Below are 57,671 nucleotides of genomic sequence, written 5' to 3'. Positions count from 1 at the left end.
CGAGCACGCCCGGGAACTGCTCGAGTCCTCCGCCCGCGAACGCGGCTGACCCGGTCCGAGGACGCCGCCCCGACATGAGAGGATCGCCCCATGCCTGAGATTTCCGCGTCCGCGGGACGCTCGCCCCTGCGCGACCTGCACGTCCCCCGCCCGGTGAAGAAGTCGAAGACCGTGTACGAGGGCCGAGTGTGGGACATCGCCCGGGAGTCGTTCCGCCTGGACCCGGCCGACAAGTCCCGGGAACCGCTGACCCGGGAGCTGATGGTGCATCCGGGCGCCGTGGCGATCCTCGCGGTCCGCACCAAGCTCACCACCACCGGCCCCCGCGAGCAGGTGGCCCTCGTCCGCCAGTACCGCCACCCCGTGGGCATGGAGCTGTGGGAGATCCCGGCGGGCCTGCGGGACGTGGACGGGGAGGACCTCCACCAGGTCGCCGTCCGTGAGCTGGCCGAGGAGGCCGACCTGCGCGCCCGCGAGTGGCACACCCTCATCGACTACTACACGACCCCGGGCGGCTCCAGCGAGGCGATCCGCGTGTTCCTGGCCCGTCAGATCGAGGAGATCCCCGACGGTCAGCGGCACACCCGGCAGGACGAGGAGGCCGCCATGCCGCTCGTGTGGGTCGGCCTCGACGAGGTGACCGACGCCGTCCTGGACGGCCGGGTGCACAACCCGTCCACCGTCGTCGCCGTGCTGGCCCTGGGCGCCCACCGCGCCCAGGGCTGGCGACGCCTGCGTCCCGTGGACGCGCCGTTCGTCCCCGACCGCCACGGCCCCGGGGCGGACTGGCCCGCGTGAGCACCGACCCGGCCGCCCGGGGGAGCGGCGAGGCCGAGGCCCGTGGGAGTCGTGGGGGCCGGGGCGCGGAGTCCGCGCTCGCGGCCCCGTTCCGCCGCCACCTGGAGCACCTGGCCGTCGAGCGGGGCCTCGCCGCGAACACGCTGGCCGCCTACCGCCGCGACCTCGAGCGCTACCGCCGCTGGCTCGAAGCCCACGGGGTGCGCGCCCCCGCCGACGTCGACCCCGGCCACGTCTCCGGCTTCCTGCGGGCGCTGGGCACCGGCGAGGACGGCGGGCGGCCCCTCGCGGTCCGCTCGGCGGCCCGCGTGCTCGCGGCCGTGCGCGGCCTGCACCGGTTCTGGGCCCTCGAGGGACTCACGCCCGCCGACCCCGCCCGCGACGTCCACCCGCCGAAGCCGGGCGACCGCCTGCCGAAGGCGCTCCCCGTGGAGCAGGTGACGGCGCTGCTGGAGGCCGTGCCCGTCGACACCCCCGCCGGACTGCGGGACCGCGCGCTGCTCGAGTTCCTCTACGGCACCGGCGCCCGCATCTCCGAGGTGGTCGGCCTCGACGTCGACGACGTGGTGGGGCTCGCGCAGACCGGGGACGACGGCGGCCAGCCCGTGGTCCGCCTGTTCGGCAAGGGGTCCAAGGAGCGCGTGGTGCCGATCGGCTCCTACGCGGCCGCCGCGCTCGACGCATGGCTGGTGCGGGGACGGCCCACGATCATGACGGGAGTCACACGCTCCACGCCCGCCCTGTTCGTCAACGCCCGCGGGGGCCGGCTCTCCCGGCAGTCCGCGTGGGCCGTGCTGAAGCGGGCGGCCGAGCGCGCCGGCCTCGAGGCGGACGTCTCGCCCCACACCCTGCGCCACTGCTTCGCCACGCACCTGCTGGCCGGCGGCGCGGACGTCCGCGTGGTCCAGGAGCTGCTCGGGCACGCGTCCGTGACCACCACGCAGGTGTACACCCTCGTCACCGTGGACTCCCTGCGCGAGGTCTACGCCGCCGCGCATCCGCGCGCGCGCTGAGCCCCGCACCTGATACGCTCGAGATCCGTGGTGAAACGAACTTCTCGTACTCAGACGTCCACGCGCGTCACCCGTCACGTGTTCGTGACCGGCGGTGTCGCCTCCTCCCTCGGCAAGGGGCTCACGGCCTCCTCGCTCGGCCACCTGCTCAAGGCGCGCGGGCTCAGGGTGGTGATGCAGAAGCTCGACCCCTACCTCAACGTGGACCCGGGCACCATGAACCCGTTCCAGCACGGCGAGGTGTTCGTTACCGAGGACGGCGCCGAGACGGACCTGGACATCGGCCACTACGAGCGCTTCCTCGACGAGGACCTCGACGGCCTGGACAACGTGACCACCGGCCAGGTGTACTCCACCGTGATCGCCCGCGAGCGCCGCGGCGAGTACCTCGGGGACACCGTCCAGGTCATCCCTCACATCACCGACGAGATCTGCCGCCGGATGCGCCTGCCCGCGGAGCCCCGCGGCGACCGCCCCGCCCCGGACGTGATCATCACGGAGATCGGCGGCACCGTCGGCGACATCGAGTCGCAGCCCTTCCTCGAGGCCGCCCGCCAGGTCCGCCAGGACGTCGGCCGCGACGACGTCTTCTTCCTGCACGTCTCCCTCGTGCCGTACATCGGCCCCTCGCAGGAGCTCAAGACCAAGCCCACCCAGCACTCCGTGGCCGCCCTGCGCTCGATCGGCATCCAGCCGGACGCGATCGTGCTGCGCTCGGACCGGGCCGTCCCCGACGACGTCCGCGGCAAGATTGCCCGCATGTGCGACGTCCCGCAGGACGCCGTCGTCAACTGCGCCGACGCCCCCTCCATCTACGACATCCCCCGCGTCATCCACGACCAGGGCCTCGACGCCCATGTGGTGCAGTCCCTGGACCTGAAGTTCAAGGACGTGGACTGGACCGCCTGGGACGCGCTCATGGACGCCGTGCACCACCCGGAGCATGAGCTCACCGTGGCGCTCGTGGGCAAGTACGTGGACCTGCCGGACGCCTACCTGTCCGTCACCGAGGCGCTGCGCGCCGGTGGCTTCGCCCACCGGGCCAAGGTGGGCATCCGCTGGGTGGCCGCGGACGAGTGCGCCACCCCTGAGGGCGCGGCGGCGGCGCTCGCGGACGTCGACGCCGTGTGTGTGCCCGGCGGCTTCGGCGTGCGCGGGCTCGAGGGCAAGCTCGGCGCGCTGCGGCACGCCCGCGAGCAGCGGATCCCGACGCTGGGTCTGTGCCTGGGCCTGCAGTCCATGGTCATCGAGTACGCCCGCAACGTCCTCGGCCTGGAGGACGCGGACTCCACCGAGTTCGACCCGGAGACCGCCTCGCCCGTGATCGCCACCATGGCCGAGCAGGAGCAGATCGTGGCCGGCGAGGGGGACCTCGGCGGCACCATGCGCCTGGGCGCCTTCCCCGCGACCCTGCGCCCGGGCTCCGTGGTGGCCGAGGCGTACGGCACCACCGAGGTGACCGAGCGCCACCGCCACCGCTACGAGGTGAACAACGCCTACCGCGACCGCCTCGAGGAGGCCGGCCTCGCGATCTGCGGCACCTCCCCGGACGGCGCCCTTGTGGAGTTCGTGGAGCTGCCCCGGGACGTGCACCCGTACTACGTGTCCACGCAGGCCCACCCGGAGTTCTCCTCCCGGCCGACCCGCCCGCACCCGCTGTTCGCCGGCCTCGTCGCCGCCGGCCTGGCCCGCCGCGCCGACGCGGCGGCCCGACGCTGAGGGGCTGCCGACCGGCCCGACACAGAGTGGTCACGACACGCCGTCGCCGCACCCGGCACGCGGCGTGTCGTGACCACTCTGCGAGGGCATCGCACGGATGACGACACGACGACGGCGGGCCGCCCCACCCGGGGCGACCCGCCGTCGTCGTGCGCGCGGGGTGCGGGCACCGCACCGCGAGCGAATGGGGCGACTTGCCGGAGGTGATCTGCGTCTACACCTCCGACAAGTCGCCCCGACCGCCGCTCACGAGGCTCAGCCCGCCGGCAGCTCCCGCTGCTCCGGGCCGTCGTAGGCCGAGAGCGGGCGGATCAGCGCGTTCGCGGCGCGCTGCTCCATGATGTGGGCGGTCCAGCCGGTGATGCGCGAGGCGATGAAGATCGGCGTGAACAGCTCGGTGTCGAAGCCCATGAGGTGATACGTCGGGCCGGCGGGGTAGTCGAGGTTCGGCTTGATCTGCTTGGCCTCGTCCATGGCCTGCTGCAGACCGTCGTACAGGCCGAGCAACTCCTCGCGGCCGTAGTGCTCGATCATCCGGTCCAGCGCGGCCTTCATGGTGGGCACGCGGGAGTCGCCGTTCTTGTAGACGCGGTGGCCGAAGCCCATGACCTTCTTCTTCTGGGCCAGGGCGTCCTCCATCCACGCCTTCGCTCGGGCGGCGGCGTCCTCACGGGACTCCTCCTTCCGGATGCCGATCTCGTCGAAGGTGTGCATCACGGCCTCGTTGGCGCCGCCGTGCAGGGGGCCCTTGAGCGCGCCGATCGCACCGGTCACGGCCGAGTGCAGGTCGGAGAGCGTCGAGGTGATCACGCGCGCGGTGAAGGTCGAGGCGTTGAACGAGTGCTCGGCGTACAGCACCATCGAGACGCGGAACGCGTCCACGACCTCCGGGGCGGCCTCCTCGCCGAACGTCATCCAGAGGAAGTTCTGCGAGTAGTCCAGGTTCTCGCGCGGCTCCACCACGTCCTGGCCGCGGCGACGGCGCTGGTCGTAGGCGACGACGGCCGGGAACGCCGCGAACAGCGCCTGGGCCTTCTCCAGCTCGGCCTCGGGGGAGGAGTCCTCCGCCTTCGGGTGGTTCGCGCCGAGCACGGACACGGCGGTGCGGCCGACGTCCATGGGGTGGCAGTCGGTGGGCAGCAGGTCGATGGCCTGCTTCACCTTCGGGTCGAGGGCACGGTGGGCGCGCTCGAAGCGCTCGAACGCGGCCAGCTCCTCGTCCGTGGGCAGCTCGCCCGTCCAGAGCAGCAGCGCGACGGCCTCGAACGGCAGCTGCGCGGCCAGGTCCTGCACGGGATAGCCGCGATACAGCAGGGAGTTCGTCTCCGGGTTGACCTTGGAGATCGCCGTGGTGTCCACGACGACGCCGGCCAGGCCCTTCTTGATCTCGGTCTCGGTCATGGTGTCCCTCCTCGGGGAGTGGGGCCCGCCCGCGCACGAGCGGGCCCGGTGACGGGTCAGAGGTCGGCGTGGTTGGCGCCGATGTCGAGCGTGGGCACGTCGAAGTTGAAGATGCCCGTGTCGAAGGCGTTGTAGCCCTCGTAGTCCACCAGCTCGTAGAGGCGGGCGCGAGTGAGCATCTGCTCCACCTGCGACTGCTGGGTGCCCTCCTCCTTGATGGCGTCGAGCACGCGCTCGGCGGCGCCCATCGCGGAGCGCAGCAGGGTGACCGGGTAGATCACCATCGCGACGCCGGCGTCGGCCAGCTGCCGGCGGGTGAACAGCTCGGACTTGCCGAACTCGGTCATGTTCGCCAGGACCGGGACCCCGAGGGGCTCCAGCTCGCGACACACGGTCTCGAACTCGCCGATGTCCTTCAGGGCCTCCGGGAAGATCGCGTCCGCACCGGCCTCCACGAGCGCCTTCATGCGGGCGATCGCGGCGTCCAGGCCCTCCACGGCACGCAGGTCGGTGCGCGCCATGATGAGGAAGTTCGGGTCCCGGCGGGCGTCGACGGCCGCGGCGATGCGCTTGACCGCGGTGTCGAGGTCCACCATGTTCTTGCCGTCGAGGTGGCCGCACCGCTTGGGGTTGAACTGGTCCTCGATGTGGCAGCCGGCCAGGCCGGCGTTCTCGAACTCCTGCACCGTGCGGGCCACGTTCATCGGCTCGCCGAAGCCCGTGTCCGCGTCGATGAGGCACGGCAGGTCCGTGAGGCGGGCGATCTGCCCGCCACGCACGGCCACCTCGGTGAGCGTGGTCAGCCCGACGTCGGGCAGGCCCAGCTCGTTCGCGAGCACGCCGCCGGAGATGTACACACCGGGGAAGCCCTTCTCCTGGATCAGCTTCGCTGACAGCGGTGTGAACGCGCCCGGGAACTGCTGGGCGCCGCCCTGCTTCAGGGTCTGCCGCAGGTCGATCCGCTTCTGTTCGGCCGTCTTCGTCGAGTACAGCATCAGAACAGGCCCTTCGGGGCGGCGACGAGGTCGGCCTCGGACAGGAACGCCGGGTCCGCCAGGATGTTCAGCTGGTCCAGCTCGCCGGGCTGCAGCTCGGCCACGCGCTCGGCGGCGGCCAGGAAGCGGTCCTGCTCCTCCTTCGAGACGATGCCCTCGGCCAGGGTGCGGAACTTCTGGATGTACTGCTCGCGGGCGAACGGCCGGGCGCCGAGCGGGTGGGCGTCGGCCACGGCGATCTCGTCGGTGATGACGGTGCCGTCCTTGAGGGTGATCTCCACCGCTCCGCCGAACGCCTTCTCCGCGAGGTCCAGCGAGTGGTAGCGGCGGGTCCACTCCGGGTCCTCCACGGTGGTCACCCTGTGCCAGAGGGCCACGGTGTCCTCGCGCTGGGCGCGCTCGGGGGCGTAGGAGTCCACGTGGTGCCAGGAGCCGTCCTGCAGGGCCACGGTGAAGATGTAGGGGATCGAGTGGTCGAGGGTCTCGCGCGAGGCGGTCGGATCGTACTTCTGCGGGTCGTTGGCGCCCGAGCCGATCACGTAGTGGGTGTGGTGCGAGGTCTTGATCAGCACCGACTCGACGTTCGCCGGGTCGGTGGCCTCCGGGTGCTCCTTGTGGAGCTTGCGGGCCAGGTCGATCCACGCCTGGGCCTGGTACTCGGCCGAGTGCTCCTTGGTGTAGGTGTCCAGGATGCCGCGCTTGGGCTCGCCCTGCTCGGGCAGCGGCACCTCGTAGGAGGCGTCCGGGCCGTCCAGCAGCCAGGCGATCACGCCGTCCTCGCCCTCGTAGATCGGGACGGGCGAGGTCTGGCCGCGCATGGCGCGGTCCACGGCCTCGACGGCCATCTTGCCTGCGAACGCCGGGGCGTGGGCCTTCCACGTGGAGATCTCGCCCTTGCGGGACTGGCGGGTGGCGGTGGTGGTGTGCAGGCCCTGGCCGATGGCCTGGAAGATGGTCTCGGTGTCCAGGCCGAGCAGGGTGCCGATGCCGGCGGAGGCCGAGGGGCCGATGTGGGCCACGTGGTCGATCTTGTGGCCGTACAGGTTGATGGACTTCACGAGGTCCACCTGGATCTCGTAGCCGGTGGCGATGCCGCGGATCAGGTCCTTGCCGGAGCGGCCGGCGTGCTGGGCGACGGCGAGGATCGGCGGGATGTTGTCGCCCGGGTGGGAGTACTCGGCGGCCAGGAACGTATCGTGGTAGTCCAGCTCGCGGACGGCCACGCCGTTGGCCCACGCGGCCCACTCGGGCGAGACCTTCTGCTCCACACCGAACACGGAGGCGCCCGCACCGCCGGTGGAGACCGGGTGGGACAGGGCCTGGGCGCGGGCGGCGACGATCGGGCCGCGCCGGAGCGAGGCGACGGCGACGGAGGCGTTGTCGATGATCCGGTTGATGATCATCTCCTCGACCTCGGGCAGCACCTCGACGTCGTCGACGGCCACCTCGGCCAGCTTCCAGGCCAGCTGGTCCTTGCGCTCGAGGTTCTCCTCGGAGCGGTGGACGCGCACGTGATGGTTCTTCATGGTCGGTCTCCTTCGGTGGGGGTCAGCAGGGTCGGGGTCTCCTCGGCGCGGCCGCGCCGGGTCAGATGGTGGAAGGCGTGGTGCAGGTGGACCCGCGTGGTCGCCTCCGCGAGGTCCGCGGCGCCCGAGCCGACGGCGTCGGCGATGTCCGCGTGCTCCGCGGCGGAGGCCGCGAGGCGGGCCGGGTCGTCGGCGGCCAGTCGGCGCAGGCGCGCCAGGTGCAGGCGCAGGGTGCGCAGGGTGGAGACGAGGTAGGGGTTCGCGGCGGCCTCGTCCAGCCGGCTGTCCAGCTCGGCCGTCATCGCGTAGTAGTCCGCGGGGTCGGTCCCACCGCGCAGGGCCGTCTCGGCCTCCTGGAAACGGCCCGCGAGGACCGTGAACCGCTCGGCCGCCTCCGGGGTGGCCCGCTGCGCGGCCCGGCGCGCCAGGAGGGACTCGAGGGCGATGCGCAGGTCGAACAGCTGGTCCGCCTGCTCGAGGGACAGGTCGGCGACGACGATGCCCCGGCCCGGTGCCTGCTCGGCCAGGCCGTCGGCCACCAGGCGGGAGAGCGCCTCGCGCAGAGGGGTGCGCGAGATGCCCAGGCGTTCGGCCTGCTCCACCTCGCCCAGGCCCGCGCCCGGAGGGAGGGACCAGTCGAGGATCTCCGCCCTCAGGGCCTGGTACGCCCGCTCACTCGCTCGCATGCGGCCAGTGTATACACAACAGTCCCGCCGAGGGCAGGGGGTGTGTCCGGTGCGCGCGTCGGACGACGCCGTCGGAGGGGAGTGTCGTCCGGCGTGACGGGGCCGGGTGCCGTGCCCCTGGCGGGGGACGCCCGTGCGCCGCCATGCCTCACTCGCAACGCGCGAGATGTATACAGATCTCTTGCCCCGTGTGATCTACAGCACTACCCTGGGCGCATGGCGACCCACGATGCCCCCACCGAAGACCGCCCCTCCGGCGCGTACGCCGACGCCCACGCCCGCTCCCTCCGCGACCCCGAGGGGTTCTGGCTCGACGCGGCGCGCGCCATCGACTGGACCGTCGCGCCCACGCGCGCCCTCGACGACTCCGCCGCGCCCCTGTACCGCTGGTTCCCGGACGGCGAGCTGAACACCGCCTTCAACTGCCTGGACCGGCACGTCGAGGCGGGCCGCGGGGACGCCGTCGCGCTGATCCATGACTCCGCGATGACCGGCGAGGTCACCCGCTACACGTACGCCGAGCTCACGGACGCGGTGGCCCGCCTGGCCGGCGCCCTGGCCGCGCGCGGCGTCGGCAGGGGCGACCGCGTCCTCGTGTACCTGCCGATGATCCCGCAGGCCCACATCGCGATGCTGGCGTGCGCGCGGCTCGGCGCGGTGCACTCCGTGGTCTTCGGCGGCTTCGCCCCGCGCGAGCTCGCCTCCCGCATCGACGACGCCGCCCCCGACGTCGTGCTCACCTGCTCCGGCGGCATCGAGCCCAAGCGCCGGGTCGAATACCTGCCCGCCGTGGCCGAGGCGCTCGAGACCGCCGCGCACCCCGTGCGCACGGTGCTGGTCCACCACCGCGAGGGCTTCGAGACCGCGCTCGCGGACGCCGACGGACGCGGGGGCGCGAGCTGGGAGGACTGGGGCGAGGCCGTCGCGGCCGCCGAGCCGGCCGACTGCGTCCCGGTGCAGGCCACCGACCCGCTGTACGTGCTCTACACCTCGGGCACCACGGGCAAGCCGAAGGGCGTCGTCCGGGACAACGGGGGCCACGCCGTCGCCCTGCGCTGGACCATGGAGCACATCTACGACGTCGGCCCGGGGCAGGTGATGTGCACGGCCTCGGACGTGGGCTGGGTCGTGGGGCACTCCTACATCGTCTACGGCCCACTGCTGGCCGGGGCCACCACGGTGATGTACGAGGGCAAGCCCGTGGGCACGCCCGACGCCGGCGCGTTCTGGCGGCTCATCGAGGACCACGGCGTGCGCTCCTTCTTCACGGCCCCCACGGCGCTGCGCGCGATCCGCCGCGCCGACCCCGAGGGCGAGCTGCTCAAGGCCCACGACCTGTCCTCCCTGCGGCACTTCTTCGCCGCGGGCGAGCGCCTGGACCCGGAGACGCAGCGGTGGATCGAGGGCCTGCTGGGCATGCCGGTGATCGACCACTGGTGGCAGACCGAGACCGGCTGGGCCATCGCGGCGAATCCGGTGGGCCTGGAGCAGCTGCCGGTGAAGATCGGCTCGTCCTCGGTGCCCTCGCCGGGCGTCGATCTCGTGGTCCTGGACGGCCTGGGGGAGCCCGTGCCGGCCGGGACCGAGGGCAACATCGCCCTGCGGCTGCCGCTGCCCCCGGGCACCCTGCCCACCCTGTGGCGCGACGACCAGCGCTACATAGACTCCTACCTCAGCGCGTTCCCCGGCCATTACGCGACCGGTGACTCCGGCGTCGTGGACGAGGACGGCTACGTGTTCGTGCTCGGCCGCACCGATGACGTCATCAACGTCTCCGGGCACCGGCTGTCCACGGGCGTCCTCGAGGCTGCCCTGGCCTCCCACCCGGCGGTGGCCGAATGCGCCGTGATCGGCGTCGCGGACCCGCTCAAGGGCCAGCGGCCCTCGGGCTACGTGGTCCTCAAGTCCGGCGTCGAGACGCCCGAGCCCGGCTCCGAGGCCGAGGCCGCGCTCCTGGACGAGCTGCGTCAGGCCGTGCGCCGCGAGGTGGGCCCGGTGGCGGACTTCCGCGACGTCGTCGTGGTGGAGGCGCTGCCCAAGACCCGCTCGGGCAAGATCCTGCGCAAGACCATGCGGCAGATGGCCGACGGCGAGGAGTACGCGGTGCCCTCGACCATCGAGGACCCCGCCGTGCTCGAGGCCCTGGCCGGGGTGCTGCGCCCGGCCCGCTGAGCCCCGCTCACGCGCGGCCGGCCCAGCGGTACTCCTGCTCGGGCCGGCCGCGGCCGCCGTGTCGGGCCGAGCGCCGCACCCGCCGGATCCGCTCGAGGTGCTCGAGGTAGCGCCGGGCCGTCACGCGGGAGATGCCCAGGCGCTCGCCCACCTCGGCCGCGCTCAGGGCGGTCTCCGGGTCCGCCCCCAGCAGGTCCATCACCTCGCGCAGGGTGCCCTCGGTCAACCCCTTGGGCAGGGCCTCGGCGCGCCGCTCGCGGGAGACGCGGAAGACGGCGTCCACCTGCTCCTGGCCGTCGAGGGCGCCGTCGCCGGCCAGCATCGCCGAGGCGGCGCGGAACCCGCCCAGCCGATCCGCGAACTCGTCGAACCCGAACGGCTTCACGAGGTACTGCGTCACGCCGTACGCGACGGCGCGGCGCACCACCGGCAGGTCGGTGGCCGCGGTGAGCGCCAGCACCCCGCCGTGGAAGCCGGCCGCGCGCAGTTGGTGCAGGAAGTCCAGCCCGTGCCCGTCGGGCAGGTTCATGTCCAGCAGCACGACGTCGAACGGGAAGCGCCCGTCCGCGTGCAGGCCCGCCGCGGCCACCTGCCGCGCGGCCAGCAGGGAACCGGCCACCGCGGCCACCTCGAAGCCCGGCAGCCGGTCCAGGTGCGCCACGTAGGTCTCGGCCGTCAGCTGCTCGTCCTCGACGACGAGCACCCGGTACGGGCGGGCGGTCATGTCTCCTCCTGGGCTCGGGGGTCGCGGGGCACCTCGACGGTGAACACGGTGCCCGAGTCGGTCGCGACGTCCGCGACCCCGCCGGCCTCCTCCGCGATCCGGCGCGTCAGCCACAGCCCCATGCCGCGTCCGGCGGCGCCGACGGGCTTCGTCGACCAGCCCCGGTCGAAGAGTCGGCCGCGGTCCGCGTCGGAGGGTCCGGGGCCGCCGTCGGCCACCTGCACGAGCAGGCCCGCGTCGTCCGAGACCACCTCGACGTCGACCCACCGGTCTGCCGCGGACAGGTCCGGTGCGGCGGCGGCGTCGAGGGCGTTGTCCACCAGGTTGCCCAGCACGGTCAGCAGGTCGAGCGGGCGCAGCGGGGCGGGCGCGGTCAGCTCGGCCGACCAGGTCAGCGCCACGCCCCGCTCACGCGCCTGGGCGGCCTTCGCGTCGAGCAGGGCGGCGAGGACGTCGTCGGAGGCCTCCTCGTCCGCGGCGCGGCGGGACAGCACGGCGCGGGCCGCCTCCAGCCGGCCCGACCCGACGAGGGCGAGGGCGGTGTGCAGCTGGTTGGCGTGCTCGTGCGTCTGCGCGCGCAGCGCCGTGGTCAGGGTGTGGGCCACGGTGAGCTCGTCGCCGAGCCGCTGCAGGTCGGTGCGGTCGTGCAGGACGAGCACGCGCGATCCCGCCGGGGCGGTGGTCACGCCCTCGCGGGCGGCCGCGGCGAGGGCCGTCGGCGGGACCGACCCGCCGGGGTCGGAACGGCCGGGTGCCCGCACGACCCGCTGCTGCACCACGAGGACCCGCCCGCCGACGGCGAGGCTCGCCTCGCCGCCGACCGCGCCCGGCAGGGCCGCGGAGAGCTCGGTGGGCGGTCGAGGCTCGCCCTCGCCCTCCCAGCCGAGCAGGCGCGCGGCGGCGTCGTTGTGCAGGCGGACCCGGCCGTCCGGGGCGAGGACCACGACGCCGGCTTCGAGTGAGGCCATGGCCGTCTCGGCCAGCAGGAACTGCTCGGCGATCTGCTCGGGGCCGCGTCCGAGCGTCACCCGGTTCAGATACCGGCCGACGAGCCAGGCGACGAGCAGGCCGACGGCGGCCACGGCGGCCGAGCCCAGCAGGATGCCGGGGATCTGCGCCTCGGCCATGATGGTGACGTCGGAGATCTGCACGCCCATCGTGACCACGCCCAGGACGGTGCCGTCCTCCGGGTCCACGACCGGCGCGAGCGCGCGCACCGAACGGCCCGCGGCACCGGTGCTCGAGAGCTCCACGACGGTGTCCCCGGCGACGACGGCGTCCACCGGCCTCGGATAGCGGACACCGACCTGCTCGGGGCGCCAGCTCGCCAACCGCATCCCGTCCGGATCCATCACGGTCAGCCACGAGACCTGCGCCTCGGCGATCCAGCCGTCGATCCCGGCCTGCAGGGCGGGGGCGTCGCCGACCCGCAGGGCCGAGACGAGCGCGGGGTCGCGCGCCACCAGGGTGGTGACGCCCTGGACGTGGCGCTCCTCGACGCGCAGGGCCACCTCGCGGGCCTGGAGGTAGGCGCTCCACACGCTGAACAGGGCGATGGCCGCCACGAGCGCCACGTGGACCACGGCGATCCGCCGGGCGATCGACCACGGGTGGCGCATGCCTCTCCTCCCTCGGGCCGGCGACGCGCCGGTCCACCCCCACGATCCTGCAGCCCGCGGGCCGCCGTGACCACTATGACCGCAATCGTGACCGACACCACCCCGGCCCGCGAGAGTGGTCACAACCCTCCCGCGCCGCTGCGGACCGTTCGGCGGCGCGCCACCACCGCACAGAACGGAACGCCCGATGGCGCACACCCCACCGGCCGAGACCTCGGCCCCGCCGGCCCCGGCGACGAAGAAGGACCGCACCCACTGGCTGTACATCGCCGTGATCGCCTCGGTGGTGCTGGGCGCCGCCGTCGGCCTGCTCTTCCCCGAGTTCGGCAAGTCCCTCAAGCCGCTGGGCGACGGCTTCGTCTCCCTCATCAAGATGATGATCGGCCCGGTCATCTTCTGCACGATCGCCCTCGGCGTCGGCTCGATCGCCAAGGCCGCGACCGTCGGCCGCGTGGGCGGCATCGCCCTGGTCTACTTCATGGCGATGTCCACGTTCGCGCTGGCCGTCGGCCTCGTCGTCGGCAACCTCATCCACCCCGGCGAGGGCCTCAAGCTCACGCCCTACGACCCGAACAAGCCCCAGGCCGCGGTGGACGGCACCGTCCAGTTCCTGCTGGACATCATCCCCGGCTCCCTGCCGGTGCTGCCCACCCTGTTCATCGCCCTGCTCGTGGGCTTCGCCCTGCAGCAGATGGGCCCGGCCGGCGCCCCGCTGCTGCGTGGTCTCACCCTGATCCAGGGCGTCGTGTTCCGCATCCTCATGATGGTGATGTGGGTCGCCCCGATCGGCGCCTTCGGTGCGATCGCCGCCGTCGTCGGCTCCACGGGCTGGTCCGCGATCGGCGCCATGGCGCTGCTCATGGGCGCCTTCTACCTGACCTGCATCGCCTTCATCGTGGTGGTGCTCGGCACCATCCTGAAGGTCGTGACCGGCCTGAGCATCCTGTCCCTCATGAAGTACCTGGGCCGGGAGTACCTGCTCATCTTCGCCACCAGCTCCTCCGAGACCGCCCTGCCCCGCCTGATCGCCAAGATGGAGCACGCCGGCGTGGACAAGTCCGTCGTGGGCGTGACCGTGCCCACTGGCTACTCCTTCAACCTGGACGGCACCGCCATCTACCTGACCATGGCCGCGCTCTTCGTCTCCAACGCGATGGGCGCGGAGATGAACCTCGGCGAGCAGATCGGCCTGCTGGTCTTCATGATCATCGCCTCGAAGGGCGCGGCCGGCGTCACCGGCGCGGGCATGGCCACGCTCGCCGCCGGCCTGCAGGCGCACCGACCCGAGCTGCTCGGCGGCATGGGCGTGATCGTGGGCATCGACAAGTTCATGTCCGAGGCCCGCGCCCTGACCAACTTCACCGGCAACGCCGTGGCCACGCTCCTCGTCGGCCGCTGGGTGGGCGAACTCGACGGCGAGCGCGCCCGGCGCGTCCTGAGCGGCGAGCTGAAGTTCGACGAGGCGACCGTGGTCGGCCACGACGGCGCCGCGCACGACCCGCAGCAGTCCCCGACGGTCGCCGAGCAGGCCTACGAGGGTCACCCCGACTCCAGCCTGAACTTCACGATGGCCGCCGACGGCGACCGGAACCCCATCCGCTGACGGAGGCGGCGGGCCCGCGCGGCACGTCGCATCGTCGACCACCGGCGACGCCGGGGACGAGCCTGGACACAGGCCCGTCCCCGGCGTCGCCGTCGTCCCGGGAACGCCAGGCACTAGGGTGGGGGAAGATCCGGACACGCCGACGACGGCGCCGCGGCGCGCCGCGGCCCGCGGCCGGGCGTGCAGACCACCGTGGAAGGAGCCGGCGCCGCCGTGACCTCGAGAGAACCGATCCCCGTGATGACCATCCACGGCGAGCCCGTGCTCGGGCCCACCGGCCGGCCCAAGCACGACTTCCCCGAGCCCGCGCCCCTGACCTCGCACGGCCCGGCGCGGATCATCTCGATGGTGAACCAGAAGGGCGGCGTCGGGAAGACGACCTCCACCATCAACCTGGGCGCCGCGCTCGCGGGCTACGGCCGCAGGGTGCTCATGGTGGACTTCGACCCGCAGGGCGCCCTCTCGGCCGGCCTGGGTGCGAACCCGCACGAGCTCGACACCACGGTGTACAACGTGCTCATGGAGCGGTCGGTGACCGCGAAGGACGCGATCCTGTCCACGGACTTCGAGAACATGGACCTGCTGCCGGCCAACATCGACCTGTCCGCGGCCGAGGTGCAGCTCGTCAACGAGGTGGCCCGCGAGCAGGTCCTCGAGCGCGCGCTGCGCCAGGTCCGCGACGACTACGACGTGGTCCTCATCGACTGCCAGCCCTCGCTGGGCCTGCTGACCGTCAACGCGCTGACCGCCTCCCACGGCGTGATCATCCCGCTGACCGCCGAGTTCTTCGCGCTGCGCGCGGTCGCCCTGCTCGTCGAGACGATCGAGAAGGTGCAGGACCGGCTCAACCCGGACCTGGAGATCGACGGCGTGCTGGCCACGATGTTCGACCAGCGAACCCTGCACTCCAAGGAGGTCGTGGGCTCGCTGGTGGCCGGCTTCGGGGACCGCGTGTTCGAGACCGTCATCAAGCGGTCCATCAAGTTCGCCGACGCCACGGTGGCGGCCACGCCCATCACCCTGTTCGCCGAGAACCACGACGGCGCCAAGGCCTACCGGCAGCTCGCCCGCGAGCTGATCTCCCGCGGCGGCGCGCCGTGACCGTCCGCTGAGCGCCGACGACGCCGGCCCGGTCCCGTCGCGGGACCGGGCCGGTTCTCTGCGCGCTCGCGGCCGGGGGAGCGGTGGTCGGGAGACGAGACGCCGCCGATCTGCGAGAATGGAGCCGGGCGTGTCCGTCTCCGGGCCGTCCCCCACCCCTTGACCCGTCCGCCGCCGGCCCGACCGGCGCCGTTGACGCGCACCCGAAAGGACGCCCTCCCCATGAACTCCCGCAAGCCGCGAGGCTCCGGACGCACCCCCGCCGTCGGTCGACGGGGCGGCCCGTTCCAGGAGCGCGACTACCAGCGACAGATCGGTGCCCGCCGCGGCGCCGCCGGCCCCCGCGAGGAGGCCCCCTTCGACGAGGACGCCGTGCCGCGCACGCGCGGTCGCCGCGGCCGCGGCGCCGGAGCCGCCCGGGCCAAGGCCGCCCACCTCGACCGCATCCACGACGAGTCGGGCGAGCGCCTGCAGAAGGTGCTGGCCGCGGCGGGTGTGGCGTCCCGGCGCGTGAGCGAGGACCTCATCGCCGAGGGCCGCGTGGAGGTGGACGGCGTCGTCGTCACCGAGCCCGGCGTGCGCGTGGACCCGGCCACGGCCGTGATCCGGGTGGACGGCATCTCCGTGCAGACGGACGTGACCAAGCAGTACTTCGTCTTCAACAAGCCCCGCGGCGTGATCTCCACGATGGTGGACCCGGAGGGCCGGCCCTCGATCGCCACCTACCTCAAGCCCGGGCAGGAGCACCTGTTCCACGTGGGCCGTCTGGACAACGAGACCGAGGGCCTGCTCATCCTCACCAACGACGGTGAGCTGGCCAACCGCCTCACCCACCCCAGCTACGAGGTCCCCAAGACCTACGTGGTGCAGACCCGCGGCCCGCTGGCCAAGGGCGTCTCGAACCGGCTGCGCGAGGGCGTGGAGCTGGAGGACGGCGTGGCGCAGGTGGACTCGTTCAAGCTCGTCGACTCGACGCCGGGCCACGTGCTCGTCGAGGTCGTGCTGCACTCGGGGAAGAACCGCATCGTGCGCCGCATGTTCCAGGAGATCGGCCACCCGGTCGAGCGGCTCGTCCGCGTCAAGGTGGGCCCCATCCTGCTGGGCGACCAGAAGCAGGGCACCGTCCGCGCGCTCAACGCGCAGGAGCTGGGCCACCTCAAGGCCCTGGTCGGCCTGTGAGCGCGCCCGCCGAGTCCGCCGCCGCGCTCGGTGACGGCCCGGCCGGGATCCCGCAGCCCGTCCTCGTCCGGGGGACCGGTCTGCTGGGCACCTCGATCGGCATCGGGCTGAGCGCGGCCGGTGTGGACGTGCGCCTGCACGACCCCTCGCCCGCCGCCCTGGCCGTGGCCGCGGACATCCGCGCCGGACGCCCCGCCCGCCTGGACGCCGAGGGCGACGACCTCGATGCCGCCCCGGGCCTCGTTGTCGTGGCCGCGCCGCCGGACGTGACCGCCGACGTCGTGGTGGACTCGCTGCGCCGCTGGCCCGCGGCCGTGGTGGTGGACATCGCCTCGGTGAAGGAGGCGGTCGCCGCGGGCGTGCGCGCCGCCGTCGACGAGGCCCGCCTGGCCCCGCAGGACGCCGACCGGTACCTCGGGACGCACCCGATGGCCGGCTCCGAGCGGTCCGGTCCTGTGGCGGCCCGCGGCACCCTGTTCACGCAGGCGCCGTGGGTGCTGTGCCCGACGGACACGACGCGCCCGGGCGCCCTCGCGGCCGGTCGGGCGCTTGCGCTGACGCTGCAGGCCACCCCGTACCGGATGGCCGCCCGCGCCCACGACGAGTCGGTCGCGCTGATCTCGCACCTGCCGCAGATCGCCGCCTCGCTCGTGGCCTCCCGCCTGCAGGACACCCCGGACCAGGCGCTCGCCCTGGCCGGCAACGGGCTGCGGGACACCACCCGGATCGCGGCGTCGGACCCGCAGCTGTGGGTGCAGATCCTCTCCGGCAACGCCGGGCGGATCGTGCCGGCGCTGCACGGGCTGCGGGCGGACCTGGACCGGCTGATCCGCACCCTGGAGGACCCCTCCGCCCCCGGGGCGCGGCTGGACTTGGCGCAGCTGATCGCCGAGGGCAACGCCGGCCGGGCACGGGTGCCCGGCAAGCACGGGGCGCCGCCGCAGGCGTTCGCGGTGGTCACGGTGATCGTGGACGACGCCCCCGGGCAGATCGCGGCCCTCCTCGACGAGGTCGGCCGCACGGACGTGAACGTGGAGGACCTGCGGCTCGAGCACGCCTCGGGCCACCGGGTCGGCATGGTGGAGATCTCCGTGCTGCCCGGCCGCAGGGACGAACTCGTGGCGGCGCTGACCGCCGCCGGATGGAAGGTGGTCTGAGATGACCGAGCACACCCGCGACGACGTCGCACCTGCCCCGCTCGTGGTGGCGGTGGACGGGCCCTCGGGCTCGGGCAAGTCGTCCGTGTCCAAGGCCGTGGCCCGGCGTCTCGGCGCGGCGTACCTGGACACCGGCGCCATGTACCGCGCCGTGGCGTGGCACTGCCTGCACGAGGGCGTCGACCTGGCCGATGCGGAGGCTGTGGCGGCGGCCGCCGTCGCCATGGACCTGGACCAGTCCACCGACCCGGACGTCGAGGCCGTGCGGGTCGGCGGCACGGACGTCACCGAGGCGATCCGCGGCCCCGAGGTCACGGACACGGTCTCCACCGTCGCCGTGGTCATCCCGGTGCGCGAGGAGCTGCACCGTCGCCAGCGGGCGGCGATCGCCGCCGCGGGCCGGATGGTCGCCGAGGGCCGCGACATCACCACGGTGGTGGCCCCGGACGCCCACGCGCGCGTGCTGCTCACGGCCTCCGAGGCCGTGCGCACCGCCCGCCGCTCGGGCCAGCTGGCCGCGGCGGGGGAGACCGGCGTCGACGCCGGCACGCTGCACCGCCAGGTGGCCGGGCGCGACGCCCGCGACGCCACCGTGTCCACGTTCGACCGCCCCGCCGACGGGGTGGCGCTCGTGGACTCCACCGAGCTCGACTTCGAGCAGACCGTGGCGGCCGTCCTGGCCGCCGTCGAGGACCAGGCCGGCATTCCGGCCGTGAAGGGAGGCCGACGATGACCGAGAACCCCCAGCACCGCTCCGGTGAGGACGAGTTCGTCCCCGCCGGCGACGATCAGGTGGCCGAGCGGCTCGCCGCCATGACCGAGGAGGAGGCCGAGGCGCGTGCCGCATCGTTGCGCGCCGGCCTGGCCGACTACGAGCTCGAGGAGGACGACGCCGCCCTCCTCGACGCGTGGCAGTTCGGGCCCGACGAGGACGTCGACGCGCCCGTGCCGCCCGTGCTGGCCATCGTGGGCCGGCCGAACGTCGGCAAGTCCACGCTCGTCAACCGCATCATCGGCCGCCGTGAGGCCGTGGTGGAGGACGTGCCCGGCGTGACGCGCGACCGCGTCTCCTACGACGCCGAGTGGAACGGCCGCGAGTTCACCGTGGTGGACACCGGCGGCTGGGAGCACGACGCCAAGGGCATCCACCGTCGCGTGGCCGAGCAGGCCGAGCTGGCCGTGGACGTGGCGGACGCCGTCGTGTTCGTGGTGGACGCCACCGTCGGCATGACGGCCACGGACGAGGCCGTGGTCTCGATGCTGCGCCGCAAGGACCGCCCGGTGATCGTGGCCGCCAACAAGGTGGACGACATGGTCCAGGAGGCCGACGCCGCCACCCTGTGGTCGCTCGGCTTCGGCTACCCGTACCCGGTGTCCGCGGTGCACGGCCGCGGCGTCGCGGACCTGTTGGACGCCGCCCTCGAGGCGCTGCCGGAGGAGTCCGCCCACGGCGGTCTCGTGCCGCGCGGCGGCCCGCGCCGGATCGCCCTCGTGGGCCGGCCGAACGTGGGCAAGTCCTCGCTGCTGAACAAGCTGGCCGGCTCGGACCGCGTGGTGGTGGACGACCTCGCCGGCACCACGCGCGACCCCGTGGACGAGCTCGTGGAGCTCGGCGGACGCCTGTGGCGCTTCGTGGACACCGCCGGCATCCGTCGACGGCAGCACATGGCCCACGGCGCCGACTACTACGCGTCGCTGCGCACGGCCTCCGCCCTGGACCGCGCCGAGGTGGCCGTGGTGCTGCTCGAGGCGCCGCAGGTGGTCTCGGAGCAGGACGTGCGCATCCTCCAGATGGTGCTGGACTCCGGGCGTGCCCTCGTGATCGCGTTCAACAAGTGGGACCAGGTGGATGAGGACCGCCGGCACCAGCTGGCCAAGGAGATCGACCGGGACCTGGCGCACGTCGCCTGGGCGCCGCGCGTGAACATCTCCGCGAAGACCGGCTGGCACAAGGACCGTCTCGTCCCCGCGCTGGACCTCGCCCTGGACTCGTGGGACACCCGTATCCCCACGGGCAAGCTCAACGCGTTCCTCGGCGAGCTCGTGGCGGCCCACCCGCACCCGCTGCGCGGCGGCAAGCAGCCCCGCATCCTGTTCGCGACCCAGGTCTCGAGCCGGCCGCCCAAGTTCGTGCTGTTCACCACGGGGTTCCTGGACCCCGGGTACCGCCGGTTCATCGTGCGCCGCCTGCGCGAGACGTTCGGGTTCGAGGGCACGCCCCTCGAGATCGGGATGCGCGTGCGCGAGAAGCGCGGTCGCGGCCGCTGATCCGGCACCGCCCCGACGACGTCCCTCGGCCTGCCGCGCCGGGGGACGTCGTCGTCCCGGCAAGTTCCCACCGTTCGTCCACCTTCGCCGCGTAGCCTGAGGGCATGAGCCTCATCCGACGTCGCCCCGCCGCCCTGTCCCTGGCCACCCTGGCCGCGCTCGCGTTGGCCGCATCCGGCTGCGCGGTCGACGACGGCGAGACCCGGGCCGCGCTGCAGAGCGCCGAGGACCGGCTCGCCCAGGCCGAGGACCGGATCAGCGAGCTGGAGGCGGACGCCTCGGACCGCGTGGACCTGGGGCAGCTGCGCCAGGAGGCCGAGGACGCCCTCGAGGAGGCGGACCAGCGCGCCGCCGAGGTCGTCGAGGACCTGACGCGATCCCTGCCCTCCGGTTCGGACATCGTCGACGTCGAGGCCCTCCGGGAGGACGGGAAGGTGGTCATCGAGTACGGCCGGTCCGCTCTCGAGGCCGATCCCCAGGTCCTCGAGGACACGATGCGGGAGGCGGCGGAGCAGGCCCGCAACGCCATCCCGGACCTGAAGGACGTCGAATTCCGCGTGGGGGACCGGACCTTCACGTACTGACCCTCCGACGGGGATCCGTGAGCCCCCCCCCGACACGCCTCATCGACCCGCCCGGAACGGCGGATCGGAGCGGCTCGGTGTGTTACGCTTCACCCGTGCACGACTGCACCCTCAGTCATGAGAGGGTTCGTGCAGACCGCCAGGCCCACCGGTACGCCGGGGCCGCGGTCGCTGGGGGACTCTCGGTCGGGTGGCCCTCGGTCAAGGGATGAGGGGTTCACGTCTGTGAAGAGGACGTGGGCCCCTTGTTCACGTTTCGGGGGTGTCGTGCCGTTCACCCCTGACGACGACGACCCGGCAGGCCCGTTCCCGATTCGCGTCCGGCGGTGCGGGTGGGGTATGCTCGTCGGGTGCTGAAGCGCGGATGACCGCGAGTCGCCACGGGCTATGGCGCAGCTTGGTAGCGCGCTTGACTGGGGGTCAAGAGGTCGTGGGTTCAAATCCCGCTAGCCCGACCACGTCGACGAAGCCGGAGCCCTGCAGCGCAGGGCTCCGGCTTCGTCGTACCCGGGGCCGTGGCCGCCCGGCCCGCCACCCCCCGTCGAGCGGGCAGTTCAGGCCGCGAACAGCACGTGCGTGTCCGGCACGACGGCCCGGCCGCCTGGTCCCCGCGCCTCATGATGGTCACGCCGGGGCGGGGCAGGTAGATCGTGAGGCGCGCCTCTACGAGGTGGCCCCACAGCTCTGTTGCGTCAGGGGGGGTATGCGCCGTTCAGGTGCAAGAGATGGGCCAGCGCATACCGCACCGCATAGAGGCGAATTGAGGGAACGCCCGCTTTGCGGCACAGCGCACGGAACCGCCCCGAGTACGACTTGGGGCGCACCTGACGCCCCAGCTCGCCTATGACGGCGCAGCCCGTAGAGCGCCAGGCCGCGCCGGCCTTGAGCTGACGGCGGGCCTGACGCGCCTTGAGCGCCCGACGGAGGTCCATCGGTCTTGGGCGCATCGCCCCCACGTGGACCGTCCGGACCCGCTGGGCGCACTTCGGGTCGCCCACGTATGTCTCGCATCGCGTGCTGATGGACTGGACACGCCCCTGACTCACCGTGACCGTGCCGATGTTCGGGCCCGCGTCCTCCCACTGGAGGCCTATTACGTCGGCGTGCGTCGTGCCGGACAACGCGAGCCGCCACGCGGTCGCAAGGCAGCCAAGGTCGCTCACGGCACGTAACGCGACGAGCTGCGCCGCCCGGCCTCGCCGGCGCGGTGGACGTCAAGGCCTGCACGGTCACCGCCCGCACCCCTGGGCCGTCCCCGTGGTGGTCCGAGGCCGACGTGGAGAGCACCCGCACCGACCTCATGGCCTCTCACTGGCGACGCCTGATCCTGTGTGAGTGGGCCGAGGGCGACGACTCGCTCACCACACCCAATGACATGGAGGCGGCGATCCGGGGCGGCTCCACCGTGCTCGAGCCCCGCCCGGGCGTGCAGTACGTGGCCGCGCTGGACGTCGGCACCCGCCGCGATCTCACGGCGCTCGCCGTGGGGCACCGTGAGCGCCGGGCCGAGGGGCCGGTGGTCGTCGTGGACCGCGTGCTGTACTGGCGACCGCCGACAGGCGGGCGCGTGGATCTGGCCGAGGTGGAGGCCGTGGTGCTCCGCGTCTGCCGGCAGTACCGCGCCCGGCTCCGGTTCGACAGGATGCAGGCCGAACAGATGACGGCGAACCTCGAGAGGGCCAGCATCACCGTGCGCGAGTACGTGTTCAGCGCCCAGGGGGCCAACCGGCTGGCGCGCGGCATCCACGGGGCGCTCCGCGACCGCGCGTTGTCCCTGCCCGACGACGTGGAGGTGCGGGACGAGTTCCTGTCCACGCGCCTCGTGGAGACCGCCCCGGGCGTCGTGAAGCTGTCCAATCCCAGGGGCTCCCACGACGATATCGTGACGGCCGTGGGAATGATCGTCGCGGACTTCATGGAGCGCCCCGACGACAGCGGGGCGCGGGCCACGGTGCCCCGTGGGCGCATCGCCCGACGGGCGACGTCTGGGAGCATCCGAGAGGCTGGCGGCGTCCGCCGTGCAGGCGCTCCCAGCGCGTTCCCACCCCGCTCGAACCTGCCATGGGCCTACGGCGCGACGATCCCCGGGCGGGGCGAAGGGAGGGCGGGACGGTGAAGATGTTCCCCCACCTGGAGGGCGACGCGGGTGGGCTGTTGGTCCGCCTCAGTCGCGAGGCCACAGAGAACGCGCACAGCGTGCCGTGCTGGGCCGATCCTGACGCGTTCCTCTCCGACTCGTCGGCGACGCGCGCAGAGGCCGCGAGAGCGTGCCGACGGTGCCCCGTGCGGGCTCTGTGCGGCGAGTACGCCGAGACGGCGGACGAGCGGCTCGGCGTCTGGGGCGGAGAGGACCGCACCCGGTGATCACTCCGTGCACGGGGCGTCGCGTATGTGCGCGGCGCTCGGTGCCCCATGATGGGCACATGGACCCCCAGATAACGACTCTCCTCGCCGGTATCGGCGGCGGTGTGTTCACCCTCGTGGGCACGCTGGGCACGACGTGGCTTAACAACAAGCACCAGGCTAAGCAGGCGGCTGACGAGCGAGCCGCGGAGGAGAAGCTCCGGCGAGAGGAGCGAGCCGCTGAGGACCGGTCTGCTTCAGATCGCCGCCGGGATGAGGCGGCGACAGTGGTCAGGAGCGCTCTCATGCGGGTTGTGGAGGCGGCGTCCGTCGGGGAATCACTGCGGCTGGAGGTCGACGAAGCCAAGCGGTACGGACATGACACCGCCAGCAGCATGACCGAACGCGACCGGCGGGTCCGTGCGGCGGGCGTTATATCGGAGCTGGGAAAAATCAGCGCTGAAATGACGGCCTTCGGCGGGGAACTCGCACTGTATGCGCGGAGCTTGCTTGAGGCTGCGCGAGCATCCCTGCAAGGCAACTACAGCGCCCTCTCATTCGAGCAAGACGCTCGCATGTTCGAGGCCGCCGCCGCCACGTGGCTCCAGGAGCACGCCCGCGTCTCCTTGGGTGGCACAGAGGCGGCACAAACGGCCCCGGACGGGACGCGTATAGAGAGGAATGGAACGGACGAGACGGGGGACGCGTCCAAGTAGGACGGGGGAGAGTGAACGAGAGGGGACGGTTGCTCTGCTCTGGGGGTCAAGAGGTCGTGGGTTCAAATCCCGCTAGCCCGACCACGTCGACGAAGCCGGAGTCCTGCAGCGCGGGGCTCCGGCTTCGTCGTACCCGGGGACGCCTCTGCAGCCTCTCCCCGTCGGGTGAGGCGGGGCGGTTCAGGCCGCGAACAGCACGTGCGTGTCCGGCACGACGGCCCGGCCGCCGAGGGCCGTGAGCTCCAGCAGGCAGGCCGCGCCCACCACCTCTGCACCCCGCGCCTCGATGAGCCGTCGGCCGGCGGCGAGGGTGCCGCCCGTGGCGAGGACGTCGTCGAGCAGGAGCACCCGTGACCCGGCCGGCAGGTCCTCGGAGACCTCGATGCTCGCGGTCCCGTACTCCAGCGTGTAGTCCGCACGGGCCGCGGGAGCCGGGAGCCGCCCGGCCTTGCGCAGCGGCACGAGGCCGGTGCCGGTCAGGGCGGCGGCCGCCCCGGCGAGCAGGAACCCGCGGGCCTCGAGGCCGGCCACGAGGTCGAAGCGCCCCTCGAACGGCGCCACCAGGGCTTCGACGCACGCCCTCAGAGCGCGGGCGTCGGCGAGCAGGGGCGTGATGTCCTGGAAGGCCACGCCCGGGCTGGGATGGTCGGGGACCACGCGGATGAGGGAGCGGGCACGGGCTATCTCGGAGGTGACGGACACGGCCCCCACTCTAGGACGGACGCCGCCCAGGCCGCGCATGTGATCGGCGTCATCGGGCGGGGAGTTTGCTCTGACTCCCTTGGAGGAGGACAGTAGATCGGTGGAAAATCCCCAGAATCCTCTCGCGGGCCGCGTGCCCGACGTCGAGCCGCCCGCCCGCGTGGCGGCGTCGACGGCCACCCGTCCCGACGACGCCACCCCCGACTGGCGCGGCCGCCCGTTCCTCGGCCAGCCCGGCCCGCTGGCGAACCTATTCTCCGTGGAGCTGTGGGAGCGCTTCTCCTTCTACGGCATGCAGGCCATGCTCGTCTACTACATGTCCTGGACCGCCGCGGAGGGCGGCCTCGGGATCGACCCGGCCGTGGCCACGGGCATCGTCGGCGCCTACGGCGGCATGGTGTACGTGTTCTGCATCCTCGGCGGCTGGGTCGCCGACCGCCTGCTCGGCTCCGAGCGCACCATGTTCGTCAGCGCCGTCGGGATCATGTTCGGCCACATCGCGCTGGCCCTCGTCCCGGGGGTCCCGGGCCTGACCCTCGGCCTCGTGCTCGTCGCCATCGGCTCGGGTGGCCTCAAGGCCAACGCCACGAACCTCGTCGGCTCCCTGTACTCCCGCGAGGACCCCAAGCGCGACGCCGGCTTCTCCATCTTCTACATGGGCGTGAACATCGGCGCCCTCTTCGGCCCGCTGCTCACCGGCCTGGCGCGCGACACGCTGGGCTTCCACGTCGGCTTCGGCCTCGCCGCCGCCGGCATGGCCATCGGCCTGACGCAGTACGCCCTGACCCGCAAGAACCTGCCGACGGACGTGCACCGGGTCCCGGATCCGCTGCCGCGGTCGCAGTACGGTCGCTGGGGCCTGATCGGCCTGGGGATGGTCGCCGTCGTCGTGGTCCTGTTCCTCACGGGTGTCATCACCCTGGGCAACCTCTCCGACGCCGTCGTCGTGCTCGCCGCCGTCGCAGCCATCGCGATCTTCGCGGTCCTGCTGACCTCGACGAAGGTCACGGAGGAGGAGCGCTCGCGCGTGAAGGCGTTCATCCCGCTGTTCATCGGCACGTCCGTGTTCTTCGCCCTCTTTCAGCAGCAGTTCACCGTGATCGCGCTGTACTCCGAGCACCGCCTCGACCGGAACCTGTTCGGCTGGCTCATGCCCATGGAGTGGGTCAACTCCATCAACCCGATCTTCATCATCGTGTTCGCCCCGGTGTTCGCCGCGCTGTGGACCAAGCTGGGCGCCCGCCAGCCCGCCACCCCGGTGAAGTTCGGCATCGGCATCGTCCTGATCGGCATCGCCTTCCTGCTGTTCATCCCGGTGGCCGACGTCGTCGCCGTGCCGCTGCTGTGGCTGACGCTGATCCTGTTCGTCTGCACCATGGGCGAGCTGCTCGTCTCCCCGGTGGGCCTCTCCCTGGCCACCAAGGTCGCCCCGCGCAGCTTCCCGGTGATGATGGTGTCGCTGTACAACCTGTCCGTCGCCCTGGGCACGGCCCTGGCGGGCTCCCTGGCCGGCTCCTACTCGGAGCAGAACGAGGTGGGCTACTTCGGCATGATCGGCGCGGTCACCCTGGGCGTGGGCCTGCTCGTGCTGGCCATCGCCAAGCCGGTGCGTCGCGGCATGCGCGGCGTGCTCTGAGCGCGCCAGTGGCGCGAATCACGCGCCGCTCGGTAGTCTGCGAGACGACGTCATCACTCCCGACCACGCAAAGGACGCGCACTCCATGAGCTCCATCCCCGAAGGCCTGAAGTACTCCGCCGAGCACGAGTGGATCGCCGAGGCCGACGCCGCCGGCACGGTCCGCGTGGGCATCACCGACTTCGCCCAGGATGCGCTGGGCGACGTCGTCTACGTGGACCTGCCGGAGGTCGGCACCGAGGTCACCGCGGGCACCGCCGTGGGCGAGGTCGAGTCCACGAAGTCCGTCTCGGACATCTACGCCCCGGTCACCGGCACCGTGGCCGCCGTCAACGACGAGCTCGACGGCGAGCCCGGCCTGGTCAACTCCGCCCCCTACGAGGGCGGCTGGCTGTTCGAGATCACCCTCGCGGACGAGGCCCAGCTCGAGGGCCTCATGGACGCCGAGGGCTACGCCTCGCACACCAGCTGAGCCCCGTCTGCCGTCGCCCCGCCGCTGGCCGGCGGGGCGACGGCGTCCCCTTCGTCCCTCCATCCGGCCGGCGCCGCGGCGCCGGCCCACGCACAGGAGCACCCCATGAACCAGCCCGGACGTGAACCGGACCTGTCCACCTCCGCCATCAACCTCACCGAGCTGGCGCCGCTGGTCTCGGCGGACCTCACCCGCGAGGAGTCCGACGCGATCCGCGCCCTCCCGGCCGGTTCCGCGCTGCTGCTCGCCCACGAGGGCCCGGACCAGTCCGCCCGCTTCCTGCTGGACGAGGACGTGGTCTCCGTGGGGCGCCACCCGGACGCGGACATCTTCCTCGACGACGTCACCGTCTCCCGTCGTCACGCGGAGTTCCGAGCCGAGGACGGCGGCCATCGGCTCGTGGACCTGAACTCCCTCAACGGCACCTTCGTGAACCACGACCGCGTGGACGAGATCCTGCTGCGCTCCGGGATGCACGTGCAGATCGGCAAGTACCGGCTCACGTACTACGCCGCACCGGCGCGGGGCTGAGCCGTCATCCTCGTGACCGATCCGCGCCCGCGCCCCGACGCCGTCCCCACCGCCCGCCCTGCGGGCCGGCTGGGCATCGGCGAGGTCGTGGCCGCCCTCGAAGCCGAATTCCCCGGCGTCACCGCGTCCAAGGTGCGCTTCCTGGAGGACCGCGGCCTCGTGCTGCCCGAACGGACCCCCGCCGGCTACCGGCGCTTCCGGCCCGAGGACGTGGACCGGCTCCGGTTCGTCCTCGCCCTGCAGCGGGACCACTTCCTGCCGCTCAAGGTGATCGCCGACCACCTGGCCGCGCTGGATCGCGGCGAACGCCCCACCGGCCTGCCCGGAACCGCAGCGGTCCCGGCGTCCTCGGACGCGGAGCGGCTCGGCCGCGAGGTCGCCGGGGGCCGCCGGTCGTGGACCCGCGCCGAGCTCGCCGCCGAATCCGGTGCGGGCGAGGAGCTGCTGGCCGAGCTGGACCAGTACTCGCTCCTGCCCGTCGATCCCGACGGCGGCTACCCGAGCCACGCGATGGACGTGGCCCGGGCCGCCGTCGTGCTCGCGGGCCACGGCCTGGAGCCCCGGCACCTGCGCCCGCTGCGGGCCGCGGCCGACCGCGAACTGGGCCTGGTGGAGCGCGCCGTCGCCCCGCTGCAGGCCCGCCGCGACGCCGGCACCCGCCCCCGCGTGGCCCGCTCGGCACGCGAGATCGCGCAGGCCAGCCTGCGGCTGCATGCGGCCCTCGTGGCCGAAGGGCTGGAGCAGTGGGATGACTGAGCCGCGCCCCGTGCCCGCCGACGACGTCGGTGACGTGCCCCTGTCCGTGCTCGGCGTGCGCGTCGAGCTGCCCGAGCAGCACCACGTGATCCTGCTGGTGGATCCGCCCGGCCGCACGATGGTCCCGCTGTGGGTGGGCGCGCCCGAGGCCGCCGCCGCCGCGCTCGCGCTCGAGGGCGTCCGCGCGCCCCGGCCCCTCACCCATGAGCTGCTCCTGGCCGCCGTCGACGCCCTGGGCGCCGAGGTCGTGCGGGTGCGGCTCACCGAGGTCCGGGACGAGGTCGTGCACGCCGAGCTCGTGCTCTCCACGGGCGCCCGGGTCGACGCCCGCGCGTCGGACGCCGTCGTGGTCGCCCTGCGCGCCGACGCCCCCGTGCTCGGCAGCCCCGCCGTGCTCGCGGACGCCGGCATGCCGGCGCGGACGGGGGAGGAGGACGCCGGCCAGGAGCGCGCCGTCGAGGACTTCCGCGACTTCCTGGACACGGTGCGCCCCGAGGACTTCGCCTGAGCGGAGCCGGCGCGACACGGCGCGGTCTCGCCGCCGGCGTCGTTGACCACCCTCGGACCCGCGCGTACCTTCGAGGGGAAGAGGGCCCCGCCACCCGGGGCGCCTCCGTCGTCCTCCCCACGGTCACCGGGGAGCGCCGCCACGGTCACCGGCGGCACATGACGGTCGCGTCCCCTTCCCGCACCGGGGGCCCCGCACCAGGAGGTTCCCCGTGACACCCACTGCAGGTCCTGGCCGGCCCCCCGCGCTCGGCACCCAGGGCACGCTCTTCGACGAGGGCGCGACCCGGGGCGACGACGTCGGCTTCCGCGGACCCACCGCGTGCAAGGCCGCCGGCATCACGTATCGCCAGCTCGACTACTGGGCCCGCACGGACCTCGTGGTCCCCACGGTCCGCAGCGCCTCCGGCTCCGGCTCCCAGCGGCTCTACTCGTTCCGCGACATCCTCGTCCTCAAGGTGGTCAAGCGCCTCCTGGACACCGGCGTCTCGCTCCAGCAGATCCGCACCGCCGTGGGCCACCTGCGCGAGCGGGGTGTCGAGGACCTGGCGCAGATCACCCTGATGAGCGACGGCGCCTCGGTGTACGAGTGCACCTCGGCGGACGAGGTCGTGGACCTCGTCCAGGGCGGCCAGGGCGTCTTCGGGATCGCCGTCGGCCGCGTGTGGCGCGAGGTCGAGGGCAGCCTCGCCGAGCTGCCCCGCGAGAGTGTGGTCGGCGCCCCCGAGCCGGGGGACGAGCTGGCCGGGCGGCGTCAGGCCCGCCGCTCCGCCTGACCCTCCACCGCGGGGCGCCCGCGGCCGACGCCGGCCCCGGCACGAGGCCGGGCCGGCGTCGGCGCCCCACAGCGCCGAACCAGTCATCTTTCGTCTCGCAACGGTGACTGTGCGCGACATGAGGCGGAACTCCGGCGCGGTGTGACACACTCCCAACCATGACCGCACCTGTCGAGAACTTCACCCCTCCAGAGGACGCGGCCGGGTCGACCGGAGCCGGCGCCGTCTTCTCCAAGGTCTTGGTGGCCAACCGCGGCGAGATCGCCGTCCGCGCCTTCCGCGCCTGCTACGAGCTGGGCGCCCGCACCGTCGCCGTCTTCCCCTACGAGGACCGCAATTCGATCCACCGCCAGAAGGCGGACGAGGCCTACCGCATCGGCGACGAGGGCCACCCCGTGCGCGCCTACCTCGACGTGGACGAGATCATCCGCGTGGCCAAGGACGCCGGGGCCGACGCGATCTACCCGGGCTACGGCTTCCTGTCGGAGAACGCCGGCCTGGCCCGCGCCGCGGCCGAGAACGGGATCACCTTCGTCGGCCCGCCCGCCGACGTCCTCGAGCTGACCGGCAACAAGGTCGAGGCCCTGCGCGCGGCCAAGCGCGCGGGCATCCCCACCCTGGCCTCCTCGGACCCGAGCGCCGACGTCGAGTGGCTCCTGGAGCAGGCCGAGGAGATCGGCTTCCCCATCTTCGTCAAGGCCGTCGCCGGCGGCGGCGGCCGCGGCATGCGCCGCGTCGAGCGCCGCGAGGACCTGCGCGGCTCCCTCGAGGCCGCGATGCGCGAGGCGGACACCGCCTTCGGCGACCCCACCGTGTTCCTCGAGCAGGCCGTCCTGCGGCCGCGGCACATCGAGGTGCAGATCCTCGCCGACGGCGAGGGCAACGTCGTGCACCTCTTCGAGCGGGACTGCTCGCTCCAGCGCCGGCACCAGAAGGTCATCGAGATGGCCCCGGCACCGAACCTGGACGAGGAGATCCGGCAGGCCCTGCACCGGGACGCCGTCGCCTTCGCCAAGGAGATGGGCTACGTCAACGCGGGCACCGTCGAGTTCCTCGTGGACACGGCGGGCGAGCGGGCGGGCCAGCACGTGTTCATCGAGATGAACCCCCGCATCCAGGTGGAGCACACCGTGACCGAGGAGGTCACGGACGTGGACCTGGTGGGCGCGCAGCTGCGCATCGCCGCCGGCGCCACCCTGCCCGAGCTGGGCATCACCCAGGACGCCCTCCAGGTCCGCGGCTTCGCCATCCAGTGCCGCATCACCACCGAGGACCCGGCCAACGGCTTCCGCCCGGACACCGGCACCATCACCGCCTACCGCTCGGCCGGCGGCTCCGGTGTGCGCCTCGACGGCGGCACCATCTACGCCGGTGCGGAGATCAGCCCCCACTTCGACTCCATGCTGGTCAAGCTCACCTGCCGCGGACGCGACTACGCCACGGCCGTGCGCCGCGTGCGCCGAGCCCTGGCCGAGTTCCGCGTGCGCGGCGTGGCCACCAACATCCCGTTCCTGATGAACGTGATGGACGACCCGCAGTTCGTCAGCGGCGACGTCGCCACGGACTTCATCGACAAGCATCCCGAGCTGGCCACGGTGAACCGCTCCCAGGACCGCGGATCCAAGGCCCTGCAGTACCTCGTGGACGTCACCGTCAACCAGCCGCACGGCCCGCGCGTCGAGGGCATCGACCCCCGTGACCGCCTCCCGGAGCACCCGGGCGACAAGCACCAGGAGCCGGACCGCTCGCCCTTCGACGGCCCGAGCCGGAACGAGGACGCGGCGCCCCCGCACGGCTGGCGTCAGGTGCTGCTGGAGCAGGGCCCCGAGGGCTTCGCCCGCACCCTGCGCGAGCAGACCGCGCTGGCCGTCACTGACACCACGTTCCGCGACGCCCACCAGTCCCTGCTGGCCACCCGCGTCCGCACGCGCGACCTGCTGGCCGCCGCGCCCGCCGTCGCGCACACCCTGCCGGGGCTGCTGTCGGTGGAGGCCTGGGGCGGGGCGACGTACGACGTCGCGCTGCGCTTCCTCCACGAGGACCCGTGGCAGCGCCTCGAGCTGCTGCGCGCGGAGCTGCCGAACATCCCGATCCAGATGCTGCTGCGTGGCCGCAACACGGTGGGCTACACGCCGTACCCCACCGAGGTGACGGACGCGTTCGTGACCGAGGCCGCGGCGTCCGGCGTCGACGTGTTCCGCATCTTCGACGCCCTCAACGACGTCGAGCAGATCACCCCGGCCATCGAGGCGGTGCGTGCCACGGGCACCGCCGTGGCCGAGGCGGCCCTGTGCTACACGGGCAACATGACGGATCCCAAGGAGACGCTCTACACGCTCGACTACTACCTGGGCCTCGCCCGCCGGATGGTCGACGCCGGCGCCCACGTCCTGGCGATCAAGGACATGGCGGGCCTGCTGCGGCCCGCCGCCGCGCGCGAGCTGGTCACCGCCCTGCGCGCCGAGTTCGACCTGCCCGTGCACCTGCACACGCACGACACCGCCGGCGGTCAGCTGGCCACCCTGCTCGCAGCGGCGGAGGCCGGCGTGGACGCCGTCGACGCGGCCACCGCGTCCATGGCGGGCACCACCAGCCAGGTGCCGCTGTCCGCCCTGGTCGCGGCGCTCGAGCACACGGAGCGGGACACCGGTCTCGGCCTCGAGGCCGCCACCGCGATGGAGCCCTACTGGGAGTCCGTCCGCTCGGCGTACGCGCCCTTCGAGGCGGGGCTGCCCGCCCCGACCGGCCGCGTGTACCACCACGAGATCCCGGGCGGCCAGCTGTCCAACCTGCGCACGCAGGCGATCGCGCTCGGCCTGGGGGAGCGGTTCGAGGCCATCGAGTCGATGTACGCCGCGGCCGACGACCTGCTCGGCCACCTCGTCAAGGTCACCCCGTCCTCCAAGGTGGTGGGCGACCTGGCGCTCCAGCTGGTCGGTTCCGGCGTGGACCCGAAGGAGTTCGCGGAGCGTCCGCAGGAGTTCGACATCCCCGACTCCGTGATCGGCTTCCTCCGGGGCGAGCTCGGCGACCCGCCCGGCGGCTGGCCGGAGCCCTTCCGGACCAAGGCCCTCCAGGGTCGCCGCGAGGGCGCGGGCATGGTGGAGATCTCCGCGGAGGACTCGAGCGCCCTCGGCGAGGCCGGACAGACCCGCCGCGCGGTGCTGAACCGCCTGCTCTTCCCCGGCCCCACGAAGGAGTTCGAGGCGCACCGCGAGGAGTTCGGGGACACCGTCACCCTGCACACCCGCGACTTCCTCTACGGCCTCGTCCCCGGGCGTGAGCACGTCATCTCGCTCGGACGCGGTGTCCGGCTGCTCGCCACCCTCATGTCCGTCTCCGAGCCGGACGAGAAGGGCATGCGCACGGTGATGGTCACCCTGAACGGCCAGCTGCGCCAGATGACCGTCCGGGACCGCTCAATCGAGTCCACCGTGCGGACCGCGGAGAAGGCGGACCCCGGCACCCCCGGCCACGTCGCCGCCCCGTTCGCGGGCTCGGTCACCGTGCAGGTGGCCGAGGGCGACGCCGTCGAGGTCGGCCAGGCGGTGGCCACGATCGAGGCGATGAAGATGGAGGCCGCGATCACGGCCCAGGCCGCGGGCACCGTGCGCCGCGTGGTCACGGAGGGCGTCACGCCCGTCAACGGCGGAGACCTGCTGCTCGTGATCGAGTGAGCCCCGCGTGAGCCCGCCGCCGGCGGGCCGCCCCACGGGCCCGGACGCCACCGCGTCCGGGCCCGTGCCTATCCTGGGAGGCATGGCCACCTCTGCGGAACACCACGACCTGCTCATCATCGGCTCCGGATCGGGGAACTCCCTGATCAGCGAACACTGGAAGGGCCGGAGCGTCGTGATCGCCGACTCCGGCACGTTCGGCGGCACCTGCCTGAACGTCGGCTGCATCCCCACCAAGATGTACGCCTACCCGGCCGGCCTGGCCGCGCTGCCCCCCGAGGCCCGGAGCCTCGGGGTGGGGTTGGAGTTCACGGGCGCCGACTTCCCGGCCATCCGGGACCGCATCTTCACGCGCATCGACGGCATCAGCCGCGACGGGCTCCGCTACCGCCGGGACGATCTGGACTACACGAGCGTGATCCAGGAGGAGGTCCGCTTCGTCGGCCCCCGCCGCGTGCGCACCGCCTCGGGCCGGGAGATCACGGCGGACCAGGTGGTGGTCGCCGCGGGGTCGCGGCCCACCCTCCCCGAGATCCCGGGCCTGAACCTGCCGTCGGTGCACACCTCGGACACCGTGATGCGACTGGATCGGCTGCCGCGGCGGCTGCTCGTGGTGGGCGGCGGGTTCATCGCCTGCGAGTTCGCCTCCGTCTTCGCCGGGCTGGGGACCGAGGTCGTCCAGGTCAACCGTGGCCACCGGCTGCTCAAGCAGCACGACATGTCCGTGTCCACGACGTTCACGAAGATCGCGGCCCGGCGGTGGGACCTGCGCACGGGGTGGACCCCGGCCGGGGTCGAACCGGTCGAGGACGCCGAGCGGGCCGCGGACGGCTGGGTCCGGGTGCGCCTGGATCGCGCGGAGGGCCAGGAGCAGACCGGCATCGTGGAGGAGGCCATCGAGGCGGACGCGGTGCTGATCGCGGTCGGCCGGACGCCGAACACGGACCGCCTCGACCCCGCCGCCGCGGGACTGGACGTCACCGACGACGGCGTCCTGGCCAGCGACGAGCATCAGCGCGCGCTCTCCGACGGTGCGCCGGTGGAGGGGGTCTACGTGCTCGGGGACGTCGCCAACACGTGGCAGCTCAAGCACGTGGCCAACCACGAGGCCCGCGTCGTCGCGCACAACCTGGAGCATCCGGACGACCTCCGCGCCAACACGCTCGGCCCCGTGCCGGCGGCCGTGTTCACCCATCCGCAGGCGGCCTCGGTCGGGCTCACGGTGGAGCAGGCGCTCGCCGACTACGGCGCGGACGCGATCACGGTGAAGACCCAGTCCTTCGGGGACGTCGCCTATGGCTGGGCCATGGAGGACACCGAGGGCGTGTGCACCGTCGTCGCGGAGAAGGCCACGGGACGGATCCTGGGCGGGCACATCCTGGGGCACGAGGCCGCGAACCTCATCCAGCCGCTCGTGACCGGCATGGCGTTCGGCATCGACGCCCACCGGCTCGCGCGGGGCCAGTACTGGCCCCACCCGGCCCTCACCGAGGTCGTCGAGAACGCGCTGCTGGGCCTGGACGTGCCGGACTCCGGTCTGCTCTGACCGGACCCGCGGGGACGACGACGCCCGGCCGCGGGGGCCGGGCGCCGTCGTCGAAGGGCGTTCAGTTCTGCGGGGCAGGCTCCCCGTAGATGTCCGCGATCTGCGCGGCGAAGTCCTTCATGATCGCCGACCGGCGCATCTTCAGGGACGGGGTCACATGGCCCTCCTCCAGGGAGAAGTCGCGGTCGAGGATGCGGAACTCCCGGATCCCCTCGGCGCGCGAGACCAGGCTGTTGGCCTTGTCCACGGCCTCCTGGATGTGGCGGCGCACCGCGTCCTCGCGTGCGGCCGCGGCGACGTCGAGGTCCTTCGGCAGGCCGTTCGCGGCGAGCCACGCGGGCAGGGTGTCGGTGTCGAGGGTGACGATCGCCGCGATGAAGGGCTTGCCGTCGCCGACCACCATCACCTGGGAGACGAGCGCGTCGCTGCGGATCGTGTCCTCGAGCATCGCCGGTGCCACGTTCTTGCCGCCGGCCGTCACCAGCAGCTCCTTCTTGCGGCCGGTGATCGTGAGGAAGCCGTCGTCGTCCAGGACCCCGAGGTCGCCGGTGCGGAACCAGCCGTCCTCGAAGGCCTCCTCGTTCGCCTCCGGCCGGTTGTGGTAGCCGCGCATCAGCGACGTGCCGCGCGTGAGGATCTCGCCGTCCTCGGCGATCCGCACCTGGTTGCCGCCGAGGGGGTGTCCGACCGTGCCGATCTTCAGCCGGTCCGGCCGGCCCACGGTGATGGGGGCCGTCGTCTCGGTGAGGCCGTAGCCCTCGAGGATGGTCACGCCCACGCCGCGGAAGAAGTGCGCCAGGTCGGTGGAGAGGGGGCCGCCGCCGGAGACCGCGTACGCGAGCCGGCCGCCCATGGCCGTCCGGATCCGGCGGTAGATCAGCGCGGAGTAGAACGCGCGCTGCAACCGGAGGGGCGCCGTCATCTGGCCCGAGTCCAGCGCCCGGGACCAGCGGATCGCCACGTCCGCGCCACGGCGGAAGATCTTCTCCTTGCCGCCGCTCTGGGCGTTGAGCAGCGCCGCGTTGTAGATCTTCTCGAACACGCGGGGCACGGCCAGCACGAAGCTCGGCTGGAAGGTCTGCAGCGAGACCGAGAGCCGCTTGATGTCCGAGACGTGCCCGCAGCGTGCGCCCGCGGCGACGGTGAGCACCGAGACGAAGCGCGCGAACACGTGCGCCAGGGGGATGAACAGCACGGTGGAGGTGTCCTGGCGGACGACGTCGCCGAGCGAGGAGGACAGGGTCTGGTTGACGAGCTCCGCGAAGTTCTCGTGCGTGAGCTCGCAGCCCTTGGGCCGGCCCGTGGTGCCGGAGGTGTAGATGATGGTCGCCAGGTCGGCCAGGCCGGCGGAGGACCGGCGCGTCTCGAGCTCCTCATCGGTGACGTCCGCGCCCAGGGCGACGAGCGCCTCGAGGCCGGAGCCGGGGGCGCCGTCGGCCGGGTCCATCGTCCACAGGCCGATCAGCTCCGGCAGGCCCTCGCGCTGCACCGCGTCCCGCACCGTCTTGGCGAGGTCCTCGTTCCCGGTCACGACGGCGCGCACGTGTGCGTCCTCGATGATCCAGGACACCTGGCTGACGGAGGAGGTCTCGTACACGGGCACGGTGACCGCGCCGGCATACCAGATGGCGAAGTCGACCAGGGTCCACTCCAGGCGGGTGGAGGCCAGGAGCCCGACCGTCTCCCCGGGCTGGATCCCGGCGGCGATGAGCCCCTTGGCCAGGGCCCGCACGCGTTCGCGGGCGTCCCGGGCAGAGACGTCCGTCCACTGATCCTGCGCGTCCGCCACCGCGAAGAGGCCGTGGTCGGGACGCTCCGTGGCCTGGCGTTCCAGGAAGTCCGTGATGTTCGCCTCCGGGGACAGGCGGGGCTGGTACGGCTCGCTGATCTCGTGCATGGGACTCCTCGGGCGTTGGGTCGGTTCCGCCGACCGGTGGGCGGCACAACGGAAGTAAGTGTGAGTCGTGTCACGCACACTGTACAACCGGGAGCGGTGGGGTCCGGGGCGCGACTCAGTGCGTCGTCATGGCGGCGACCGCGCTCCGGCCGTGGTCGATCAGCAGCGGCAGGTCGTGGTCGAGCGTGGCGACGTGGCGGCTGCGGGGCAGTCGCACCACCTCCACGGGGGCGTGGCGCAGGCCCCGCACCAGGGTCCGGTGGCTCGAGGCGGGCACGACGGCGTCGCGGGCGGACCGGTAGACCGTCACGGGAGCGGTGATCCGCGGCAGGGCGCGGCGGGCGGCCCGCTGGATGCGGCCGACGGCGGCGACGCCGGCCGTCGGCGTGCGGGGGTAGGCGCGCTCGCGCGCCGTCGGGTCCGCGATGTCGTCCGCGATCGGGGCGACCGTGGGGACGAACGGGGCCAGCAGCGGGGCGAAGGGGGCGAGCGGGCTGGCGAAGCGCAGCGCGGGGTTCACCACGAGCACCCCGGCCACGGGTCGGTGGGCGGCGGCGTCGAGCGCGAGGGCGCCGCCCATCGAGATGCCCGCCATGACCACGCGGCCGTGTCGGGCGAGCTCGAGGTCCACGACGGCCCGGACGGCGGCGCGGATCTCGTCCGCACCGGTGGCGGCGAGGTCCTCCCACCGGGTGCCGTGCCCCGGCAGCAGGGGCACGCTCACGGGGGAGCCGCCTGCCGCGAGCCCCTCGGCCCAGGCCCGGACGGAGGCCGGAGTCGAGGTGAACCCGTGCAGGAGCACGACGCCGTGGTCGCGCCGGGCGGGAGCGGCGGGCATGAGACGCAGGGGCAGGTCTTCGGGGGCGACGGCGACGGGGCGGGGCATGGTGCCAGGGTAAGGCAGGCGGACCGTACGATGGGCAGGCACCCGACCGCCCCGACCGGAAGGCCCTCGTGTCCACGTTCTACTGGTCCGCCAAGACGTTCGCCGTGGCTCCGGCCACCCGCCTGCTGTTCCGCCCCTGGGTGAAGGGCCTCGGGAACGTGCCGGCCGAGGGCCCGGCGATCCTGGCCAGCAACCACCTGTCCGTCTCGGACTCGGTGTTCATGCCGGCCATGCTCGACCGCCAGGTGCACTTCCTGGCCAAGCACGAGTACTTCACCGGCCCGGGCGTGAAGGGGTGGGTCACCCGCCGGTTCTTCGAGGCGGCGAACCAGCTGCCCATGGACCGCTCCGGCGGAGAGGCGTCCCTGCGCTCGCTGGACGCGGGCCTCGAGGCGCTGCGGGAGGGCCGGCTGCTCGGGATCTACCCGGAGGGCACCCGCAGCCCGGATGGTCGGCTGCACCGCGGCAAGATCGGCGTGGCCAAGCTCGCGCTGGCCTCGGGCGCGCCCGTGGTGCCCATCGCGATGATCGGCACGGACCGGGTCCAGCCGATCGGCCACGTGCTGCCGCGGATCCGGCGCCTGGGCATGATCTTCGGTGAGCCGCTGGACTTCTCCGACCGTGCCGAGGCCGCCGGCGACCCCCGGGTGCTGCGGGAGGTGACGGACGAGATCATGGAGGCCATCCGGCGCCTGTCGGGCCAGGAGTACGTGGACACCTACGCGGCGGACGTGAAGGCGGGCCGCGTGGCCGCTCCGCCGCGCGCCCGCGACTGAGCGGGGTCCGCGCGTCGTCATCCGGGGACGCCCAGACCGGGGCGCGGCACGCGACCCCTAGCCTGGTGTGCATGACTGAAGACCCCCGCGAGAAGATCCTGGCCTTCGGCACCGCCATCTCGGAGGGCGCCGCCGACATCCCCGGCCTGGACCACTGGCGCTCGCTGCCGATCGCACAGGCGCCGTCCTGGGCGGACGAGGCCGATCACCGCGCCGCCGTCGCCGAGCTGAGCGCCCTGCCCCCGCTCGTCTTCGCGGGCGAGGTCGACCTGCTGCGCGCCCGTCTGGCCGACGTCGCCCAGGGCCGCGCGTTCCTCCTGCAGGGCGGCGACTGCGCCGAGACGTTCGCCGGGTCCACCGCCAACCGGATCAGCGCCCGGGTGAAGACCATCCTGCAGATGGCCGCGGTGCTGACCTACGGCGCCTCCATGCCGGTCGTGAAGATGGGCCGGATCGCCGGCCAGTTCGCCAAGCCGCGGTCCTCGGACACGGAGACCCGCGACGGCGTCACCCTGCCCAGCTTCCGCGGCGAGATCGTGAACGGATACGAGTTCACCGAGCAGGCACGCCGGCACGACGCCCGACGGATGGTGCAGGCGTACCACACCTCCGCCTCCACCCTGAACCTGGTCCGCGCCTTCACCCAGGGCGGCTTCGCCGATCTGCGCAGCGTGCACCAGTGGAACCAGGGCTTCATGGCCAACCCGGCCTACGCCCAGTACGAGGAGATGGCCGCCGAGATCGACCGCGCGGTCCGCTTCATGAACGCCGCGGGCGTGGACTTCGAGGCCATGCGCCGCACCGAGTTCTACTCGGCCCACGAGGCGCTCCTGCTCGACTACGAGCGCGCCCTGACCCGCGTGGACTCACGCAGCGGCGACCCCTACGCCACGAGCGCCCACTTCCTGTGGATCGGCGAGCGCACCCGCCAGGTGGACGGCGCCCACGTCGACTTCCTCTCCCGGGTCCGCAACCCGATCGGCGTGAAGCTCGGCCCGACCACCACGGTGCCGGACGCCCTCGAGCTCGCCGAGCGGCTGGACCCGCAGCGCGAGCCGGGCCGCCTGACCTTCATCACCCGCATGGGCGCGGAGCGGATCCGGGACGTGCTGCCCGGCATCGTCGAGGGCGTCCGGGACGCGGGGCTGGAGCCGGTGTGGGTCACCGACCCCATGCACGGCAACACCGTGACCGCGGCCAACGGCTACAAGACCCGCCGGTTCGAGGACGTGATGGACGAGGTCAGCGGCTTCTTCGAGGTGCACCGCGAGCTCGGCACGCACCCGGGCGGCATGCACGTCGAGCTGACCGGCGATGACGTCGCCGAGTGCCTGGGCGGCTCCGATCCGATCAACGAGGCCGACTTCGACGCCCGCTACGAGACGCTGTGCGACCCGCGGCTGAACCACCAGCAGTCCCTGGAGATGGCGTTCAAGGTCACCGAGGCCCTCTCGCACCCCGAGCGCCGCGCGCCGCGGGCCTGACCGCGCGGCCGGGCACGCCCGGGCTCAGCCGACCCAGACGTGGACCGCGGTGCCCTCCGGCAGCGCGGTCCCGGCGGCGGGGGACTGGTGCAGGACCCGGGACTCGCCCCGGGCGGAGAGCGGCAGCGGCAGGCGATGCACGCGGGCGTCCCAGCCGTCGTCCGCCAACGTCGTGCGCGCCGTCTCCGGATCCTGCCCGGTCACGTCCGGCACCGGGCGCACGGCGCGGCCCTCGGAGAGCACCACGCGGACCGCGGTGCCCGGCGTCGCCTGCTCGCCGGGGGCCGGGTGCTGCTCGATCACGGCCCCGGCCGGCACCGCGGGATCGGTGCGGCGCTCCGCGACCTCCACGGTGAATCGGGCGTCCCGGGCCACGCCGTGGGCCTCCCGGATCACGACGCCGGTCAGGTCCGGCACCGGCACCGGCGCGGGGCCGGCGGAGACGGTGAGCTCGACGGGGGTGCCGCGCCCCGCCGGCTCCCCGGCCGCGGGTGAGCTGGCCACGACCGTGCCCGCCGTGCGGAGCTCATCGTGCCGGGCCGTGACCGCCGCGGTGAAGCCCGCGGCGGTCAGCCGTTCCTCCGCTGCCTCCCGGGCCAGCCCGTCGAGGTCGGGGACCACCGCCACGCCACCGACTCCGAGGCCGCCGGAGCCCAGCGTCCAGCCCAGCAGCAGGGCGACGCCGGTGAGCAGCAGGGTCACGGCCGTGCCGATCGCCGCGGCCCGGCCGGTGCCCTGGCCGAGGTCGAGCGCGGGGCGGCGGGCCGCCCGACGCAGCCGCTGCCGGGAGCCGCGCCCCGGATGCCGGTCCGCCGGGGCGGGGTCGACCGCGAGCGGTCCGATCGGCTCCGCCGGGCGCGCGTCGGGCCGCCGGTCGCCCCCGTGCGTCGCCGCACGGGTGTCGATGACGTCGGTCGTGTCCTCGTCGAGGGCGGACTCAGCCAGGGCGGGGAGCACGCGCGTCGCGTGGTGGTCGCCGGCGTCGAGGGCCCGGGTCTGCAGGTTCCCGTCCGGGGCTGCGTCCTCGAGGCCCTCGGCGGCGGGGGCGGCCGCCGCCGGCTCCGCGCCCGGGCCCTCGGCGGGGCGGCGGTCCGGTTCGTCGGGGTCCAGGCCCGCCGCCACGGCGTCGATGCGGTGCAGGAGCTCGCCGGCACCGGCGGGCCGGTCGGCCGGGTCCGGCTCGGTGCACCACAGCACGAGGTCGTCGAGGTCCTCGGGGAGCCCGGGGTGCAGCGTGGACGGCACGGGGACCCGCTCATGGACGTGCCGGTAGGCGACCTGCAGCGCGGTCGCCGCGGTGTACGGCTGGCGGCCCGTGAGCAGCTCGAACAGGATGATGCCCACGGCGTACACGTCGGAGCGGGAGTCGGCGGGCGCCCCGGCGATGTGCTCGGGGGCGAGGTAGGCGGGTGTGCCCACGACGGCCTGCCCGGCCATGGTGTGGGCCGTGGCGGCGCGGGACAGGCCGAAGTCCGCGACCGTCACCCGGCCGTCGTCGCGGACGAGGACGTTCTCGGGCTTCACGTCCCGGTGCACCAGTCCGGCGCGGTGCGCGGCGGCCAGGCCGTCGACGAGCGGACGCAGGAACCGCAGCGCCTCCCGGGGTGAGAGCGGGGCCCGGTCCCGGATGACGGTGCGCAGCGTGCGGCCGGGCACGTGCTCCATCACGAGGTAGGCCAGCACGTCGCCGTCCTCGGCCTCGGTGTGGCCCTGGTCCAGGACCGCGACGACGTGCGGATGGGACAGCCGCGCCGCCGTCTTGGCCTCCTGCTCGAACCGGCCGACGAGGACGGGGTCCTCCGCCAGGTGCGGGTGCATGACCTTGAGCGCCACCTGGCGGTCGAGACGCTCGTCCACGGCCAGGTAGACGGTGGACATGCCGCCCCGGGCCAGCCGCTCGACGACCCGGTAGCGGCCGTCGACGATGCCCCCCACGAGGGGGTCCCGGCGTGCGCTGCTCATCGTCCCAGGGTAGGACAGGCGGCGGACCCCCTCGGGGCGGTCCGCCGCCGGCGGATCAGAACATCGCCATCGCGGCGCGCACCTTGGCCACGTAGTCCCGTGCCTCCGGGTTCAGGCCGCTGTCCAGCACTCCGCCGAGGCCCTGGTAGTAGGCCCCGATGCCCTCATCGAGGGTGGGGGTGCGGTCCTGCACGTACTTGATGAACGCGACGCCGGCCACCGCGTTGTCGTAGGGGTCCAGCAGGTTCAGCTCACGGCCCACCAGCTCCGAGGCGAACTCGCCCGTGATCGGGATGACCTGCATCGCCCCCACGGCGTTGCCGGGGGAGACCGAGGCCATGCGGAAGCGGGACTCGGTGTACGCGTGGCCCAGGGCCAGGCGGGGGTCCACGCCCATCCGCTCGGCGGTCTCGCGGACGATCTGCTGCATCTGCTCGGGGGTGGGCTGCGGGACGGAGCGCAGCAGGCGCAGGTTCTCGTTCGCCGAGGCCGTGACGTGCGGCGCGTAGGTGCGCCCGAGGAAGGTGTCGCCGACCAGCTGGACGGCGGAGACCGGCTCCACCTCGAGGGTGCCGTCGGAGATCACGAGCACGTCGCCGGGGTGCAGCGTCGAGGCCCGCGTCAGGCCGTTGAGCTCGCGCAGACGGGGGATGGGGACCTCGAACCGCTGGGAGATCCCCCAGAGGGAGTCGCCGGAGACCACGGTGTACCGGACCGTCTCGCCGGCCGCCGCCGGGGCCTTCGAGGCCGGCGCGGGGGCGGGGGTCGTGGTCGGGGCGGTCGATGCGGGGGTCTTCGGTGCGGCGGCCGTGCGCTGCGTGGTCAGGACCATGCCCGGGTGGAGCATGCTCGACGCGCTCATGCCGTTGAGGCGCTGCAGCTGCGCGGCGGAGACGCCGGTGCGTCGGGCGATGACCCACCACCCGTCGTTCGGCTGCACCGTGTAGGTCCCGGCGGCCGGGGCCGGGGCCGCCGCGCCGGTCAGGCGGAGCTCGTCACCCGGGTGGAGCACGGTCTCCAGGCCCAGGCCGTTGAACCGCAGCAGGTCGGCGACGGAGACGCCGCGGGCGGCCGAGATCCGGGTGAGGGTGTCGCCCGGGCGCACGGTGTGCACCGCCGCCTCCTGGGCGTGGGCCTGGGCGGGCAGACCGGTGAGCAGCAGCAGGGGCACCGCGCCGCCGGTCAGGACGGAGCGCAGGCGGCGGGAGCGGACGGGGGTGTGGGACACGGCAGACCTCGGCATCGGATCGGACGGATGGAACACGACGGGGAAGTGACGGGCGGGACCCGTGGCCCCCGCGGTCGACCGACGACGTCGGCGCCCGGCCGTGGAGCCTCGGCGATGTTATCGGAATGTGATCTTCGTGACCATACTGAGATCCATGCCGTCCGGAGCGCGGTGGGCCGGACCCGTCGGCGGCCACGTAGGCTGGCGCCCGTGAGCACCACTTCCTCCGACACCCCGGTTCCCGCTGACGCAATCACCGCCGAGCTCGACGCCCTCGTGGGCGAGTGGCTCTCCGTGCCCGACGTGGCGGAGCGCCTCGACCAGCGCGTGACCCGCGTCCACAACCTCGTGCATGAGCGCCGCCTGCTGGCCGTGCGTCGTCCCGAGCCCGCGGTGCGGTCCGTGCCGGCGCTGTTCCTCACCGAGACCGGCGTGCTCGACTCCCTGCAGGGCACGCTCGTGCTGCTGGCCGACGCCGGCTTCTCCGACGAGGAGGCCCTCCGTTGGCTGTTCACCGAGGACGCGTCGTTGCCCGGCCGGCCCATCGACGCGCTCCGGGACGGTCGGAAGACCGAGATCCGGCGCCGCGCCCAGGCCCTGGCCTGGTGAGCCGGCCCCGCGGGCGGCCATCCGCCCGCGGGGTCCGTGCCGCTCAGTGGCGGCGCGACGTGTATGCGTCGATCAGCCGCGTGAGCTCGGCGCTCACGTCCTCGGGGACGCCGTGCGCGAGCAGGCCCGCCACGGCCCCGGCCGCCTCGTGCGAGAGCGCCGCGACCCGCTCTTCGACGGCCCGGCGCGCGCCGCACGCCTCGAGGACGGCCTGCCAGTGGGCCACCCGGTCCGCGCCGAGGTCCGGGTCGCCGAGGTCCGCGTCGAGCGCGGCGGCCTCGTCCGGGGCGAGCAGCTCGACGGCGCGGGCGATGAGCACCGTCTGCTTCCCCTCCCGCAGGTCGTCGCCCGCGGGCTTGCCCGTGGTCGCCGGGTCGCCGAACACGCCGAGCAGGTCGTCCCGGTACTGGAAGGCCATGCCGAACGGCAGCGACACCCGGGCGAACGCGGTCACCAGCCCGTCGTCCGCCCCCGCCAGCAGCCCGCCGAGGGCCAGCGGGTGCACCGCCGAGTAGCGCGCCGACTTGTGCTCCACCACCGCCTCGGCGGCCGCCTCGGCCTCGCGGGCATCGCGCGCCGCGGGGGCCATCTCGGCCACCACGTCGAGGTACTGACCCGCCATCACGCCGAAGCGCATCCGCTCGAGCTCGGCCCGCGCCCGATCCTCCCGGGGCGTGCCGGCGAGGACGCGTGCGAAGGCCGTCTCGCTCATCCCCAGGGCGACGTCGCCGGCGAGGATCGCGGCGGAGACGCCGAAGTGCTCCGCGGCGTGGCGCCAGCCCGCCTCCCGATGGAGGGCCTCGAAGCGGCGGTGCACGCTGGGCATCCCGCGGCGGGTGTCCGAGCGGTCCAGGATGTCGTCGTGGATCAGCGCCGCGGCCTGGAACAGCTCGAACGCCGCGCCCGCCTCGGCGATGCGGGGGTCCTCCGCCTCACCACCGGCCGCCCGCCAGCCGAGCCAGGCCAGGACGGCGCGCAGGCGCTTGCCGCCCGCGGTCAGGTCCGCGATCGCGTCCACGAGGGGCGCCGTCAGCGGGTGGACGTCTCGGGCGAGGTCGCGGTGCTCCGCCAGCAGGCGGTCGAGGGCGTCGGCGACGGCGGCGCGGAAGCGGTCCTGGTCGGCGGGACGGGGGCGGGGGACGGCGACGTCGGCGGGCATGGCCCCACCCTAGCCGCGCCGCGCGACGGATCGCCGGTCCCGGATAGGCTCGGTCCATGTCCGAGACCGCGCCCGCTGCACCCCGCGATGAGGCGACGATCCTGCACGTGGACATGGACGCGTTCTTCCTGTCCGTCGAACTGCGCGAACGGCCCGACCTCGAAGGGCGTCCCGCCGCCGTCGCCGCCCCGAGCGGCCGGTCCGTGGTGCTCTCCGCCTCGTATGCGGCGCGGGCCTACGGGGTCCGCTCGGCGATGCCCCTGGCGCACGCCCGCGCCCTGTGTCCGCCCCTCGTGGTCATCCCGCCGCGACAGCAGCTCTACCGGGCCGTCTCCGCCGAGGTGATGGCCGTGCTCGCGGACGTGACCCCCGTGATGGAGCAGCTCAGCGTGGACGAGGCGTTCCTCGACGTCGCCGGCGCGCGCCGTCGGCTCGGCCCGCCCGAGCACATCGGCCACCTGATCCGGGAGCGCGTCCGCTCCGAGCTGGGGCTGCCGTGCACGGTGGGCGGCTCGGCCGTGAAGTTCGTGGCCAAGACGGCGTCCACCGCGGCCAAGCCCGACGGCCTGCTGATCGTGCCGCCGGAGCGCACCCTGGACTTCCTCCATCCGCTGCCCGTGGGCCGGCTGTGGGGCGTGGGCCCCAAGGCGGCCGAGCGGCTCGGCCGGCGGGGGGTGGCGACCATCGGCGACCTCGCCCGGGTGGACCCCGCGCGTCTGGAGGCGTCGTTCGGGGCCGCCGGCCGGGAGTGGGCGTCGCTCGCCCGGGGCATCGACCCGCGTCCCGTCGCCCCGCGCCCGGCGGCCCGCAGCATCGGCGCGGACCACACCTTCGACGTCGACCCCGTCGACGTCGCGGGCGTCGACCCGGAGGTCCTGCGCCTGTGTCACCGGGTCGCGGCCCGGCTGCGGGCGGAGCAGGTCACCGCCGGGGCGGTCACGGTCCGCCTCAAGGCGCCGGACGGGTCGGTCCGCAGCCGCACCGCCCGCCTCGCCCGGCCGACCGCCACGGGCCACGACCTCCTCGGCCCGGCGCGGCGGCTCGTCCGCGAGCTGCATGCCGAACGACCGCATCCGGTCCGGCTCGTGGGCGTGCGCGCCGAGCGCCTCGGTGACGCGGCCGATCAGCCCCCGGCCCAGGAGGCGCTCTTCGGCGGTCCCGCCTGGGGGGCGGAGGGCGAGGCGTCGCAGGCGGGCGACTGGGCCGGCGCCGAGGCCGCCCTGGACGCCGTCGCCCGACGCTTCCCGACGGCGGCCGTGCGGCCGGCGTCGCTGCTGGGTCGCCGCGAGGCCCGCGCCGACGCCCGCCGGGACGCGCCGCGGCCGGGCACCGGAGGCCCGGACCGGGAGTGAGGGGTTCCGGGGTCGGCGACGTCGCCACCTGGCTGGGGTGGGGCGGCAGGTCCTATCCTGGAGGGCAAGTCGGACGCGCGGGCGTCCCCTCCCGGTCCCGGAGGTGTCGGAGGCCGCGTTTGAAGGAGTCGCCATGCCCCTCTCAGAGCATGAGCAGCGGATGCTGGACCAGCTGGAGCAGCAGCTGCGCACCGAGGACCCCCGGCTGGCCACCCAGATGGCGGACACGGGGCGGCATCGGCTGCCCGTGGGCCGCGTCGTGGCCGGGGCCATCCTCGGGGTGGTCGGGCTGCTCGTCGTGGTCCTCGGGGTCGCCAACCACGCGATCCTCCTGGGCGTGCTCGGCGTCGTCGTCATCGGGGCCGGCATCTTCCTGCTGACCACGCGGCCGCGCGCCGTCGCCTCCGGGGCCTCGGGCCCGGCGGCCCGACGGCCGGGCGCACCGCGGCGGCAGGGGAGCGGCGACTTCATGGGCCGCCTCGAGCGGCGCTGGGACGAGCGGCGCGCCCGAGGCGACTGAGCGCCTGGCCCGCCGGGCCCCCACCCTCCTCCACTCCAGGCCCCGATCCGCTCCGGATCGGGGCCTTTCCGCTGCCCGAGGCCCCGTCGTCGCCGCGGCCCTCCACCGGGGGCCCACCGGTCCTCCACTTCCCTCCACGGCGACGCCGGCCCCGGGACCCGCGGGATGGCGCGCCGGACTCGGGGGGCCTCGACACGCCCGTGGCGCCGGGACCCGCGTTCCTGGGTTGATGGTGGAGGGAAGTGGGGTAATGTGGAGGAAAGGAGAGAGCATGGGTCCCGACCTTGGTCGGGAGGGACCGCTCGACGAGCCAGGGGGTGTGCCGTGTTCTTGGGCACGTACACCCCCCGGCTCGACGAGAAGTCCCGGCTGATCCTCCCCGCCAAGTTCCGCGAGGAGCTGGCGGAGGGGCTGGTCCTGACCCGGGGTCAGGAGCGCTGCATCTACGTGTTCAGCGCTCGTGAGTTCGAGCGGGTCCACGAGCAGATGAGGTCGGCTCCACTGTCCTCCCGCCAGGCCCGTGACTACATCCGCGTCTTCCTCTCGGGGGCGTCGGACGAGGTCCCGGACAAGCAGGGTCGGGTGACCGTGCCGGCGCCGCTGCGGCAGTACGCGGGGCTGGACCGGGACGTGACCGTGATCGGCGCGGGGACGCGAGTGGAGATCTGGGACTCGGAGTCCTGGAACACTTACCTCGCCGAGCAGGAAGCCGCCTTCTCCGAGACCGACGAGGACGTCCTGCCCGGCGTCTTCTGACCGTGACCACCCGACCTCGAGCGAGACCTCCAGCCGACGCCGCCGCACCTGACCCGTCTTCCCCTGGGCCAGGCGCGGCGGCGGACGGATGGGGATCCCGCCCGAGGTCCGCCAGGACCGCGATGTGAGCAGGAGGTCGAGAGTGGACGCAGGCCAGCCGCGCCCCGAGGACCGCCACCTGCCCGTGATGCGGGACCGCGTCGTCGACCTCCTCGCCCCCGCCGTCCAGGCCGCGCTCGAGGCCGGCCGCACGCCCGTCGCCGTCGACGGCACGCTGGGCATGGGCGGGCACACCGAGGCCCTGCTGACCCGGTTCCCCCACCTGCGCGTCATCGGCATCGACCGCGACGTCCACGCCCAGGCCATGGCCGCCGAGCGCCTCGGCCCCCTCGCCGACCGTCTGATCCCCTTCCACGGCACCTACGACCGGGTGCCCGAGGCCATGGCCGCCGCGGGCGTCACGAAGGTCGACGCCGCGCTCTACGACCTCGGCGTGTCCTCCTACCAGCTGGACGACCGGGAACGCGGCTTCGCCTACTCCTACGACGCTCCGCTGGACATGCGCATGGACGACACCGCCGAGCCCTCCGCCGCGACGCTCGTGGCGGAGCTGGACGAGCAGGAGCTGCGCCGCATCATCCGTCGCGACGGTGAGGAGCGCTTCGCCGGCCCCATCGCACGGGCCATCGTCCGAGCCCGCGACGAGGCCCCCATCGAGACCACCGGCCGCCTCGTCGAGGTGATCCGCTCGGCCGTCCCCGTCGCCGCGGGTGCCACCGGCGGGCACCCGGCCAAGCGCACCTTCCAGGCGCTGCGCATCGCCGTGAACGAGGAGCTCGACATCCTCGACGCCGCCGTGCCGGCCATCCTCGACGCCCTCCACGTGGGCGGCCGCCTCGTGGTGATGAGCTACCACTCCCTCGAGGACCGCATCACGAAGCGGCACCTGAGCGCGTGGGCCACGTCCACGGCGCCCCCGGGGTTCCCGGTGGTGCTGGAGGAGCACGAACCCGTGGTGCGGGTGCTCACCCGCGGCACCGAGAAGCCCACCGAAGAAGAAATCTCTGAGAACCGTCGCGCCTCCTCCGCGAAAGTGCGTGCGGTTGAGAAGATCAGGACGTCCAGGACCACGGCATGACGCTGCACGAGGAGATGAGCATGGCCGCACACGCACGGATCGCAGAGTCGCTGCGCCCCGGGTCGACCCCCGTCGCCCCCGCGCGGCCGGCTCCGCAGGAGCGCACGCCGCTCTCGGTGGTGCCCGCCCCGCTGCCCCGATCCCGCTCCGGCGTGACCGTGCTGTGCGTCCTCGTGGTGCTCGCCGCGCTCGCGGCGGTCCTCGTCATGAACATCACCATGTCCAACCGGCAGTACGCCCTCCTGGACCTGCGCCAGGAGCAGCAGGCCGTCACCGAGACCAATGAGCGGCTGGCCGAGCAGGTGGGCCACCTCGAGGCGCCGCAGAACCTGGCCGCGCGCGCCGACGCCCTCGGGATGGTCGCCCCCGCCGGCACCGCCTCCGTGGACGCGGGCACGGGCCAGTTCAGCGGCGAGGCCCAGGCAGCCCAGGACGGCGACATCTCCGCCACCTACGTCGCGCCGCCGGCGGACGCGGACGCGGTCCGCCAGGGGGCGTCCGACGACGGCCAGGACGAGATCGAGGGACCGCGCACCTTCAGCGGCGCGGACGCCTCCGCCGCCGACGACCAGGACGCCGCCGACCGTTGATCGACCGTCCCGCCTCGCACCTTCCCCGCGGCGGATCGACGGTCGGGCCCGCTCCCGGGCACCCTGCCGTGCGCACCCGCATCCTGCTGCTGCTCGTCTTCGTCCTGCTCGGCGGGCTGGCGCTGCGGCTCGTCTACGTGCAGGGCATCGACCCCACGGGGCAGGCCGCGGCGGCCATGGATCAGCGCCTGACCCACCGGGAGACCCTGCCGCAGCGCGGGTCCATCCTGGACCGTGACGGCGACGTGCTGGCCGCCAGCGTGCGCCGATACGACATCGTCGTGGACCAGCGCCTCGTCAAGGACTTCAACGAATGGGACCGCGAGGCCCGGGAGACCGTGCTCGTGGACGTGGACTCCCGCCTGGCCAGCCTGGCCGAGGTGCTCGGCATGTCGGAGGAGGAGGTACGCGAGGCCACCATCGGCTCCCGCCCGTACGCCGTGGTGCGTCGATCCGTGACCCCGGAGGTGCGGGACAAGGCCATGGCGCTCAACGTGCCGGGCCTGCTCTCCGAGGCGGTGGACCGCCGCACCTACCCGAACGGGTCGGTCGCCGGCAGCATCATCGGCTTCATGGGCGGTGACGGCACCGCCCTCGAAGGCCTCGAGCTCAGCCAGGACGACGTCATGACCGGCACTCCGGGCACCCGCACGTTCGAGGTGGGCGCGGACGGCATCCGCATCCCCAACGCCCCGCTCGAGGAGGTTCCGGCCGTGGACGGCGCCGACCTGCGCCTGACCGTGGACAAGGACGCCCAGTGGTTCGCGCAGGAGACCCTCGGCGCCCTCGCCGCCGAGTACGACGCGGAGTGGGCGAACGCCGTCGTGATGGACGTGAAGACGGGCGACGTGATCGTCATGGCGGACTCCACCACGGTGGACCCCGCCGACCCCGACGCCACCGAGGGGATCTTCCGCACCTCCACCGTGATGAGCACGCCGTACGAGCCGGGCTCCACGGGCAAGGCGCTGCCGATCGCGGCCGCCGTCGACGCCGGGAAGGTCACCGCCACGGACGGCTTCACCGTCCCCGGCAGCCAGGACTTCGACGGGCAGACCATCCGGGACTTCTCCCCGCACCCGACGTTCGACATGACCGTGGCAGGCATCTACGCGCGCTCCTACAACACGGGCACGGTGCAGATCGCCGAGAAGATCACGGACGAGCAGCGCTACGAGTACATGCGCTCCTTCGGGGTCGGCCGGCCCATCGACCTCGGCCTGCCGCAGCAGGCGGGCAGCGTCCTCGTCCCGCCCGAGCAGTGGGACGGCCGCCAGCGCCTGACCACGGCCTTCGGCCAGGGCTACACCCAGACCACCCTGCACACCGCCCAGATGTACCAGGCCCTCGCCAACGGCGGCGTGCTGATCCCGGCCCGGCTGATCGACGCCACGGTGGACGGCGACGGCGCGGAGAAGCGCTGGGAGTCGTCCGCGGAGCCCCACCGCGTGGTCTCCGAGGAGACGGCGGCGCAGATGCTCCGCATGATGGAGACCGTCGTGACGCAGGGCACCAGCAAGGCCGCCGCGATCCCCGGCTATCGCGTGGGCGGCAAGTCCTCCACCGCCGAGGCCGCGAGCGACACCGGCAAGTACGACGGCTACAACTTCGGCTTCACCGCCGTCGCCCCGCTCGACGACCCCCGCTTCGTGGTGTCCGTGTCCATGCATCGGCCGCCGTCGAAGCAGGGCTCCCGGGACGTGTCCGTCGCGGCCGCCACGATCATGGAGTACATGCTCCGCCAGGCGGACGTGCCCGCCACCGGAGCCGAGCCGAACGACTACCGCGTCTTCGTGGACGATCCGCAGGACCGGCCGTGGTGACCCACGCCTCCGGCCCCGAGCACCCCAGGAGCACCCCCATGACCACCCCGAGCGCTCCCACACCCCCGCCGCGCCCTGGCCCGCCCTCGCACACGCGCTGGCCGAGGCGGGGATCGCGGCCCACGTCCACGGCGCGGCCCCGGCCGACGGCGTCACGGGGGTCAGCCTCGACTCGCGTGTCGTGCGCCCGGGCGACCTCTACGTCGCCGTTCCGGGGGCGCGCGCCCACGGCGCGGCGTTCGCTGCCACGGCACTGGATGCCGGCGCCGTCGGCGTCCTGACGGACGCGGCGGGCCGCGCGCTCCTGGCGGAGCAGGGCCTGGTCGACGTCCCGGTGCTCGAGGTCGACGCCGTGCGCACCGCCGCCGGCACCGTGGCGGCCCGCGTCTACGGCGGCGGGCGCGACGCCGGCCCGCGCCTGGTCGGCGTGACCGGCACCAACGGCAAGACCACCACGAGCTTCCTCGCCGCCGCCCTGCTCGAGGCCCTGGGGCGCCGGTCGGGCATCGTGGGCACGATCCTGATCCGCGCGGGGGAGCGGGAGGTCCCCTCCACGCTCACCACGCCCGAGGCCACCCAGCTGCACGCCCTCATGGCGCTCATGCGCGAGGAGGAGGTGGACACCGCCGTCATGGAGGTCTCCTCCCACGCCGTGGCGTACCAGCGGATCGCCGGCCTGCGCTACGCGGTGGCCGGGTTCACCAACCTGACCCAGGACCACCTGGACATGCACGGCTCGATGCAGGAGTACTTCGCGGCCAAGGCCGGTCTGTTCGACCCCGCCCGCACCGACCACGCCGTCATCACGCTCGACGGCGGCGAGGGGCCCCGCTGGGGCGTCGCCATGGCCCGGGCCGCCGGCGCTCCCGTCACCACGCTCGCCCTCGGGCCGGCCGCGCCGACGCCGGGCGCCCTGGCCGAACACGACCCCGGCCTCCGGGCGGACTGGGAGGTCGCCGAGCTCGCGCCGGACGGCCTCGGCCACCGCTTCACGCTGCGCCACGCGGCCACGGGCCGGGAGCTGCGGGCCTCCGTCGGTCTGCCGGGCCGCTTCAACGTGGCCAACGCGGCCCTCGCGGTCCTGCTCGTGCTGCACGCCGTGGGGGAGGAGCACCTGGACGCGCTCGCCGCGGTCCTGGACGTGCCCGCGGGGGAGGGCCCGCTGGCCGCCGCCGTCCCGGGGCGGATGGAGGTCGTGGGCCGCGAGCCGGACGCCGTCGTCGACTTCGCGCACAACCCGGACGGCATGGTCCAGGCACTGCGCTCCCTCGCCGACGCCCGGGCGGCGGCCGGGACGCGCGGCCGCACCCTGATCGTGTTCGGCTCCGCCGGTGACCGTGACCGTGACAAGCGGCCCGTGATGGGCGCGATCGCGGCCCGGGCGGCGGATGTGGTGATCGTCACCGACGACACCCCCCACTCGGAGGACCCGGCCCCGATCCGTGCCCACATCCTCGCCGGCGCCCGCGCCGAGGCCGACCGCCTCGCGCGGGAGGAGGGCCGCACGGTCGTGATCGAGGAGGTGGCCGACCGCGCCGCGGCCATCCGCCGCGCCGTGGAGCTGGCGGGGCCGCAGGACGGCATCCTCCTAGCCGGCCGCGGGCACGAGACCACGATGGACTACGACGGCGAGCTCGTCCCGCTGGACGACCGGGTGGCCCTGCGCGAGGCCCTGGCCGCCGGTGCCGCTGTGGTCTCCGCCTCGGGCTCCGGCCCCGCCCGCGAGGGTAAGGTCATCGAGTCATGATCGCTCTCACCGCAGCCCAGATCGCCGAGGCCGTGTCCGGCACGCTCTCGGCCACCCTCGACCCCGCCACCGTGCTGGTGCACGTCACCCCCGACTCGCGGGAGGTCACCGCCGAGGGCACGCTCTACGTGGCGAAGCCGGGGGAGCGCGCCGACGGCCACGACTTCATCGACGCCGCGCTGGGCGCCGGCGCCGCCGCTGTGCTCGCCGAGCGCGCCACGCACGCCCCCGACGGCGCCGCGCACCCGGCGATCCTCGTCGAGGACGCCGTGCTCGCGATGGGCGCGCTCGCCCGGGAGGTCGTGCGCCGCATCCGGGAGCACTCCCCGACCACCGTCATCGGCATCACCGGCTCGGCCGGCAAGACCACCACGAAGGACCTGCTCGCCGCCCTGCTGGCCACCCAGGGCCCCACCGTCGCACCGGTCGGCTCGTACAACGGCGAGGTCGGCGTGCCGCTCACGGTGTTCCGGGCGGAGCTGGACACGCGCTTCCTCGTGGTCGAGATGGGCGCGGACCACGTCGGCAACATCGCGTACCTCTGCGACATCGTGCGCCCGGACATCGGCGTCGTGCTCATGGTGGGCACCGCCCACGCGGGCAGCTTCGGCGGCGTGGCGAACATCGCGCGCACCAAGGGCGAGCTCGTGGAGGCCCTCGGCCCCGACGGCGTCGCCGTCCTCAACCTCGACGACGAGCGTGTCGCCGGCATGGCGGCGCGGACCGCCGCCCCGATCACCTGGTTCACCGCGGACGAGCGGGGCGTCGCCCGCGCGGCCGAGGACGTGGCCGCCGGCCGTGCGTCGGGCCTCGTCGCCGCACGGGACGTGCGAGCCGACGACCAGGAGCGCCCCGTGTTCGACCTGCAGGTCGGGACGGATGAGGCCGCCGTGCGGCATCCGGTCGCCTCCGGACTGACCGGCCTGCACCACGTGCACAACGTGCTGGCCGCCGCGGCGGCCGCCCACGCCGCCGGCATGGACCCGGCCGAGATCGCCCGTGGCCTCGACGGGCTCGGGCCCGCCAGCCGCTTCCGGATGGAGCGCACCGACCGCGCGGACGGCGTCACGATCATCAACGACGCGTACAACGCCAACCCCGAGTCCATGCGCGCCGCGCTGCGGACGCTGGCCACCCTCGGCCGCTCCAGCGGCCGCCGCACCTGGGCCGTCCTGGGGGAGATGCTCGAACTCGGCGATGCCCGCGTCCGTGAGCACACCCTCGTGGGCGAGTCCGTGGTGCGCCTGAACATCGCCCAGCTGCTGGTGGTGGGCGCCGGGGCCCGGCCGCTCTACATCGGCGCCCTCAACGAGGGCAGCTGGGGCGAGGAGGCGCACTTCGTCGACGACGCCGCGCAGGCCGAGGCGTTCCTCGCCGAGCACCTGCGCCCCGGCGACCTCGTCCTCGTCAAGTCCTCCAACGGCGTCGGGCTCGCGGCCCTCGGCGAGCGCCTCGCCACGGCCGACGCCGTCGCCGCCCCCTCCGCCTCCCCGAAGGAGTCCCGACCGTGATCGGACTGCTCATCGGCGGCGTGCTCGGCCTGGTCCTCTCGGCCGCCGGCACCCCGCTGTTCATCCGGTTCCTCGTCAAGCGCGGGTACGGCCAGTTCGTCCGCGACGACGGCCCGACCACCCACAAGACCAAGCGCGGCACGCCCACGATGGGCGGCGCGGTCATCATCGGGTCCCTCGTGCTGGCGTACCTGATCACCCACGGGCTGCTCGCCCTGCTCGGCGTCGACTTCGGCGGGCCCACGGCCTCCGGCCTCATCCTGCTGCTGCTCACCGTGGGCATGGCCTTCGTCGGGTTCGTGGACGACTTCACGAAGATCACGAAGCAGCGCTCGCTCGGCCTGACGCCGCGCGGCAAGATCATCCTCCAGGCCCTGATCGGCACCGCCTTCGCCGTCCTCGCCCTGAACTTCCCGGACGAGCGGGGCCTGACCCCCGCCTCGACGGCGATCTCCTTCGCCCGGGACATCCCGTGGCTCGACCTGGCCTTCGCCGGACCCGCGATCGGCGTCATCCTGTTCGTGATCTGGTCGAACCTCATCACCACCGCCACCACGAACGCCGTGAACCTCACGGACGGCCTCGACGGGCTCGCCACGGGCGCCACCGCCATGATCACGGGCGCCTACGTCCTGATGTCGCTCTTCCAGTCGAGCCAGTCCTGCGCGCTCGAGGGCACCCGCGGCTGCTACGAGGTCCGCGACCCCATGGACCTCGCCCTGCTCGCGGCGATCCTCACGGGCAGCCTGCTGGGCTTCCTCTGGTGGAACACCTCCCCGGCCAAGATCTTCATGGGGGACACCGGCTCCCTGGGCCTGGGCGGCGCCCTGGCCGGCTTCGCGATCTTCACGCGCACCGAGATCCTGGTGGCCGTGCTGGCCGGCCTCATGGTCGCGATCACCCTCTCCGTCATCATCCAGGTGGGCTGGTTCAAGGTCTCCGGCGGCAAGCGCGTGTTCCTCATGGCGCCGCTGCAGCACCACTTCGAGCTCAAGGGCTGGGCCGAGGTGACCGTCGTGGTCCGCTTCTGGCTGCTGTCCCTGATGTGCGTCACCGTGGGGCTCGCGATCTTCTACGGCGACTGGCTCATCCGCCAGGGCGGCCTCGCGGGGGTGACCCCGTGACCGGCCCCGCGTCCGACGCCGCGCCCGCACCGGTGCGCCGGCCCCGCGCCGACACCGCCCGCACCGCCGACCTCACGTCCTGGGACGCCCCGGGGTGGGCCGGCCTGCGCGTCGTCGTCACGGGTCTGGGCATCACCGGCTTCTCCGTGGCCGACACCCTGGCCGAGCTGGGCGCCGCCGTCGTGGTGGTGGACGGCGACGACGGTCCCGAGAACCGGGCGCGCGCCGAGACCCTGCGGATCGTGGGGGTCCGCGAGGTCCTGCTCGACCGGGCGGCCACGCAGGTGCTGCCCGAGGTCGACGGCGCCGCCGCGGACCTCGTCGTGACCTCCCCGGGCTGGCGGCCGGACCAGCCGCTGCTGATGGCCGCCCACGCGGCGGGCCTGCCGATCTGGTCCGACGTCGAACTGGCCTGGCGGCTGCGCGAGCGCGCCGGCCGGAAGACCGCCGACTGGGTCTGCCTGACGGGCACGAACGGCAAGACGACGACCGTGACGATGGTCGAGGCCATCCTGCGGGCGGACGGCCGTCGGGCGGTGGCCTGCGGCAACGTCGGCACCCCCGTGCTGGACGCGATCCGCGACCCGCAGGGCTTCGACGTGCTGGCCCTCGAGCTCTCCAGCTTCCAGCTGCACTGGACGCACGGCCTGGCCCCGGCGTCGTCGGCGGTGCTGAACCTGGCCGAGGACCACGTGGACTGGCACGGCTCGATGGAGGAGTACGCCGCCGCCAAGGGCAAGGTGTACGCGCACACGAGGACGGCCTGCGTGTTCAACGAGCAGGACCCGGTGACCCGCACCCTCGTGGAGCGTGCGGACGTCCAGGAGGGCTGCCGCGCGATCGGCTTCACCACGGACACCCCGGGCCTGTCCGACATCGGCGTCGTGGACGGGATCCTCGTGGACCGTGCGTTCCTGGACAACCGGCGCCACGAGGCGATCGCCCTGGCCGAGCGCGCGGACCTGGGCCCGGTGGCGCCGCGCCACACCGTGGCCAACGCGGCCGCCGCGGCGGCGCTGACCCGGGCCGTCGGGGTGAGCCCCGCGGCCGTGGCCGAGGGCCTGCGCTCCTACGACCGCGGGGAGCACCGCATCCAGCTCGTGGCCACCTCCCGCGACGTCATGTGGGTCAATGACTCCAAGGCGACGAACCCGCACGCCGCGGACGCGTCGCTGGCGGCGTTCAGCTCCGTGGTGTGGCTGGCCGGCGGCCTGCCCAAGGGCGTGACCTATCACGAGCTGGTGGCCGCGCACGCCCACCGGCTCCGCGCGGTGGTGCTCCTGGGCAGGGACACCTCCGCCCTGCGCGCTGCCCTGGCCGCGCACGCCCCCGAGGTCCCCGTCCACGCCCCCCTCGCCGCGGCCGACGGCACCGGCCCCGCCGACGGCGCGGCCGTGATGGCCGAGGCGGTGCGCGTGGCCGACGGCCTGGCCCGCCCCGGCGACACCGTGCTCATGGCGCCCGCCGCGGCGTCGATGGATCAGTTCCGCTCCTACGCGGCCCGCGGCGACGCGTTCATCGAGGCCGTCGCCGGGCTGATGCGCGAGCACGGCTGGGACGTGCCCGACGACGCCGCGCCCGACGCCGACTGACCCGCCGCCCACCCGACCGTCTCGCTTCCCCCGTGAGGAGGGCCATGTCCCCGATCGAGCTCCGCCCGGTCCGCCCCCGCGCGGACGACGACGCCTCCGAGCACCGGGAGCGGCTCCTGCGCCGGATGTGGCGGGTCCTCGAGGGCCGCCGCGCCCTCGACCTGTCGGTCCTGCTCATCAGCGGCTGCACCGCCCTGCTGACCGTGCTGGGCCTCGTCATGGTGCTCTCCTCGTCCTCCGTCGAGGCGATCGGCACCGGCGGCGGCTCGTACGCGCTGTTCCTGCGCCAGAGCGCCTGGGCGGTGGCGGGCGTGGCGGCCCTGCTCGTGTTCTCGCGCCTGCCGGTGCGCGTCCTCAAGGCGATGGCCTGGCCGGCGTTCGGCGTGGCCGTGATCCTGCTCGCGCTGGTCGCGTTCTCCCCGCTCGGCGTCACCGTGGGCGGCAATCGCAACTGGCTGGGCATCGGGGGGTTCCGGATGCAGCCCTCCGAGGCCGCCAAGCTCGCCCTGGCCCTGTGGGCGGCGGCGGTCCTGGAGCGCAAGCACCGCCTCGTCACCCAGGTGCGGCACGCGCTGATCCCGGTGCTGCCCGGCGGCCTGCTGCTGCTGGGCCTGGTGATGGCGGGCAGCGACCTCGGGACCGCGATCATCCTCGCGATCGTGCTGGCCACGGTGCTGTACGTGGCCGGCACCCACTGGGGGGTCTTCCTCACCTTCCTGGCGCTGAGCGTGCTGGGCATCCTGGCCCTGACCCTCCTCGCCCCGCACCGCATGGTCCGGGTGCAGGCCTGGATGGGGGACTGCTCCGACGCCACCGACCCCTGCTTCCAGCCGGCGCACGGGATGTACGCCCTGGCCTCCGGCGGCTGGTGGGGCGCGGGCCTCGGCCAGTCCCGCCAGAAGTGGAGCTACATCCCGGAGGCCGAGAACGACTTCATCTTCACCATCCTCGGCGAGGAGCTCGGACTCGTGGGCACGCTGGTGGTGCTGCTGGCCTACCTCGGCCTGGCGATCGGCATCTACCGCGTCGCCGCCGGGACCACGTCCACGTTCATCCGCCTCTCGACGTGGGGGATCCTGGCCTGGCTGGTGGGTCAGGCGGCCGTCAACATCGCGATGGTCTCCGGGATCATCCCCGTGGTGGGCGTCCCGCTGCCCTTCATCTCCTATGGTGGTTCCGCGCTCACCCTGTCCTTGAGCGCGGTCGGCATCGTGCTGGCCTTCGCCCGGCACGAGCGCCGCCGTGCCGTCCAGCCGGACGCCCGCCCGCAGGCGGACGAGCCGGACACCGACCCCCTCCCCGTGATCCCC

At 73.7% G+C, this 57,671-nt stretch carries 49 protein-coding genes and 1 tRNA gene (1 of these 50 cut by a window edge); 38 read left to right on the top strand and 12 right to left on the bottom strand.

Annotated elements, in window-relative coordinates:
- The 4 genes in view from recN to J1M44_RS09245 are tightly spaced (at most 41 nt apart) and all read left to right on the top strand, a layout consistent with a single transcriptional unit that may run on beyond the window.
- Positions 1–49: the 3' end of a DNA repair protein RecN gene (gene recN, locus J1M44_RS09260; RefSeq protein WP_065573205.1), read on the top strand. It extends 1,694 nt beyond the left edge of the window; only the last 49 of its 1,743 coding nucleotides appear in the window; its start codon lies off the left edge, out of view; its stop codon occupies positions 47–49.
- 41 nt (positions 50–90) lie between these two features.
- On the top strand, positions 91–798 hold the full coding sequence (locus J1M44_RS09255; protein WP_049158121.1) for an NUDIX domain-containing protein: 708 nt from the start codon (positions 91–93) through the stop codon (positions 796–798).
- Positions 795–1,811 (top strand): site-specific tyrosine recombinase XerD, encoded by a 1,017-nt coding sequence (gene xerD / locus J1M44_RS09250; protein WP_002855875.1) that lies wholly within the window; start codon positions 795–797, stop codon positions 1,809–1,811. The genes J1M44_RS09255 and xerD overlap by 4 nt, the downstream gene beginning before the upstream one ends.
- Positions 1,812–1,820: 9 nt before the next feature.
- On the top strand, positions 1,821–3,530 hold the full coding sequence (locus J1M44_RS09245) for a CTP synthase (RefSeq protein ID WP_081091340.1): 1,710 nt from the start codon (positions 1,821–1,823) through the stop codon (positions 3,528–3,530).
- A 255-nt stretch (positions 3,531–3,785) separates the two neighbouring features.
- On the opposite strand, the gene J1M44_RS09240 is transcribed toward J1M44_RS09245, so the two are convergent.
- The 4 genes from J1M44_RS09240 to J1M44_RS09225 are packed head-to-tail and all read right to left on the bottom strand — an operon-like array spanning position 3,786 to position 8,138.
- Entirely contained in the window at positions 3,786–4,931 is a 1,146-nt protein-coding gene (locus tag J1M44_RS09240; RefSeq protein ID WP_002857407.1) for a bifunctional 2-methylcitrate synthase/citrate synthase, read from the bottom strand.
- A 56-nt stretch (positions 4,932–4,987) separates the two neighbouring features.
- A complete protein-coding gene (prpB, locus tag J1M44_RS09235; RefSeq protein ID WP_144823904.1) occupies positions 4,988–5,926 on the bottom strand; it encodes a methylisocitrate lyase in 939 nt (312 codons plus the stop codon).
- Entirely contained in the window at positions 5,926–7,452 is a 1,527-nt protein-coding gene (locus J1M44_RS09230) for an MmgE/PrpD family protein (RefSeq protein ID WP_002857411.1), read from the bottom strand. The genes prpB and J1M44_RS09230 overlap by 1 nt, the downstream gene beginning before the upstream one ends.
- Positions 7,449–8,138 carry a GntR family transcriptional regulator gene (locus J1M44_RS09225; RefSeq protein WP_002857413.1) on the bottom strand — a complete coding sequence of 230 codons (690 nt, stop codon included), beginning with the start codon at positions 8,136–8,138 and terminating at the stop codon, positions 7,449–7,451. Before J1M44_RS09225 ends, J1M44_RS09230 begins: the two co-directional genes overlap by 4 nt.
- Before the next feature lie 216 nt (positions 8,139–8,354).
- Here J1M44_RS09225 and J1M44_RS09220 point away from each other — a divergent pair, with 216 nt between their 5' ends.
- Positions 8,355–10,310 (top strand): AMP-binding protein, encoded by a 1,956-nt coding sequence (locus J1M44_RS09220; RefSeq protein WP_206480879.1) that lies wholly within the window; start codon positions 8,355–8,357, stop codon positions 10,308–10,310.
- Between the two features lie 7 nt (positions 10,311–10,317).
- Here the strand turns inward: J1M44_RS09220 and J1M44_RS09215 are convergent, their stop codons facing one another.
- Positions 10,318–11,034, bottom strand: a complete 717-nt coding sequence (locus J1M44_RS09215) for a response regulator (RefSeq protein WP_002857416.1) — start codon at positions 11,032–11,034, stop codon at positions 10,318–10,320.
- Positions 11,031–12,653 carry a sensor histidine kinase gene (locus tag J1M44_RS09210; RefSeq protein WP_002857418.1) on the bottom strand — a complete coding sequence of 541 codons (1,623 nt, stop codon included), beginning with the start codon at positions 12,651–12,653 and terminating at the stop codon, positions 11,031–11,033. Before J1M44_RS09210 ends, J1M44_RS09215 begins: the two co-directional genes overlap by 4 nt.
- 187 nt (positions 12,654–12,840) lie before the next feature.
- Here J1M44_RS09210 and J1M44_RS09205 point away from each other — a divergent pair, with 187 nt between their 5' ends.
- From J1M44_RS09205 to J1M44_RS09155, 11 genes are all read left to right on the top strand, one after another.
- Positions 12,841–14,256, top strand: a complete 1,416-nt coding sequence (locus J1M44_RS09205; protein WP_002857420.1) for a C4-dicarboxylate transporter DctA — start codon at positions 12,841–12,843, stop codon at positions 14,254–14,256.
- Positions 14,257–14,496: 240 nt separating this feature from the next.
- On the top strand, positions 14,497–15,357 hold the full coding sequence (locus tag J1M44_RS09200) for a ParA family protein (RefSeq protein ID WP_050773867.1): 861 nt from the start codon (positions 14,497–14,499) through the stop codon (positions 15,355–15,357).
- Between the two features lie 222 nt (positions 15,358–15,579).
- Complete coding sequence (locus tag J1M44_RS09195) at positions 15,580–16,536, top strand: pseudouridine synthase (RefSeq protein WP_002857422.1); 957 nt, start codon at positions 15,580–15,582, stop codon at positions 16,534–16,536.
- Positions 16,533–17,693 (top strand): prephenate dehydrogenase, encoded by a 1,161-nt coding sequence (locus J1M44_RS09190; RefSeq protein ID WP_206480878.1) that lies wholly within the window; start codon positions 16,533–16,535, stop codon positions 17,691–17,693. Before J1M44_RS09195 ends, J1M44_RS09190 begins: the two co-directional genes overlap by 4 nt.
- Before the next feature lies 1 nt (position 17,694).
- A complete protein-coding gene (gene cmk, locus J1M44_RS09185; protein WP_002857424.1) occupies positions 17,695–18,426 on the top strand; it encodes a (d)CMP kinase in 732 nt (243 codons plus the stop codon).
- Entirely contained in the window at positions 18,423–19,961 is a 1,539-nt protein-coding gene (gene der / locus J1M44_RS09180; RefSeq protein ID WP_206480877.1) for a ribosome biogenesis GTPase Der, read from the top strand. The genes cmk and der overlap by 4 nt, the downstream gene beginning before the upstream one ends.
- Positions 19,962–20,065: 104 nt before the next feature.
- Positions 20,066–20,545 carry a hypothetical protein gene (locus J1M44_RS09175; RefSeq protein ID WP_206480876.1) on the top strand — a complete coding sequence of 160 codons (480 nt, stop codon included), beginning with the start codon at positions 20,066–20,068 and terminating at the stop codon, positions 20,543–20,545.
- Positions 20,546–20,926: 381 nt separating this feature from the next.
- Positions 20,927–21,003 (top strand) — tRNA-Pro (locus tag J1M44_RS09170).
- Positions 21,004–21,821: 818 nt separating this feature from the next.
- Positions 21,822–22,661, top strand: coding sequence for a hypothetical protein (locus J1M44_RS09165; RefSeq protein WP_206399803.1), 840 nt, complete (start codon positions 21,822–21,824; stop codon positions 22,659–22,661).
- Entirely contained in the window at positions 22,607–22,909 is a 303-nt protein-coding gene (locus J1M44_RS12035; RefSeq protein WP_423227193.1) for a WhiB family transcriptional regulator, read from the top strand. The genes J1M44_RS09165 and J1M44_RS12035 overlap by 55 nt, the downstream gene beginning before the upstream one ends.
- A gap of 59 nt (positions 22,910–22,968) precedes the next feature.
- On the top strand, positions 22,969–23,604 hold the full coding sequence (locus tag J1M44_RS09155) for a hypothetical protein (protein ID WP_206395949.1): 636 nt from the start codon (positions 22,969–22,971) through the stop codon (positions 23,602–23,604).
- A gap of 180 nt (positions 23,605–23,784) precedes the next feature.
- Here J1M44_RS09155 and J1M44_RS09150 read toward each other — a convergent pair whose 3' ends face one another.
- Complete coding sequence (locus J1M44_RS09150; protein WP_206480875.1) at positions 23,785–24,306, bottom strand: adenine phosphoribosyltransferase; 522 nt, start codon at positions 24,304–24,306, stop codon at positions 23,785–23,787.
- Positions 24,307–24,439: 133 nt separating this feature from the next.
- Here J1M44_RS09150 and J1M44_RS09145 point away from each other — a divergent pair, with 133 nt between their 5' ends.
- The 8 genes from J1M44_RS09145 (at position 24,440) to J1M44_RS09110 (ending at position 34,207) form a co-directional block, all read left to right on the top strand.
- Positions 24,440–25,942, top strand: coding sequence for a peptide MFS transporter (locus J1M44_RS09145; protein ID WP_446724873.1), 1,503 nt, complete (start codon positions 24,440–24,442; stop codon positions 25,940–25,942).
- 85 nt (positions 25,943–26,027) lie between these two features.
- Positions 26,028–26,414, top strand: a complete 387-nt coding sequence (gcvH, locus tag J1M44_RS09140) for a glycine cleavage system protein GcvH (RefSeq protein ID WP_098470541.1) — start codon at positions 26,028–26,030, stop codon at positions 26,412–26,414.
- Between the two features lie 105 nt (positions 26,415–26,519).
- Positions 26,520–26,945, top strand: coding sequence for an FHA domain-containing protein (locus J1M44_RS09135; RefSeq protein WP_049146965.1), 426 nt, complete (start codon positions 26,520–26,522; stop codon positions 26,943–26,945).
- Between the two features lie 12 nt (positions 26,946–26,957).
- On the top strand, positions 26,958–27,701 hold the full coding sequence (gene ftsR / locus J1M44_RS09130; RefSeq protein WP_060774674.1) for a transcriptional regulator FtsR: 744 nt from the start codon (positions 26,958–26,960) through the stop codon (positions 27,699–27,701).
- Entirely contained in the window at positions 27,694–28,209 is a 516-nt protein-coding gene (locus J1M44_RS09125; protein WP_002854604.1) for a bifunctional nuclease family protein, read from the top strand. Before ftsR ends, J1M44_RS09125 begins: the two co-directional genes overlap by 8 nt.
- Before the next feature lie 211 nt (positions 28,210–28,420).
- Positions 28,421–28,984, top strand: coding sequence for a MerR family transcriptional regulator (locus tag J1M44_RS09120; protein WP_065573189.1), 564 nt, complete (start codon positions 28,421–28,423; stop codon positions 28,982–28,984).
- 158 nt (positions 28,985–29,142) lie between these two features.
- Positions 29,143–32,661: a pyruvate carboxylase gene (locus J1M44_RS09115; protein WP_206480873.1), complete on the top strand. Its 3,519-nt coding sequence runs from the start codon at positions 29,143–29,145 to the stop codon at positions 32,659–32,661.
- Between the two features lie 82 nt (positions 32,662–32,743).
- The gene (locus tag J1M44_RS09110; protein WP_049158770.1) at positions 32,744–34,207 is read left to right on the top strand and encodes a mycothione reductase; all 1,464 of its coding nucleotides are present in this window, start codon (positions 32,744–32,746) and stop codon (positions 34,205–34,207) included.
- A 61-nt stretch (positions 34,208–34,268) separates the two neighbouring features.
- On the opposite strand, the gene J1M44_RS09105 is transcribed toward J1M44_RS09110, so the two are convergent.
- A complete protein-coding gene (locus tag J1M44_RS09105; protein WP_206480872.1) occupies positions 34,269–36,104 on the bottom strand; it encodes an AMP-dependent synthetase/ligase in 1,836 nt (611 codons plus the stop codon).
- A gap of 115 nt (positions 36,105–36,219) precedes the next feature.
- A complete protein-coding gene (locus J1M44_RS09100; RefSeq protein ID WP_206480871.1) occupies positions 36,220–36,990 on the bottom strand; it encodes an alpha/beta hydrolase in 771 nt (256 codons plus the stop codon).
- A 68-nt stretch (positions 36,991–37,058) separates the two neighbouring features.
- Between J1M44_RS09100 and J1M44_RS09095 the strand changes: the two genes are divergently transcribed.
- Together J1M44_RS09095 and J1M44_RS09090 are read left to right on the top strand one after the other, a co-directional pair.
- Positions 37,059–37,766, top strand: coding sequence for a lysophospholipid acyltransferase family protein (locus J1M44_RS09095; protein ID WP_002854595.1), 708 nt, complete (start codon positions 37,059–37,061; stop codon positions 37,764–37,766).
- A 71-nt stretch (positions 37,767–37,837) separates the two neighbouring features.
- On the top strand, positions 37,838–39,250 hold the full coding sequence (locus J1M44_RS09090) for a class II 3-deoxy-7-phosphoheptulonate synthase (RefSeq protein WP_049158778.1): 1,413 nt from the start codon (positions 37,838–37,840) through the stop codon (positions 39,248–39,250).
- Positions 39,251–39,274: 24 nt separating this feature from the next.
- Here J1M44_RS09090 and pknB read toward each other — a convergent pair whose 3' ends face one another.
- The gene (pknB, locus tag J1M44_RS09085) at positions 39,275–41,212 is read right to left on the bottom strand and encodes a Stk1 family PASTA domain-containing Ser/Thr kinase (RefSeq protein ID WP_241252950.1); all 1,938 of its coding nucleotides are present in this window, start codon (positions 41,210–41,212) and stop codon (positions 39,275–39,277) included.
- Between the two features lie 55 nt (positions 41,213–41,267).
- Complete coding sequence (locus J1M44_RS09080) at positions 41,268–42,440, bottom strand: LysM peptidoglycan-binding domain-containing protein (protein ID WP_206480870.1); 1,173 nt, start codon at positions 42,438–42,440, stop codon at positions 41,268–41,270.
- Between the two features lie 210 nt (positions 42,441–42,650).
- Between J1M44_RS09080 and J1M44_RS09075 the strand changes: the two genes are divergently transcribed.
- Positions 42,651–43,049: an Rv2175c family DNA-binding protein gene (locus J1M44_RS09075; protein WP_206480869.1), complete on the top strand. Its 399-nt coding sequence runs from the start codon at positions 42,651–42,653 to the stop codon at positions 43,047–43,049.
- Positions 43,050–43,092: 43 nt separating this feature from the next.
- Here the strand turns inward: J1M44_RS09075 and J1M44_RS09070 are convergent, their stop codons facing one another.
- Positions 43,093–44,208 carry a polyprenyl synthetase family protein gene (locus J1M44_RS09070; protein WP_206397834.1) on the bottom strand — a complete coding sequence of 372 codons (1,116 nt, stop codon included), beginning with the start codon at positions 44,206–44,208 and terminating at the stop codon, positions 43,093–43,095.
- A 56-nt stretch (positions 44,209–44,264) separates the two neighbouring features.
- On the opposite strand from J1M44_RS09070, the gene dinB reads away from it, so the two are divergent.
- The 11 genes from dinB to ftsW form a co-directional block, all read left to right on the top strand.
- Complete coding sequence (gene dinB, locus J1M44_RS09065) at positions 44,265–45,560, top strand: DNA polymerase IV (protein ID WP_206480868.1); 1,296 nt, start codon at positions 44,265–44,267, stop codon at positions 45,558–45,560.
- A 133-nt stretch (positions 45,561–45,693) separates the two neighbouring features.
- Entirely contained in the window at positions 45,694–46,080 is a 387-nt protein-coding gene (locus J1M44_RS09060) for a DUF3040 domain-containing protein (protein ID WP_206480867.1), read from the top strand.
- Between the two features lie 324 nt (positions 46,081–46,404).
- Positions 46,405–46,836 carry a division/cell wall cluster transcriptional repressor MraZ gene (gene mraZ / locus J1M44_RS09055; protein WP_002854575.1) on the top strand — a complete coding sequence of 144 codons (432 nt, stop codon included), beginning with the start codon at positions 46,405–46,407 and terminating at the stop codon, positions 46,834–46,836.
- 142 nt (positions 46,837–46,978) lie between these two features.
- Positions 46,979–47,974 carry a 16S rRNA (cytosine(1402)-N(4))-methyltransferase RsmH gene (gene rsmH, locus J1M44_RS09050; protein ID WP_060774662.1) on the top strand — a complete coding sequence of 332 codons (996 nt, stop codon included), beginning with the start codon at positions 46,979–46,981 and terminating at the stop codon, positions 47,972–47,974.
- 20 nt (positions 47,975–47,994) lie between these two features.
- Complete coding sequence (locus tag J1M44_RS09045) at positions 47,995–48,564, top strand: hypothetical protein (RefSeq protein ID WP_241252947.1); 570 nt, start codon at positions 47,995–47,997, stop codon at positions 48,562–48,564.
- Positions 48,565–48,632: 68 nt separating this feature from the next.
- On the top strand, positions 48,633–50,387 hold the full coding sequence (locus J1M44_RS09040; RefSeq protein WP_230955712.1) for a peptidoglycan D,D-transpeptidase FtsI family protein: 1,755 nt from the start codon (positions 48,633–48,635) through the stop codon (positions 50,385–50,387).
- A 97-nt stretch (positions 50,388–50,484) separates the two neighbouring features.
- Positions 50,485–52,134: a Mur ligase family protein gene (locus tag J1M44_RS09035; protein WP_241252981.1), complete on the top strand. Its 1,650-nt coding sequence runs from the start codon at positions 50,485–50,487 to the stop codon at positions 52,132–52,134.
- Positions 52,131–53,645, top strand: coding sequence for a UDP-N-acetylmuramoyl-tripeptide--D-alanyl-D-alanine ligase (locus J1M44_RS09030; protein WP_206480865.1), 1,515 nt, complete (start codon positions 52,131–52,133; stop codon positions 53,643–53,645). The genes J1M44_RS09035 and J1M44_RS09030 overlap by 4 nt, the downstream gene beginning before the upstream one ends.
- On the top strand, positions 53,642–54,769 hold the full coding sequence (gene mraY, locus J1M44_RS09025) for a phospho-N-acetylmuramoyl-pentapeptide-transferase (protein ID WP_206480864.1): 1,128 nt from the start codon (positions 53,642–53,644) through the stop codon (positions 54,767–54,769). The genes J1M44_RS09030 and mraY overlap by 4 nt, the downstream gene beginning before the upstream one ends.
- Positions 54,766–56,361 (top strand): UDP-N-acetylmuramoyl-L-alanine--D-glutamate ligase, encoded by a 1,596-nt coding sequence (gene murD / locus J1M44_RS09020; protein WP_206480863.1) that lies wholly within the window; start codon positions 54,766–54,768, stop codon positions 56,359–56,361. Before mraY ends, murD begins: the two co-directional genes overlap by 4 nt.
- Positions 56,362–56,405: 44 nt before the next feature.
- Positions 56,406–57,671: putative lipid II flippase FtsW (ftsW, locus tag J1M44_RS09015; RefSeq protein WP_206480862.1), on the top strand; the 1,266-nt coding region annotated here is incomplete at its 3' end.

The organism is Micrococcus sp. KRD128, assembly GCF_017168395.1.
GTDB lineage: Bacteria > Actinomycetota > Actinomycetes > Actinomycetales > Micrococcaceae > Micrococcus > Micrococcus luteus.
The sequence above is the reverse complement of the archived record's forward strand: the minus strand, read 5'-3'. Positions and strand labels throughout refer to the sequence as shown.

What these genes read in the sequence shown, in the direction of transcription:
- J1M44_RS09255 (WP_049158121.1), top strand. Translation starts at nt 91, where the DNA reads ATGCCTGAGATTTCCGCGTCCGCGGGACGCTCGCCCCTGCGCGACCTG.
- J1M44_RS09240 (WP_002857407.1), bottom strand. Translation starts at nt 4,931, where the DNA reads ATGACCGAGACCGAGATCAAGAAGGGCCTGGCCGGCGTCGTCGTGGAC.
- prpB (WP_144823904.1), bottom strand. Translation starts at nt 5,926, where the DNA reads ATGCTGTACTCGACGAAGACGGCCGAACAGAAGCGGATCGACCTGCGG.
- J1M44_RS09230 (WP_002857411.1), bottom strand. Translation starts at nt 7,452, where the DNA reads ATGAAGAACCATCACGTGCGCGTCCACCGCTCCGAGGAGAACCTCGAG.
- J1M44_RS09225 (WP_002857413.1), bottom strand. Translation starts at nt 8,138, where the DNA reads ATGCGAGCGAGTGAGCGGGCGTACCAGGCCCTGAGGGCGGAGATCCTC.
- J1M44_RS09220 (WP_206480879.1), top strand. Translation starts at nt 8,355, where the DNA reads ATGGCGACCCACGATGCCCCCACCGAAGACCGCCCCTCCGGCGCGTAC.
- J1M44_RS09215 (WP_002857416.1), bottom strand. Translation starts at nt 11,034, where the DNA reads ATGACCGCCCGCCCGTACCGGGTGCTCGTCGTCGAGGACGAGCAGCTG.
- J1M44_RS09210 (WP_002857418.1), bottom strand. Translation starts at nt 12,653, where the DNA reads ATGCGCCACCCGTGGTCGATCGCCCGGCGGATCGCCGTGGTCCACGTG.
- J1M44_RS09205 (WP_002857420.1), top strand. Translation starts at nt 12,841, where the DNA reads ATGGCGCACACCCCACCGGCCGAGACCTCGGCCCCGCCGGCCCCGGCG.
- J1M44_RS09200 (WP_050773867.1), top strand. Translation starts at nt 14,497, where the DNA reads ATGACCATCCACGGCGAGCCCGTGCTCGGGCCCACCGGCCGGCCCAAG.
- J1M44_RS09195 (WP_002857422.1), top strand. Translation starts at nt 15,580, where the DNA reads ATGAACTCCCGCAAGCCGCGAGGCTCCGGACGCACCCCCGCCGTCGGT.
- cmk (WP_002857424.1), top strand. Translation starts at nt 17,695, where the DNA reads ATGACCGAGCACACCCGCGACGACGTCGCACCTGCCCCGCTCGTGGTG.
- der (WP_206480877.1), top strand. Translation starts at nt 18,423, where the DNA reads ATGACCGAGAACCCCCAGCACCGCTCCGGTGAGGACGAGTTCGTCCCC.
- J1M44_RS09175 (WP_206480876.1), top strand. Translation starts at nt 20,066, where the DNA reads ATGAGCCTCATCCGACGTCGCCCCGCCGCCCTGTCCCTGGCCACCCTG.
- J1M44_RS12035 (WP_423227193.1), top strand. Translation starts at nt 22,607, where the DNA reads ATGGGCCTACGGCGCGACGATCCCCGGGCGGGGCGAAGGGAGGGCGGG.
- J1M44_RS09155 (WP_206395949.1), top strand. Translation starts at nt 22,969, where the DNA reads ATGGACCCCCAGATAACGACTCTCCTCGCCGGTATCGGCGGCGGTGTG.
- gcvH (WP_098470541.1), top strand. Translation starts at nt 26,028, where the DNA reads ATGAGCTCCATCCCCGAAGGCCTGAAGTACTCCGCCGAGCACGAGTGG.
- J1M44_RS09135 (WP_049146965.1), top strand. Translation starts at nt 26,520, where the DNA reads ATGAACCAGCCCGGACGTGAACCGGACCTGTCCACCTCCGCCATCAAC.
- J1M44_RS09125 (WP_002854604.1), top strand. Translation starts at nt 27,694, where the DNA reads ATGACTGAGCCGCGCCCCGTGCCCGCCGACGACGTCGGTGACGTGCCC.
- J1M44_RS09115 (WP_206480873.1), top strand. Translation starts at nt 29,143, where the DNA reads ATGACCGCACCTGTCGAGAACTTCACCCCTCCAGAGGACGCGGCCGGG.
- J1M44_RS09110 (WP_049158770.1), top strand. Translation starts at nt 32,744, where the DNA reads ATGGCCACCTCTGCGGAACACCACGACCTGCTCATCATCGGCTCCGGA.
- J1M44_RS09105 (WP_206480872.1), bottom strand. Translation starts at nt 36,104, where the DNA reads ATGCACGAGATCAGCGAGCCGTACCAGCCCCGCCTGTCCCCGGAGGCG.
- J1M44_RS09100 (WP_206480871.1), bottom strand. Translation starts at nt 36,990, where the DNA reads ATGCCCCGCCCCGTCGCCGTCGCCCCCGAAGACCTGCCCCTGCGTCTC.
- J1M44_RS09090 (WP_049158778.1), top strand. Translation starts at nt 37,838, where the DNA reads ATGACTGAAGACCCCCGCGAGAAGATCCTGGCCTTCGGCACCGCCATC.
- pknB (WP_241252950.1), bottom strand. Translation starts at nt 41,212, where the DNA reads ATGAGCAGCGCACGCCGGGACCCCCTCGTGGGGGGCATCGTCGACGGC.
- J1M44_RS09070 (WP_206397834.1), bottom strand. Translation starts at nt 44,208, where the DNA reads ATGCCCGCCGACGTCGCCGTCCCCCGCCCCCGTCCCGCCGACCAGGAC.
- dinB (WP_206480868.1), top strand. Translation starts at nt 44,265, where the DNA reads ATGTCCGAGACCGCGCCCGCTGCACCCCGCGATGAGGCGACGATCCTG.
- J1M44_RS09060 (WP_206480867.1), top strand. Translation starts at nt 45,694, where the DNA reads ATGCCCCTCTCAGAGCATGAGCAGCGGATGCTGGACCAGCTGGAGCAG.
- J1M44_RS09045 (WP_241252947.1), top strand. Translation starts at nt 47,995, where the DNA reads ATGGCCGCACACGCACGGATCGCAGAGTCGCTGCGCCCCGGGTCGACC.
- J1M44_RS09030 (WP_206480865.1), top strand. Translation starts at nt 52,131, where the DNA reads ATGATCGCTCTCACCGCAGCCCAGATCGCCGAGGCCGTGTCCGGCACG.